At 56.8% G+C, this 56299-nt stretch carries 55 protein-coding genes and 1 pseudogene (1 of these 56 cut by a window edge); 28 read left to right on the forward strand and 28 right to left on the reverse strand.

Going from position 1 to position 56299, the window contains the following annotated elements; genetic code table 11:
- Both ACR0MQ_RS20575 and ACR0MQ_RS20580 read left to right on the forward strand, forming a co-directional pair.
- Positions 1 to 95: pseudogene (locus tag ACR0MQ_RS20575) on the forward strand (bifunctional methylenetetrahydrofolate dehydrogenase/methenyltetrahydrofolate cyclohydrolase); the annotation flags it as partial.
- A 325-nt stretch (positions 96 to 420) separates the two neighbouring features.
- Positions 421 to 1050 carry a LytTR family DNA-binding domain-containing protein gene (locus ACR0MQ_RS20580; RefSeq protein ID WP_480610499.1) on the forward strand — a complete coding sequence of 210 codons (630 nt, stop codon included), beginning with the start codon at positions 421 to 423 and terminating at the stop codon, positions 1048 to 1050.
- A 3-nt stretch (positions 1051 to 1053) separates the two neighbouring features.
- Here ACR0MQ_RS20580 and pdeM read toward each other — a convergent pair whose 3' ends face one another.
- The 15 genes from pdeM to ACR0MQ_RS20655 form a co-directional block, all read right to left on the reverse strand.
- Positions 1054 to 1716: a ligase-associated DNA damage response endonuclease PdeM gene (gene pdeM / locus ACR0MQ_RS20585; protein ID WP_170772825.1), complete on the reverse strand. Its 663-nt coding sequence runs from the start codon at positions 1714 to 1716 to the stop codon at positions 1054 to 1056.
- Positions 1717 to 1757: 41 nt separating this feature from the next.
- The gene (locus ACR0MQ_RS20590; RefSeq protein ID WP_480610502.1) at positions 1758 to 4169 is read right to left on the reverse strand and encodes a ligase-associated DNA damage response DEXH box helicase; all 2412 of its coding nucleotides are present in this window, start codon (positions 4167 to 4169) and stop codon (positions 1758 to 1760) included.
- A 39-nt stretch (positions 4170 to 4208) separates the two neighbouring features.
- Complete coding sequence (locus ACR0MQ_RS20595; protein ID WP_480610504.1) at positions 4209 to 5516, reverse strand: ATPase; 1308 nt, start codon at positions 5514 to 5516, stop codon at positions 4209 to 4211.
- Positions 5517 to 5632: 116 nt separating this feature from the next.
- Positions 5633 to 6178 carry a prepilin peptidase gene (locus ACR0MQ_RS20600; protein ID WP_480610507.1) on the reverse strand — a complete coding sequence of 182 codons (546 nt, stop codon included), beginning with the start codon at positions 6176 to 6178 and terminating at the stop codon, positions 5633 to 5635.
- A gap of 3 nt (positions 6179 to 6181) precedes the next feature.
- Positions 6182 to 7033, reverse strand: coding sequence for a tetratricopeptide repeat protein (locus ACR0MQ_RS20605; RefSeq protein ID WP_010441651.1), 852 nt, complete (start codon positions 7031 to 7033; stop codon positions 6182 to 6184).
- Positions 7034 to 7044: 11 nt separating this feature from the next.
- The gene (locus ACR0MQ_RS20610; protein WP_480610510.1) at positions 7045 to 7587 is read right to left on the reverse strand and encodes a tetratricopeptide repeat protein; all 543 of its coding nucleotides are present in this window, start codon (positions 7585 to 7587) and stop codon (positions 7045 to 7047) included.
- 70 nt (positions 7588 to 7657) lie between these two features.
- The gene (locus ACR0MQ_RS20615) at positions 7658 to 8635 is read right to left on the reverse strand and encodes a type II secretion system F family protein (protein WP_480610513.1); all 978 of its coding nucleotides are present in this window, start codon (positions 8633 to 8635) and stop codon (positions 7658 to 7660) included.
- Between the two features lie 10 nt (positions 8636 to 8645).
- Positions 8646 to 9614 carry a type II secretion system F family protein gene (locus ACR0MQ_RS20620; RefSeq protein ID WP_319545167.1) on the reverse strand — a complete coding sequence of 323 codons (969 nt, stop codon included), beginning with the start codon at positions 9612 to 9614 and terminating at the stop codon, positions 8646 to 8648.
- A gap of 12 nt (positions 9615 to 9626) precedes the next feature.
- The gene (locus ACR0MQ_RS20625; RefSeq protein ID WP_170772784.1) at positions 9627 to 11066 is read right to left on the reverse strand and encodes a TadA family conjugal transfer-associated ATPase; all 1440 of its coding nucleotides are present in this window, start codon (positions 11064 to 11066) and stop codon (positions 9627 to 9629) included.
- 17 nt (positions 11067 to 11083) lie between these two features.
- A complete protein-coding gene (locus ACR0MQ_RS20630) occupies positions 11084 to 12319 on the reverse strand; it encodes an AAA family ATPase (RefSeq protein WP_170473296.1) in 1236 nt (411 codons plus the stop codon).
- A gap of 204 nt (positions 12320 to 12523) precedes the next feature.
- Positions 12524 to 13144, reverse strand: coding sequence for an OmpA family protein (locus ACR0MQ_RS20635; protein WP_170473293.1), 621 nt, complete (start codon positions 13142 to 13144; stop codon positions 12524 to 12526).
- Between the two features lie 16 nt (positions 13145 to 13160).
- Entirely contained in the window at positions 13161 to 14567 is a 1407-nt protein-coding gene (locus ACR0MQ_RS20640) for a type II and III secretion system protein family protein (protein WP_480610519.1), read from the reverse strand.
- 196 nt (positions 14568 to 14763) lie between these two features.
- Positions 14764 to 15645, reverse strand: coding sequence for a Flp pilus assembly protein CpaB (gene cpaB / locus ACR0MQ_RS20645; RefSeq protein ID WP_170772779.1), 882 nt, complete (start codon positions 15643 to 15645; stop codon positions 14764 to 14766).
- A gap of 156 nt (positions 15646 to 15801) precedes the next feature.
- A complete protein-coding gene (locus ACR0MQ_RS20650) occupies positions 15802 to 15996 on the reverse strand; it encodes a hypothetical protein (RefSeq protein WP_170772777.1) in 195 nt (64 codons plus the stop codon).
- 90 nt (positions 15997 to 16086) lie between these two features.
- Complete coding sequence (locus ACR0MQ_RS20655; protein WP_010441661.1) at positions 16087 to 16281, reverse strand: hypothetical protein; 195 nt, start codon at positions 16279 to 16281, stop codon at positions 16087 to 16089.
- A 353-nt stretch (positions 16282 to 16634) separates the two neighbouring features.
- Between ACR0MQ_RS20655 and ACR0MQ_RS20660 the strand changes: the two genes are divergently transcribed.
- On the forward strand, positions 16635 to 17501 hold the full coding sequence (locus tag ACR0MQ_RS20660) for a lytic transglycosylase domain-containing protein (RefSeq protein ID WP_170772775.1): 867 nt from the start codon (positions 16635 to 16637) through the stop codon (positions 17499 to 17501).
- 48 nt (positions 17502 to 17549) lie between these two features.
- Here ACR0MQ_RS20660 and ACR0MQ_RS20665 read toward each other — a convergent pair whose 3' ends face one another.
- The 5 genes from ACR0MQ_RS20665 to tldD form a co-directional block, all read right to left on the reverse strand.
- A complete protein-coding gene (locus ACR0MQ_RS20665) occupies positions 17550 to 18176 on the reverse strand; it encodes a 3-oxoacid CoA-transferase subunit B (protein WP_170541606.1) in 627 nt (208 codons plus the stop codon).
- Complete coding sequence (locus ACR0MQ_RS20670) at positions 18176 to 18880, reverse strand: CoA transferase subunit A (RefSeq protein WP_010441665.1); 705 nt, start codon at positions 18878 to 18880, stop codon at positions 18176 to 18178. The genes ACR0MQ_RS20665 and ACR0MQ_RS20670 overlap by 1 nt, the downstream gene beginning before the upstream one ends.
- Positions 18881 to 18972: 92 nt before the next feature.
- Positions 18973 to 21594, reverse strand: a complete 2622-nt coding sequence (gene topA / locus ACR0MQ_RS20675; RefSeq protein ID WP_480610524.1) for a type I DNA topoisomerase — start codon at positions 21592 to 21594, stop codon at positions 18973 to 18975.
- Positions 21595 to 21758: 164 nt separating this feature from the next.
- Positions 21759 to 22910 (reverse strand): DNA-processing protein DprA, encoded by a 1152-nt coding sequence (gene dprA / locus ACR0MQ_RS20680; protein ID WP_480610527.1) that lies wholly within the window; start codon positions 22908 to 22910, stop codon positions 21759 to 21761.
- Between the two features lie 238 nt (positions 22911 to 23148).
- The gene (gene tldD, locus ACR0MQ_RS20685; protein ID WP_480610530.1) at positions 23149 to 24570 is read right to left on the reverse strand and encodes a metalloprotease TldD; all 1422 of its coding nucleotides are present in this window, start codon (positions 24568 to 24570) and stop codon (positions 23149 to 23151) included.
- A gap of 176 nt (positions 24571 to 24746) precedes the next feature.
- On the opposite strand from tldD, the gene coxB reads away from it, so the two are divergent.
- The 11 genes from coxB to ACR0MQ_RS20740 all read left to right on the forward strand — a co-directional run bounded on the left by coxB (position 24747) and on the right by ACR0MQ_RS20740 (position 34697).
- Positions 24747 to 25658 (forward strand): cytochrome c oxidase subunit II, encoded by a 912-nt coding sequence (coxB, locus tag ACR0MQ_RS20690; RefSeq protein ID WP_170772762.1) that lies wholly within the window; start codon positions 24747 to 24749, stop codon positions 25656 to 25658.
- Positions 25659 to 25732: 74 nt separating this feature from the next.
- The gene (cyoE, locus tag ACR0MQ_RS20695) at positions 25733 to 26689 is read left to right on the forward strand and encodes a heme o synthase (RefSeq protein ID WP_480610533.1); all 957 of its coding nucleotides are present in this window, start codon (positions 25733 to 25735) and stop codon (positions 26687 to 26689) included.
- Positions 26686 to 26847: a hypothetical protein gene (locus ACR0MQ_RS20700; RefSeq protein ID WP_010441671.1), complete on the forward strand. Its 162-nt coding sequence runs from the start codon at positions 26686 to 26688 to the stop codon at positions 26845 to 26847. The genes cyoE and ACR0MQ_RS20700 overlap by 4 nt, the downstream gene beginning before the upstream one ends.
- Positions 26847 to 27422: a cytochrome c oxidase assembly protein gene (locus ACR0MQ_RS20705; protein WP_170541589.1), complete on the forward strand. Its 576-nt coding sequence runs from the start codon at positions 26847 to 26849 to the stop codon at positions 27420 to 27422. Before ACR0MQ_RS20700 ends, ACR0MQ_RS20705 begins: the two co-directional genes overlap by 1 nt.
- A gap of 22 nt (positions 27423 to 27444) precedes the next feature.
- A complete protein-coding gene (locus ACR0MQ_RS20710; RefSeq protein WP_010441673.1) occupies positions 27445 to 28260 on the forward strand; it encodes a cytochrome c oxidase subunit 3 in 816 nt (271 codons plus the stop codon).
- A 158-nt stretch (positions 28261 to 28418) separates the two neighbouring features.
- Positions 28419 to 29096 carry an SURF1 family protein gene (locus ACR0MQ_RS20715; RefSeq protein WP_480610536.1) on the forward strand — a complete coding sequence of 226 codons (678 nt, stop codon included), beginning with the start codon at positions 28419 to 28421 and terminating at the stop codon, positions 29094 to 29096.
- Positions 29093 to 30481 (forward strand): threonine synthase, encoded by a 1389-nt coding sequence (gene thrC / locus ACR0MQ_RS20720; protein WP_170772756.1) that lies wholly within the window; start codon positions 29093 to 29095, stop codon positions 30479 to 30481. Before ACR0MQ_RS20715 ends, thrC begins: the two co-directional genes overlap by 4 nt.
- Positions 30478 to 31740 carry a M16 family metallopeptidase gene (locus ACR0MQ_RS20725; protein ID WP_170541576.1) on the forward strand — a complete coding sequence of 421 codons (1263 nt, stop codon included), beginning with the start codon at positions 30478 to 30480 and terminating at the stop codon, positions 31738 to 31740. The genes thrC and ACR0MQ_RS20725 overlap by 4 nt, the downstream gene beginning before the upstream one ends.
- Positions 31740 to 32324, forward strand: a complete 585-nt coding sequence (locus tag ACR0MQ_RS20730; protein ID WP_170541702.1) for a GNAT family N-acetyltransferase — start codon at positions 31740 to 31742, stop codon at positions 32322 to 32324. The genes ACR0MQ_RS20725 and ACR0MQ_RS20730 overlap by 1 nt, the downstream gene beginning before the upstream one ends.
- Positions 32325 to 32424: 100 nt before the next feature.
- A complete protein-coding gene (locus ACR0MQ_RS20735; RefSeq protein ID WP_170473247.1) occupies positions 32425 to 33243 on the forward strand; it encodes an MBL fold metallo-hydrolase in 819 nt (272 codons plus the stop codon).
- Between the two features lie 38 nt (positions 33244 to 33281).
- The gene (locus ACR0MQ_RS20740) at positions 33282 to 34697 is read left to right on the forward strand and encodes an FAD-binding oxidoreductase (RefSeq protein WP_480610539.1); all 1416 of its coding nucleotides are present in this window, start codon (positions 33282 to 33284) and stop codon (positions 34695 to 34697) included.
- 36 nt (positions 34698 to 34733) lie between these two features.
- Here ACR0MQ_RS20740 and ACR0MQ_RS20745 read toward each other — a convergent pair whose 3' ends face one another.
- The 4 genes from ACR0MQ_RS20745 to ACR0MQ_RS20760 all read right to left on the reverse strand — a co-directional run bounded on the left by ACR0MQ_RS20745 (position 34734) and on the right by ACR0MQ_RS20760 (position 37856).
- Positions 34734 to 35216: a fasciclin domain-containing protein gene (locus ACR0MQ_RS20745; RefSeq protein WP_170772750.1), complete on the reverse strand. Its 483-nt coding sequence runs from the start codon at positions 35214 to 35216 to the stop codon at positions 34734 to 34736.
- Between the two features lie 171 nt (positions 35217 to 35387).
- Positions 35388 to 35927 carry an adenine phosphoribosyltransferase gene (locus ACR0MQ_RS20750; RefSeq protein WP_010441681.1) on the reverse strand — a complete coding sequence of 180 codons (540 nt, stop codon included), beginning with the start codon at positions 35925 to 35927 and terminating at the stop codon, positions 35388 to 35390.
- Between the two features lie 230 nt (positions 35928 to 36157).
- A complete protein-coding gene (locus ACR0MQ_RS20755) occupies positions 36158 to 36787 on the reverse strand; it encodes a LysE family translocator (protein WP_170772748.1) in 630 nt (209 codons plus the stop codon).
- Between the two features lie 52 nt (positions 36788 to 36839).
- Positions 36840 to 37856 carry a DUF418 domain-containing protein gene (locus ACR0MQ_RS20760; RefSeq protein ID WP_480610542.1) on the reverse strand — a complete coding sequence of 339 codons (1017 nt, stop codon included), beginning with the start codon at positions 37854 to 37856 and terminating at the stop codon, positions 36840 to 36842.
- Positions 37857 to 38078: 222 nt separating this feature from the next.
- On the opposite strand from ACR0MQ_RS20760, the gene ACR0MQ_RS20765 reads away from it, so the two are divergent.
- Complete coding sequence (locus ACR0MQ_RS20765; protein ID WP_170772743.1) at positions 38079 to 38936, forward strand: alpha/beta hydrolase; 858 nt, start codon at positions 38079 to 38081, stop codon at positions 38934 to 38936.
- A 2-nt stretch (positions 38937 to 38938) separates the two neighbouring features.
- On the opposite strand, the gene ACR0MQ_RS20770 is transcribed toward ACR0MQ_RS20765, so the two are convergent.
- Positions 38939 to 39811: an S-methyl-5'-thioadenosine phosphorylase gene (locus ACR0MQ_RS20770; protein WP_480610545.1), complete on the reverse strand. Its 873-nt coding sequence runs from the start codon at positions 39809 to 39811 to the stop codon at positions 38939 to 38941.
- Between the two features lie 205 nt (positions 39812 to 40016).
- Here ACR0MQ_RS20770 and ACR0MQ_RS20775 point away from each other — a divergent pair, with 205 nt between their 5' ends.
- Positions 40017 to 41651 (forward strand): SulP family inorganic anion transporter, encoded by a 1635-nt coding sequence (locus ACR0MQ_RS20775; RefSeq protein WP_170772739.1) that lies wholly within the window; start codon positions 40017 to 40019, stop codon positions 41649 to 41651.
- A 136-nt stretch (positions 41652 to 41787) separates the two neighbouring features.
- On the opposite strand, the gene ACR0MQ_RS20780 is transcribed toward ACR0MQ_RS20775, so the two are convergent.
- Entirely contained in the window at positions 41788 to 42393 is a 606-nt protein-coding gene (locus ACR0MQ_RS20780; protein WP_170772737.1) for a flavin reductase family protein, read from the reverse strand.
- 72 nt (positions 42394 to 42465) lie between these two features.
- Here ACR0MQ_RS20780 and ACR0MQ_RS20785 point away from each other — a divergent pair, with 72 nt between their 5' ends.
- From ACR0MQ_RS20785 to ACR0MQ_RS20805, 5 genes are all read left to right on the forward strand, one after another.
- Positions 42466 to 42960, forward strand: a complete 495-nt coding sequence (locus ACR0MQ_RS20785) for a GNAT family N-acetyltransferase (protein WP_170772736.1) — start codon at positions 42466 to 42468, stop codon at positions 42958 to 42960.
- Positions 42961 to 43013: 53 nt separating this feature from the next.
- Positions 43014 to 43781 (forward strand): EcsC family protein, encoded by a 768-nt coding sequence (locus tag ACR0MQ_RS20790; protein ID WP_170473211.1) that lies wholly within the window; start codon positions 43014 to 43016, stop codon positions 43779 to 43781.
- A 101-nt stretch (positions 43782 to 43882) separates the two neighbouring features.
- Positions 43883 to 44344, forward strand: a complete 462-nt coding sequence (locus ACR0MQ_RS20795; protein ID WP_260023036.1) for an NUDIX hydrolase — start codon at positions 43883 to 43885, stop codon at positions 44342 to 44344.
- A gap of 71 nt (positions 44345 to 44415) precedes the next feature.
- Complete coding sequence (locus ACR0MQ_RS20800) at positions 44416 to 44877, forward strand: DUF1178 family protein (protein ID WP_010441691.1); 462 nt, start codon at positions 44416 to 44418, stop codon at positions 44875 to 44877.
- A 3-nt stretch (positions 44878 to 44880) separates the two neighbouring features.
- On the forward strand, positions 44881 to 45519 hold the full coding sequence (locus ACR0MQ_RS20805; RefSeq protein ID WP_170772732.1) for an SDR family NAD(P)-dependent oxidoreductase: 639 nt from the start codon (positions 44881 to 44883) through the stop codon (positions 45517 to 45519).
- On the opposite strand, the gene ACR0MQ_RS20810 is transcribed toward ACR0MQ_RS20805, so the two are convergent.
- A complete protein-coding gene (locus tag ACR0MQ_RS20810) occupies positions 45513 to 45869 on the reverse strand; it encodes a hypothetical protein (protein ID WP_010441693.1) in 357 nt (118 codons plus the stop codon). The genes ACR0MQ_RS20805 and ACR0MQ_RS20810 overlap by 7 nt on opposite strands.
- Positions 45870 to 46023: 154 nt before the next feature.
- Here ACR0MQ_RS20810 and ACR0MQ_RS20815 point away from each other — a divergent pair, with 154 nt between their 5' ends.
- The 6 genes from ACR0MQ_RS20815 (at position 46024) to ACR0MQ_RS20840 (ending at position 54848) form a co-directional block, all read left to right on the forward strand.
- Positions 46024 to 47262, forward strand: a complete 1239-nt coding sequence (locus ACR0MQ_RS20815; protein WP_010441694.1) for an aspartate kinase — start codon at positions 46024 to 46026, stop codon at positions 47260 to 47262.
- A gap of 45 nt (positions 47263 to 47307) precedes the next feature.
- On the forward strand, positions 47308 to 49551 hold the full coding sequence (gene ptsP, locus ACR0MQ_RS20820; protein ID WP_010441695.1) for a phosphoenolpyruvate--protein phosphotransferase: 2244 nt from the start codon (positions 47308 to 47310) through the stop codon (positions 49549 to 49551).
- A gap of 164 nt (positions 49552 to 49715) precedes the next feature.
- Complete coding sequence (gene zwf, locus ACR0MQ_RS20825; RefSeq protein ID WP_170772730.1) at positions 49716 to 51161, forward strand: glucose-6-phosphate dehydrogenase; 1446 nt, start codon at positions 49716 to 49718, stop codon at positions 51159 to 51161.
- A 2-nt stretch (positions 51162 to 51163) separates the two neighbouring features.
- A complete protein-coding gene (edd, locus tag ACR0MQ_RS20830; RefSeq protein WP_480610550.1) occupies positions 51164 to 52969 on the forward strand; it encodes a phosphogluconate dehydratase in 1806 nt (601 codons plus the stop codon).
- A gap of 4 nt (positions 52970 to 52973) precedes the next feature.
- Positions 52974 to 53606 carry a bifunctional 4-hydroxy-2-oxoglutarate aldolase/2-dehydro-3-deoxy-phosphogluconate aldolase gene (locus ACR0MQ_RS20835; RefSeq protein ID WP_170772728.1) on the forward strand — a complete coding sequence of 211 codons (633 nt, stop codon included), beginning with the start codon at positions 52974 to 52976 and terminating at the stop codon, positions 53604 to 53606.
- A gap of 51 nt (positions 53607 to 53657) precedes the next feature.
- A complete protein-coding gene (locus ACR0MQ_RS20840; RefSeq protein WP_480610553.1) occupies positions 53658 to 54848 on the forward strand; it encodes a pyridoxal-phosphate-dependent aminotransferase family protein in 1191 nt (396 codons plus the stop codon).
- A 79-nt stretch (positions 54849 to 54927) separates the two neighbouring features.
- Here the strand turns inward: ACR0MQ_RS20840 and ACR0MQ_RS20845 are convergent, their stop codons facing one another.
- Entirely contained in the window at positions 54928 to 56037 is a 1110-nt protein-coding gene (locus ACR0MQ_RS20845) for a pyridoxal phosphate-dependent aminotransferase (RefSeq protein WP_170772725.1), read from the reverse strand.
- Between the two features lie 93 nt (positions 56038 to 56130).
- Between ACR0MQ_RS20845 and ACR0MQ_RS20850 the strand changes: the two genes are divergently transcribed.
- A protein-coding gene (locus ACR0MQ_RS20850) for an SMP-30/gluconolactonase/LRE family protein (protein ID WP_480610556.1) crosses the window boundary here: on the forward strand, positions 56131 to 56299 show its 5' portion. Its footprint extends 902 nt past the window's final position; 169 of the gene's 1071 nt are visible here — the first part of the coding sequence; it begins with the start codon at positions 56131 to 56133; its stop codon lies off the right edge, out of view.

A 56299-nucleotide genomic window follows, 5' to 3' on the forward strand; every position in this document is an offset into this window, starting at 1 on the left:
TAGGCCCGATGACGATCGCCTGCCTGCTTGCGAATACGCTGACCGCCGCGTGCCGGGCGAATGGCCTGCCAGAGCCCGAAGGCCTGACAGCATAATACCCGACACAAAGACCTATTTGGGTATGGCCTGATTAGCCGGGGAGCCTGCGCGCTCTCCGGTTTTTTGTTCTCCATGAATTATGAATGCGTATGGGGGCTTGTTAACTTGACCCTGCGTTAACCCGTGATAACCCTTCTAATCCAAATGGTTGTGAGGTTAGACTACCTTCCGTTTGATGTTTTTGGTGCAGGCTAAGAAGGTGTGTTGCTTGGTATGAAGTCCAAACTAAGTCCGATCATCTCGTTTTGCAGTCTTCAACGTGTAGTGGCCGGCCTAGTTTTTGTTCCATTGCTTGCCTATTCGTTCGCACCCTTTCGAGACATGACACTGTCATATTCACAGCGGTTGTTGTTCTGGACTGGTGCAATGCTACTGGCGCTGGTTGCAACATGGGCTGCGGGGCAACTTGTGCGCACAAAACTGAGTTTATCGGGATCGTTGTTCCGGGATTTTGCTTTTGCTGCGTTGATCCTGTTGTTGTTTGCCCCCTCTTTGTGGTTTCTGACGTGGATTCAGTTCTCATTGAATGGACGGATGGCTCCAGACCTGTTGAAGGTCGTCCCTTATGGGCTTCTGTTTGCAACGGGGCTATTACTTGTTCGTCAATGGGGCGATCCAGATGAAGCAGTGGAAGAACCTCGACCACGGCTCTACCATCGATTGCCGACTGATTTCGAGGGGGAGATCTACCGGCTGACCGTGCGTGATCACAGCGTCGATGTCGTGACCTCAGAAGGGACATTTACCATCCGCTCGCGATTTACCGATGCGATAGCTGAGATGGAGCCGGTTCCTGGGCATTGCACACATCGTTCACATTGGGTGGTGGATTCCACAATTGTTGGGGTCAAGAAAGAGGCGGGGAAAACCTACCTGCGTTTAAGGAACGGCGACCAAGTACCTGTCAGCCGAAAATACAAGCAGCATCTTGTGGATGACGGGCTGTTGTAAGGGTCATCGCGGCATTGGAATTTTCTGGGGCTGATTCCCCGTCAAGATCGCCCGGGCATCGGAGGCCATGATCCTTGTCAGTGTTTGGTCTGTGCTACGCAACCCGCCGGTATAGGTCCCATAGGCGGGCAGGATTAGTCGGGCATGATCCAAAAGGAACGCAGGCCGAGAGATCGAGCGCCCCCGAATATTCAAACTTGCCTTGGGATGATAGTGGCCGGAAATCTCAGCCATTGCATCTGGTTGGGCTATATGGCGAAAAGTGAGGCCGCTGCAAATCCATTCGGATAGATGCGTACCACCAATTTCAACCGGACCGGGGTCATGATTGCCTTCGATCCAGATCCAGTTCCGACCTGCTTGCAACGTCGTAATCCGAAGCCTGTCCTCAGTTGTCAATGCAGTTGACGCGTCCAAGTCGTCAAAGCTGTCTCCCAGACAAATTACTGACGTGGCCTTTGTATGTGACAAGTCACCTCCCAGCCGTGTCAAAGTCTCGCGTGTATCATAAGGGGGGAGCGAAGAACCGCCCCTTCGAGCGATGCGTTCCGACTTGCCCAGATGCAGATCAGATATGCAAAGCAGGCGTTGATCGGGCCACCAAAGCGCCCCGGAACCTAGTGCGCGCAGTTGGTGACCCGCAAAGGAAAACTCGACGTTGTTCATGGTCCGTTCTTTGCCTGTTTCGACGGACGGCGCAAGAGGATTCACGGTGATTGCATCCCTGCAGCTTGCAGCAAGCGGGCACTCTCTTCGGCCAGCAGGCGTTCTTCTGCCTCACCTTTGACTGGCACTTTTCCCATTTCCAGAAAGAGCGGCGCAGCCAATGGAGAAACGCGATCCAGCCGCAGAAGATCGATGCGGTCATTGATCCGCGCGACCATAGCTTCGATCCGCCCGAAATCAACCAATCCGCGCATGGCTTCTTCGCGGGTGATCTGCATCAAAAGATGATCGGGGTCGTATTTCAGCAGAGTGTCATACAAGATGTCTGACGAAAACGTCGCTTGCCGTCCGCTTTTGCGTTGCCCTCCGGTATTGCGTTCGATCAGACCTGCGATTGTGGCCGAGGCGCGGAACGTGCGCTTCATCACGGCATTGCCTGCCAACCACGTTTCCAGCCCTTCGCGCAGCGCATCAATCTGAAACAATGGGCGTGGATCGGTCACCGCATCCAGGCCCCAGATCAAGGTGGCATAGTCGGTAGCGACAAAGCCCAGTGGGGCAAGGCCGGTCTCTTCCATACGTTTGGTTAGTAACAAGCCCAGGGTCTGCTGCGCATTTCGGCCTGCAAAGCCATAGACACAGATATGTTCACGCCCATTGTCGGGGAAGCTTTCGATCAATAGTCGATCGCGCTGCGGTAGGCGCGAGACCTCGCGTTGCAACGCCAGCCAATCGGCGGTGTGGGCGGGCAAGTGTGGCCAGTCAGATTGCGCGAACATACGCAGAATGCGATCGCTAAGCTGAGTGGAGGTGGCGAATTTTGTGCCAGAGAAGGTCGCTATCTTGGGTTTCTTGTCGGCATGGCGGCTGACCTCAACCACCATTTCACGCAGCCCTTCGTAACGGACGATCTGGCCGCCGATCAGAAATGTGTCACCGGGGGTGAGCGAGGCAGCAAACCCTTCTTCCACCTCGCCAAGTGGCTTGCCACCGCGATTTCGTTTCAACCGTACCTTCAGCGTGTCAGTGTCCTGAATTGTGCCTAGATTCATCCGGATACGCTGCGCTGCTCGTGGATCACGCAATTGCCAGCGCCCATCTGATCGCTGCTGCAACCGCTGCCAGCGGTCATAGGCGCGCAGGGCGTACCCGCCGGTGGCGCAGAAATCCAGGCAGGCATCAAATTCGGATCGGGGTAGGTCGGCATAGGGCCCCGCCGAAGTCAGCGCGGTGTAGAGCACATCGGCCTCGAACGGTCCCGCTGCAGCGGCGATCAGGATATGCTGGCAGAGCACATCCCGAGGGCCCGCACCACGAGGATCACCATCGAGGTCATGTTCTTGCACCGCCTGCAGAGCAGCCACACATTCGACCACTTCAAACCGGTTGGCAGGGACCAGCAACGCCTTCGATGGGGCATAATAACGATGGTTTGCCCGTCCGATCCGCTGCACTAGCCGTTTAACGTTCTTTGGCGCGCCAATTTGGATCACCAGATCCACATCCCCCCAATCGATTCCCAGATCGAGGCTGCCCGTGCAGACGATAGCCCGCAGATCACCGCGTACCATTGCGGCCTCAACCCTTTCGCGTTGCTGCCGGTCCAGACTGCCGTGATGGATACCGATTGGCAGACTTTCATCATTTGCCAGCCAGAGGTTATGAAAGAATATTTCGGCCTGAGCGCGCGTGTTATGGAAGATCAGTGTGGTTCTATGCTGCCGAACCTGCTCCAGCACCGCCGGAATGGCATAGGCGGCGCCTCCACCAGACCAGGGGGGCAATTCTTTGGTTTCAAGCATCGCGATATCGGGATCTGGGCCGGGATCGGCTTGAATTATTCTGCAAGGATCAGGATGCCGCGCCAGAAACTGCGCAATGCCTTCTGGGTCTTCCACAGTCGCAGACAGGCCGACACGGCGCAAATCGGGGCAGAGCGCTTGCAACTGTGCCAGTGCAAGCATCAATTGATCGCCCCGTTTGCTTTCCGCCAAAGCGTGAATCTCATCAACGATGATGCGCTGGACTCCCGCAAACATACGGGGCGCGTCTTCGTAGGAGGTGAGTAACGCCAAGCTTTCTGGTGTGGTCAGTAGGATATGTGGAGGATCAACACGCTGGCGTTTCTTTTGCGTGGCCGACGTATCGCCAGTGCGGTCTTCGATCCGTATAGGCAAGCCGATCTCTTCCACCGGGGTACGCAGATTGCGGCGGATATCAGCGGCCAGCGCCTTGAGTGGTGAGACATAGATCGTATGCAGCCCATCATGCGCGCCGTCGGCCAGTTCGGACAGGGACGGCAAGAAACCGGCCATCGTCTTGCCCCCGCCTGTCGGGGCAATCAAAAGCGTCGCCGGCTCCTGTGCCTGGTCGAACATGTCTTGTTGATGCGGGTGGATCCACCAGCCTTTGGCTGCAAACCAATCACTAATCCGGGCGGGAATCTGCGTCATGGCCGCAGATTAACCACCCGGGTTCAGAAGGACAGGGGGTTAGTGAACGATCTTTTCTTCCTTGACGAACATGTTCGCCCAGGCACGGTCGATCAAGTCGGGATTCATTTGATAGGGGATGCCTTCGAATTCGCAGATCGAGATCATCTGATCGATCAGGAAGATCGGTTGATAATTCGCGTAGATGTTCTGGATCGTCGGGTATTTGACCTTCAGCAAATGTACCAGAGCGGCTTCGTCCAGAGGCATCCCGCGTTTGCGGGCGACCATCGCAAAGATCTTAAGGAAGTTCTCTTGGTTCGGACCATCAATCTTGATCTTGAAGAAGATCCGGCGCAGAGCGGCTTGGTCAAAGATTTCGTTCGGATGGAAGTTGGTTGAAAAGATGACCAGAGTATCGAAGGGCACTTCGAACTTCTCACCTGATTGCAGGCCGAGGATATCCTTGCTTTCTTCCAGCGGAACGATCCAGCGGTTGATCAGGGCCTGAGGGGGTTCGGCCTGACGCCCAAGGTCGTCCACGATGAAAATGCCACCGGTCGATTTCAATTGCAGCGGTGCCTGATAGGTCCGCGCCGTGGGGTTGTAAACGAGGTCCAACATGCTCAGCGACAGTTCACCGCCGGTTACCACGGTCGGGCGCTCGCATTGCACATAACGCGTATCGAACCGTTTCCTGCGGCGTAAACTGTTGGGATCGTCCTCTTCCTGTTCAATCGCGGTGTGAACAATCGGATCGTATACGGTGATCACCTGCCCCGAATATTCGATGGCGCGCGGGACATAGACATTGTCACCCAGCGCGTCCCGAATTCCGTTCGAGATTGAGGACTTACCATTGCCCGGAGGGCCATACATCAGGATCGAGCGGCCGGCGCTGACAGCAGGGCCCAAGTGATCCAGCAGGCTGTCGGGTAGAACCAGATGACCCATAGCACCAGTCAATTGATCACGGGTGACCTGAATGTTGCGGATCGACTGACGCTTGACCTGTTCGCGATAGACGTCCAGTGGCACCGGCATCGCGCCAAAATACTCCGATTGGCTAAGCGCGTCTAAGGCACGGGCCTTTCCTGCATCGGTTAACTGATACCCCATCTCGTTGCCCGAGTTGGCGTTCAGTGTGCCTGTCGCCTCCATCAGTTTCTGTTCCCGTGCGATATCGATCAGTTCCTGCGTCACCGAGCCGGGCAGGCATACCGCCGCGGCAACCTCGCTTACCGTATCCACGTTCTTGCGAAAGATCGTTTTCAGCAGAATGTCACGCATCATCACCAGCGGAAGCTGCATTTCAGCCAACCCCTTAGGGGCAGGGGGGGCCATAACGGAGGACGTCTGCATGTTCATAAGCGGGACTCGTCTGTCAATTATCACACCAAAGGCCCCATGCAGGGCCGTTTAGGGAAAATTTGACGCGTCTTTGTGGCAGGACCAAGGCGCGGGCAAGGCGCGGTCATGATTGTTCACGAACCGTGGATTATGCCCAAAATCAGGTAAGCCACGAGGCTACCTGCAAGCGTCAGACCCATTGGAAACTGTTTACCGCGATCCCAACTGTCCCAATGCGGAGCGATCTGGCGCAGTCGGGTGTGTTTCGCTAACCGGTGGGAACAAAATGCCCCTAGCAGCGTGGCAGACAGAATTATGAATACCCACATGAAATCACTGGCCCAGACAAAAGCAGCGGCGGCAGCGCAGAATTTGGCGTCACCAGCTCCCATAATTCCAGCAGCGTTCAATACGATGCCGACGATCAGAACAACGATTATGTGAAGCAGCTGCCAGGCGTATAAAGGCAGCTTGACAGTGACCGGACCAAACGTGCCGGGTAGCCATTCGCCCGACCATGGCGGCAAAACGAAAAGGCCGACAACGAGAAAAACCACCAACAGTGCCATGACCGCATGGTTCTTGATCCGCATCTCACGCATATCGGTGAAGGCAACGTAGAAACAGATCGGCAGGACAAATGGTAAGAACCACGCTGCCGCTGCCGCTGGTATGTGCATGGATCAGGCGTCCTCGAGTGCCCGAAGCGAGCGAACGGCTTCGTCATAATGCTGGGGATGCGTGGCGATTGCCTCGCGATACAGGTTCTTGGCGAGGTTTACATCGCCTTGTTTAACTGCCGAAATAGCCATCGTATTCAGCAACATCGCCCGTTCGGTCTGAGACATCGGGACAACCGGAACGCTGTAATTGCCTTGTGCACTGCGCGCCAGAACCAGATTGTTCTTCGCGGTAAATAGCGCGTTGTCCTGTTGAATGGCTTCGGTGAACAGACGTTCAGCTTCGGCATATTGCCCGCGTGCCATTTTGGAGTAGCCCCAGTTATTCATGACACCCGCCGGTCGCGTAGTCAGGCCAACGGCGGTTTCATAATAATGGTCTGAGCGTTTCCAGTCTTTTCTGGAGTCTGCCACCAGCGCCTCAAGCCGATAGCGCTTGAACGTCTCATAGGTGGGCGGGATTTTATCGAGTGTTGCCTTTGCACCATCCCAATTTCCGCTACGCACTAGCGCATCTGCATATTCAACCCGGTCGGCGTTGTTTGCACCTTTCATCCCGAGCACACGTTTCCATGCCGCTGAAGCCTCGGTGCTGCGCTTGGCGCGGGTCAGGGTAATCGCAAGACCACGCTGAAGATCGATCCGGTCCGGGTTCTTGGCGGCCGCACCCTGAAAATAAGTGACGGCTTCATTTGGATCAGCTGCATTCAGCATCACGTCATTCAGGTTGGTCTCGTCAATAACGTTTACTTCCTGAAATGTACGTTCGACTTTTTCTTCTTCGGTTTCTTTTGCGCAAGCGGTCAAAACCAGCCCGCACGCAAGCATCGTCGGAATCAAAAAGGGATGGCGCATTTTTGCGTCCTTTACTGCTCTGCCTCTATTGCCGGGTTTTTGCGCAGAACGAATTGCCCGTCGCCGCGCTGCTCCAGCTCAAATTCTTGTTCTTGTGGGGTATTATTAGCAGGATTTTCCATTTTTGCGAGTGCTAACCGCAAATTGTCACGGATTGCGTCACTTTCGCCATTGTCTAACGCAAAAGCACGGCGGAAAACCTGTGCTGCTTCGGCGTATTCGCCCGTCTCCATCAGGAATACGCCAAGATTATTCCAGGCGACCGGCCAATCGGGATCATCCTCCACTGCTCGGCGTAGCAGGGGTTCGGCTTGTCCGATCCGGCGTAAGCCCAGATTGGCGGTGCCGAGCGAAGTCAGGATCTCGGGTGTCATTCCATCTGTCAGCGCCGCCCGGGTAAAGGATTCCATGGCAAGTTCGTATTCGCCAGCCGCCATCAGGCGATTGCCGATAGCGATTTCATCCACAGCCGCGCCATCGGGGTCAATCCCAGGCGCAAATGGATCATCCGGAGAACGCATATCAGTGCAAGAGGCCACCATGGCAATAACCATGGCGGCCCTAAAGAGATGACGCAGGTGCAAACCGAAAGGCTTGAGAACCTTATCACGCAGAAGGTGAGCGTTACTGGCTTCCAAACTCCATGATACCTTTTGCCGAAGGGCCAACAAGAATGACCAGAAGGGGGGGGACGGTCAACATCATTGTGGCGAGTGTCATTTTGGTTGGCAACTTGTTCGCGGCTTCTTCGGCGCGCATAACGCGCTTGTCGCGCATTTCGTCGGCGTAAACCCGCAGAGCTTCCGCGATCGATGTACCAAAGGTGGCTGACTGGATCATAACAGTCACAAATGCGCTAACGTCCTGAACTCCGCAACGCCTGGCAAAATCGCGCAGGACCGTATCCTTTTCTTTACCAGCCTTCATTTCATAGGCGACGACTTCAAATTCAAGCGCAATGTCGGGATAGGAGGCTTTCATTTCCGCTGCGACCCGAACGATGGCTTGATCAAGCGATTGGCCGGCTTCGACGCAAACAAGCATCAGGTCAAGCGTGTCCGGGAAACCGTTGACGATGGCCTCCTTCCGTTCCTCTACGCGTCGTGTGATCCAGTACTTGGGTATGAAGTATCCGACCAGTCCAGGCCCCAAAACGCGAATTAGGAGTTGAGTAGAGTCAAACTCCTGATCACCTGCAAAAACCGTGACCAGTGAGATACCGATCAGAATTCCGACAATCCCCAACGCAAACTGCGAAAAATGATAGAATCGGACGGCATCTTTTGACTGATAGCCCGCTTGGCGCAGCTTGAGCTGAACGGCCGAATATTCTTCCTCGTCCTTGGGTTCGAGGAAATTGGCAAATTTTTCAAGCTGCTCGTTGCGGCTGGCGTTTCTCAGGCGTTCTTTCTTTTCTTTCTTACTTTTCTTAGGCGCCGCGTTTGAACGTTGTAGCTTCTTAAGTGGATCCTCAGGCTGATTCAGCATCAAAGGGACGGTGATCAGGATCATAAACAAACCCAGAATACCAACGACAATCAGCGGGCCGAATTCGCCTAAATGAGTTTTTAGCAGCTCATTGATCTGGCTCAGAATTTCCATGGCGGCACCTCTAAACCTTAATATTAGTCAGGATTTTCATGACGATCAGGTTCAATGTCAGCATGATGCCAACAAAGAAACAGGCTGGAATGAAAAGCGGATGATCCATCACTGAATCGTAATAGTGCGGATCCTTGACCAGAATGAACATGAGGCATGCAAGAGGGAAGCCGGACAGGAACTTTCCTGACCATTTTGCCTCAGCGGTAATCGCATTCACCCGACGGAACAAGCGGAACCGGGCCCGGATCACTTTCGCAAGGCCGGCGAGAATATCAGCGAGGTTACCCCCGGACTGCTGCTGAATGGAAACCGCCACGGCAAGGAAGCGCAAATCCTGCATATCCAGCCGTTCTGCCATGTCCTTAAGCGCTTCACCCACTTCCCGGCCATAAGCAGATTCATCCGAGATGATGCCAAATTCCGTCGCAAGTGGGTCCTCAACTTCGCTGGCAACGATCTGGATCGATGAAACAAACGGGTTGCCGACCCGAAGCGATCGAACCATCAGTTCAACCGCATCCGGTAATTGTTCTTCGATCAAAGCCATGCGTTTCTTGGCCTTGTTGCTGACCCAAGTGTAGACAGCACCAATACCGATGGCACCCGAAAGCGCGATCCGCAATGTCATTTCGGTCGCCGTGGCCACGCTGAGGGCCATGAAGACCAAACCAGAAACCAGCGCCATGATCATAATCAGCTGCCTGGGCGAGAAGGCGATTGCGGCTTTTTGGGCTTTGTCTGCAAGAAGCGAATAGAGCGGGATGCTCTGCGACTTCATATGCTGCTGCATTTCCTTGCGCAGCTGTTCCAGCACTTGTTCGCGACCGACACCCTTGTCGATCATATCCAGCCTGCGATTGACACGGCTGTTCAGACTGATCGATTTTCCAAAGGCGACAAGATAGATACCTTCGACCAGGGCAAAAACCCCGACGAAAATCACGACATAGATGAGCGCCTCGACAGGCAGTTGCATATCTTGGTTCTCCTACATCGTGGTCGGGTCGTAGATCGAAGCGGGTAGATCGAAACCCCACAGGCGGAACCGCTCTGAAAAGTTGCTCCGGACGCCTGTCGCAGTGAAATGGCCGATGATCTTGTTATCAGGGGTCAAGCCAACGCGTTGAAATTTAAAGAGTTCCTGTAAGGAAATCACGTCACCTTCCATCCCGGTAATCTCAGTGATGGAAGTCATGCGACGTGAACCGTCCTGTAGACGGCTGGCTTGAACAATCAGGTTCACAGCCGATGAGATCTGGCTGCGGACGGCTTTGATCGGCATTTCGATCCCAGCCATCGCGATCATGTTCTCAAGACGTGAGATACCGTCACGGGCAGAGTTGGCGTGGATCGTGGTCATTGATCCGTCGTGGCCTGTGTTCATGGCCTGCAACATGTCGATCACCTCGGCACCACGCGTCTCGCCCACGATGATGCGGTCGGGGCGCATACGTAGGGCGTTTTTTAGACAGTCCCGCGGGCTGACCTCACCTTTGCCTTCCACGTTGGGCGGGCGGCTTTCCATCCGGCCCACATGGGTCTGTTGTAGCTGAAGTTCCGCCGTATCCTCGATGGTTAGGATGCGTTCGGCGTCGTCGATAAAGCTGGAAAGCGCGTTGAGCGTTGTCGTCTTACCGGAACCCGTACCACCCGAAACGATGATATTCAGGCGTGTTGAAACCGCGGCCTGCAAATAGGCGGCCATTTCTTCCGTGAAGGCGCCAAAATTGACAAGATCGTCAATGCCCAGCTTGTCCTTCTTGAACTTACGAATTGAAACCAGCGAGCCATCAACTGCAATCGGCGGCACCATTGCGTTGAAACGCGAGCCGTCTGCCAAACGGGCGTCAACGTAAGGGTTGGATTCATCGACACGACGGCCAACAGCAGACACGATCTTGTCGATGATCCGCATCAGGTGCTTTTCATCCTTGAAAGTGATGTCGCTGATTTCCAGTTTGCCCGCTCGCTCGACGAAAATCTGCTGAGGGCCGTTTACCAGAATATCGTTGACCGTATCGTCCTGCAGCAAGGTTTCCAGCGGCCCCAGGCCGGTGACTTCATCATAAAGTTCCTTGTTGAGCTGAGTGCGGTCCTCACGGTTCAAGACAATATTGCGCGATTCCAGAACTTCGCTTGAAATTGCACTGATCTCAGCCCGTAACTCGGCCTCTGCTGCTTTCTCAAGCGCCGCAAGGTTTAGGTTTTCAAGCAGTTCACGGTGCAGTTCCAGCTTGATCTCACCCAAACGCTCTTTGCGCTTGCGCTCTTTGTCGTTGACGGTGACCTCCGCCGCCTTTTTTTGCACCGGCTTGCGTACGACATTGGTCGAGGCCGCCGCCGCGGCTGGCGTTGCGGCCTCAGCTTTTTCAGGCGCCGGGGGTTGAACCGGCTGCGCCGAAGGCTGTTTTTTATATCTTGAAAACACGGCAGCTCCCTTTTGAATTATGCGGCTTCAGCGTCGCTGCTGCCTAGGCTATGAAGCGATTGAGCAAGTTTGGCGATCTCGCGACGTAGCGGATTCTTGGCCGCCGAGTTTGCCAATGGCAGGCCGTGATCACCGCTTTGCATGACTGCCTTGCCACCATCAGGTAGAAGCAAGTCGATCGAAATGCCCAGGCTTTCGCCCATACGTTTGACCCGGCCTTTTCCGTTGAGGTCGGTGAATTTCGGTGCCCTGTTCATGGCAAACCGCAACTTGTTAAAAGGCAGTTCTTCAGCCTGCAAAGCCCGTTTCAGGCGCAACGCGTTCTGAGCCGATCGCATATCAAGTTCGATCAAAGCAAAATAGACATGCGCCGCCTGCAGCACCGTTTCGGACCAGTGAACCAGTGTTTTGGGCATGTCGATCACGACGTAGTCGAAGTGGCTGCGTGCTGTATCGATCACCCGCTGGATATCCTCAGGGTTGATAATATCCAGCGGAACCATATCGGACGGAGCGGTTAGGACCTGCAGCTTGTCTTCGAATGTTTGCAGGGCTTGCCCGAAGGATTCCTCGTCCATGGAATCAGTGTCCGAGAGCATTTCGAATACGACCTCGTGACGCGGAAGGTCCAAAAACGTAGAAACGCTGCCATATTGAAGATCCAGATCAATCAGGCACACTTTGGGTGCTTCTTTGGCTGAAACTGTAGCCAGTTCCCACGCAAGGTTTACGGCCATCGTCGTGGAGCCGACCCCGCCTGCGAGTCCCTGGACCACGAACAGCGCGCCCTCTTTCGACGCACCATTGGCCAGCGGCACTGCTGCGGCTTGTGGTGCTGTGACCGGGTCGGGCTTGTTCATCCGGTCAATTGCTTCCTGAAGTTCGTTTTCGGGAAGTGGGTAGGGGACAAACTCATCAGCGCCCTTACGCAAAAGCTGATGCAGGGAAGCAGGAGTCACATCTTCTGCTATCAAAACAACTTTTATGCCCTTTTCCTTGGCACGCGTGATGATTTCACCCATCATGGTCAGGTTGTCTTCGTCATCACCGTCCAGCGCCAGGGCAACAAACTGAAGCGATTCTGCTTCGGGCTGGCTAAAGAACGCGAGCGCCTCGGCAAACCCCAGATCCCCCCAGCGTTCTCCTAGCGCGGCTTCCATATCTTCGATCAACAGATCGAAATTCTGGACATCACGGCTAATCGTGCAGGCCAGAATGGCGTCGTTTTCATCTTGCGGCGTCGCGCTCGTCATAAACACAATCCTCGTCGAGAGGGCTGAGCAAACCTGATGAACGCGTGAAAGGTCAGTTCTAGCTTGCTGTCGCCCGATGCGGTCAATTTTGGCCGCAGGTCACCCTATTGTTCACAATGTTGCTTGGAAGTGGGGCGAGAATTGGGCGCAAAAGAACCAATTGTAGGGAAATGGGCGACAATGCCGCCCATTTCTTAGGTATTATTATTCACCGGATTCGCCTTCACCGATTTGGATGAAGCTGACCGGGGCCGCGCTTGAGATATACTCGCGGTAGATAACGTCAGCGTATTTCCCATCCAGGATATTCTTGTGACTATCAACAAATCCTGAAACCTCGGTAACCGTCCTACGGTTACGACGATCCCGATCCGGAGTCGCCACAAGAGGGCGGGATTTCCCAAACGAAACAACAGCTTCCAGTCGTGATCGCGAGATTCCTTGCCGCGTTAGGAATGCCACCGCCGCATTAGCACGGCGTTGCCCCAGACGGTTGTTATAAGCAGTTGAACCTACAGCGTCGGTGTGACCGTAAACACGGAACCGCGCTTCTGGGAACTGTTTGATCCATGCGGCTTGCTGCAGCAGAATCTTCTGCGCTGATGCATCCAGCTGTGCGCTATCAAACGCAAAGTTGATCTGCGTCGGAACCTCTGCGGCGAATCTCTGAGCCAGGATCTGGCCATACGTCAACTCGCCATTCATGACCTGAATGTTATTCAGCGTCGCGTTTCCGAAAGTGCCCTGATCGATTTCATACCCAGCTTCGCGAGTACAGCCAGCGACAGCAACCGAAAGGCCCAGTGTCAAAATCCACTTTTCCATTGGTCCTATCCTCCTATCAATCCAGAACATAACCATAGGAGGCGCCAAAGTCCTGCTTGGCCACTTCCGATGCAGCACCGCTTCCGGCTCGTTCAGTCCGGGCGACTCTGCCATTTACGAACAGATCGAACTCGCTGGGTGGTTTGACCCGGTCAGTTGGCAGGGCAAGCGCCTCGCCACGAGTGGGCGAAACCAGATGTGCGGTCACAATAATGATCAGCTCGCTTTGTTCGCGCTGATATTGAGCGCTGCGGAAAAGAGCACCCAGAACCGGCACATCACCCAACCACGGAACCTGACTGTTCAGATCTGTGAAGTCATCCTGGATCAAACCAGCAATCGCAAAGCTTTCACCATCATTCAACTCGATCGTCGTGCGTGTGGTACGCGAGATGAAGCTCGGGACGTTGTCGCCGTTGATCGTGAAATCGGAACTCTGATCGATTGACGATACGGATGCGCCCATTTCCAGATTGATGCGGTCGCCGTCCACGACACGAGGAACGAACAAGAGCTGAACGCCGAAGGCCCGATACTCGATCGCAACCACGCCGTCACCTTGCGGAACAGGGATCGGCACTTCGCCACCGGCCAAAAATTCAGCCTCTTGTCCGGATAGTGCCGAAAGGTTCGGTTCGGCCAAACTGCGGACTAAGCCTTTGGTTTCAAGCGCTTCCAGCAGCAGACGAACCTGCGTCGAGCCTGCGCCGAACCCAAACAAGATAGCACCCGTATTGGTTTGCACGAACGGGATGTTATTCGCCAATGCGTTGTTAAGTGCAGCTTGGTTGTTCAAGCTGTTGAAGCCGCCGGTCGCGTCTCCACCGCCAAAGCCCAGAGATGCCGACAGGTTCTTCGCTACCGAACGGTTCATTTCGGCGAATCGTACTTTCAGCATGACTTGCTGTACGCCACCAACATTCATCAAGTTCGATACACGCTCAGGCGCGTAGCGCTCGGCGAGTTCAAGAGCACGTGCCAGTCTTGCACTGCTTGATACCGTACCGGATAGGACAATACCATCATTTGCGGTCCGTACTTCGATCGGCTCATTTGGCAGAATCTGACGCAGCCGCTCTTTGAACTCAGAGACATCTGGCGAAACGCGCACACGCACGTTTGTGATCAGATTCCCAGCGCCATCGAACATCGTCAGCGTGGTTATGCCGGGTGCGCGACCCAATACATATATTGTCCGGTCGGACAGGGTAGAAATGTCTGCAATGCCTGCGTTGGCAATGCTGATATCGGCAAAGGGTTGTTCACTCTCCACCACAATTGCGCGGTTAACAGGAACATCCAGCGATTCAGCTGTCCCCTTTTTCACCACGCGAAGATTTTGGGCCCACGCGGCATCGCCGATTGGGCTCACAACAAGCGACAACCCCAGCAGGGTTGCGCTGATCCAGGAACGTATTGTCATGTGACCTGCCTCTCCGATCACCACTCGATTTTTTATGGGTCTAATGCCCTATGATCTGAACCCTGCGCCAATTCCGGATTTATTGCAATAATCAATGGTTTCCGGAATTTTCCTTATGTGGGTTTCTCGCAACAACGCCATGAAAAAGACCGCGCAAAATGCGCGGTCTGTGGGTCGTTAACGGTTTGAATTTTCGTTAGTTTGTACAGGGAATTGGTGTCTCGACAGTTTCGCCGCCACGACGGGTTCGGATTGTACAAACCTTCTTTTCAACCACTACTGGTGCGGGTGCTCGTTCTTGAATTCCCAATAGTGATTGCTGGTCTACTTCAACCACTTCGGCGACTTCATCGTCCTGCGCGCCCACTAGCGCCAGAGACATACGGCCGGTGTTTTGTGCCTGTGCCAAAGCCGCAATTTGTTGTGAAGTCGCTGCTACGGTCACAGTGCGGGCAATCGTGGTCCCTGTGACATCTGAACCCGCAATCTGGTCAACTGCGACCAGTTCAATATTTGTCAGAACCAGTCGGGTAATCTCGCCGCGTCCAGCATCAGTAGTACCGCGCAGCGATCCCGTCCAATAGACATCCACTGTGTCACCAGGGCGCAAGAAGCCCGAAACGCCGGAGGCCACATCGACGCTGATCGCAAAGGCACGCATGCCCTTGGGCAATTGCGACCTCAAGCCCGCCGTTTCGCCCGGGTTGGTAACTTTGACTTCCATGATGGCTTCGTCTTTTTCCATTGCCCGAAGCACATATCGTTCGTTGTTCTTGATATCAGGAAACAATACTGCCGCATCAACGAAAGCGCCCTCGGGAATTGCTGATTCGGGCCACTGGACAACGCGGAAATCGTCCTGGTTCAACCGCTCGCCATACTTAAGAGACCGGTTGGAGACCAGAACGCCGACTGTTGGCACAACGCCTGCTTTAGCATTTGCCAGAGCCTCTTCACGCAGTTTTCGCTCCTGCGCAAGTTTAGCCTGATTCTCGGTAATATATTCGCGTGCCATATAGACAGCACCACCGGCCAGGGCGATCCCGATGATAAGAACAAGTCCAAAAACAGCTCGCATTTGTCCCTCGTCATGTTTCGTTCAAGTAAGTCTCGCGGCTAACTTTGTCGCGATGGTTAAGCGGCTACCCTAGGAGGTAATTGTGTCCAAAAATGGGACAATCCCCACATTTTTCGGAGCAGTATCAAGATCCGTCAAGGAAGCCATCAAATTGGTTTAGTCAAAACTAATTTGCTGGACCTGAATCGACGAGAGGGCTTGCCCGGTTTGTTCGTCGACACTTTGGATGCCTTCGTTCAGGAGCACGTACATCATCCCGGCAATGCCTACAACTGCAGCAGTCAATACAACCCAGTCTACCGTCACTGCGCCGTTTTCGTCGTTCGCAAATTTCTTGATTGTGCTGAACATCATACTTTTCCGGGCAAAGTACCTTTGAAAAAGGGGCCAGGTCTTCGAAAAGACTTGGCCCCCACATTACACACCAGAGTGTGATGCTAATTAGTTGGTGTTTGGCGTAGTAACGGTAATACCGGACAGCGCGCTGTCGATGTTGCCCGCCAGTGTGCTGGCACCGCTACTAACCTGATTGTAAGCGATGGCTGCCAGAGCAACAACAGCTGCGGTCAGAACGACCCAGTCTACAGTTACGGCGCCGTCTTCGTCTTTGCGGAAGTTCTTGATGAACTTGATCATGTTACGTCCCTCCTAAAGGATCAAATAAGTAATTAACCTCGGCGTCTTCCAGAGCATTCTCTCTCAGTCCGCTCCCGATCGTCTCAGCATGGGTCTATGTTTGACCTTTGCGCGTGGCAGGAATTGGGCCAAACCAATATTTTTTGGCTAAATGCTTAAGATTTTATTCGTATTTCTTGTAACATATTGATTATTAATAGAAATTACTTCACCTTTTTTCGTGCATAGAGAATTGGGCGATGCAAAATAGCGGCAAATGAGGCGAAATTGCCCCATTTCGCTTTGTTTTTCTGGCGTTGCAGGCCGTTATAGGGTTCAAAATGCTTCAAAAGATAAGAAATCGAGGCAGGCAAATGTATTTCCGGGACGCAATCTTTTGCGCAGGTGCAGTCGCATTCCTATTGACGGGTGCAATTTCGGTATCCGCGACTGAGATCGAGCCGCGCGGGGTTTATAAGCGTATCAAAGCCCCCAAACCTGGCACGCGTCCGCGTGTGACCATTCAAATTACCCCAGAACAACACGCGGCGTCGCCTTCGGCACCCAGCACTGGGGCAAAGCTGGATGTTCCCGAGGTTACGACCCCTGCACCCGTTCCGCCGTCGAATCCTCCGAAAATCGCAGGAACGACCGAGCCGGTAGGGACCTATGAGGCTTTCTGGAGCCGAATCTCACCCGAACTGCAACAGGCAAGCGCAGGAAGGCTCGCAGAAGCTGTTCAGGCATTGTCTGCGACCGACGTAGCGGCCCCGCGCCTTCAAACGCTTCAGGATATCGCAAACGCGCGCGGCGTGGACATCCTGCGCTCGACTGTGGGCACAAATGTCTCGCCTGCGCTTGTGCTGGCGGTAATCTCGGTGGAATCGGCCGGGAAAACACAAGCCGTGAGCTCTGCCGGCGCTCAGGGGTTGATGCAACTCATGCCAGCCACAGCCGAACGCTTCGGTGTCGAAGACAGCCTCAAACCGGAGCAAAACATCGAAGGTGGGGTTAAATACCTTCACTGGTTGATGGAAGAATTCGACAACGACCCGATCCTCGTTCTCGCGGGTTATAATGCAGGCGAGGGGGCCGTGCATAAACACAGCGGTGTGCCACCTTATGCTGAAACCAGAGATTACGTGCCCAAGGTCCTTGCCGCGTTTCAGGTCGCAAGCGCGCTGTGCACGTCAGCACCGCAGTTCGTATCGGACCCCTGCGTCTTTCAGGCAGCCAATTAAAAAAAGGCCCGCATCATTGCGGGCCTTTTGCTTTTTGGAGGAGCGATGTCAGTTGACAATCGTTGCCTGGGTCGCCGCCCTCATATCCGCATCGCTGACACCATCGGCAAGTTCAACGATCTTCAGGCCACCTTCGACCACATCGAGGACGCCCAGATTGGTGATGATCCGATCCACAACGCCCTGTCCGGTTAGTGGCAAAGTGCATTCCTTCAGCACTTTCGAATCACCATGCTTGTTGGTGTGGTCCATCACAACGATTACGCGACCGACACCGGCCACCAGATCCATAGCACCACCCATGCCTTTGACCAGCTTGCCGGGAATCATCCAGTTGGCCAGATCGCCTTTCTCGTCGACTTCCATAGCACCCAGGATCGCAGCGGCAATCTTACCGCCTCGGATCATGGCGAACGAAGTCGCGCTATCGAAGTAAGAGGTGCGGGACAGTTCGGTGATCGTCTGCTTGCCTGCGTTGATCAGGTCAGCGTCTTCCTCGCCCTCAAACGGGAAGGGGCCCATGCCCAGCATACCGTTTTCGGACTGCAGGGTGATATCCTTGTCGCCCACATAGTTCGCCACCAGCGTCGGAATACCGATGCCGAGGTTCACATACATTCCGTCTTCTAGTTCTTCAGCCGCGCGCGCGGCCATCTGATTACGGTCCCAGGGCATTATGCGTCCTCCTTCTTGCGGGTGGTGCGCTGTTCAATGCGCTTTTCGTGGCTGCCTTGAATGATACGGTGCACATAGATGCCGGGCAGGTGGATGCTGTCAGGGTCTAGCGAGCCGCGCGGAACGATTTCTTCAACCTCAGCCACACAGATCTTACCGCAGGTTGCGGCGGGCACGTTGAAGTTACGGGCGGTCTTGCGGAACACGAGGTTTCCGGTGTCGTCTGCTTTCCAAGCCTTTACAATCGCGAGGTCGGCGAAGATGCCTTCCTCCATGATATAGGTCTCGCCGTTGAAGTCCTTGTGCTCTTTTCCGTCCGCGATCACCGTTCCCACGCCCGTTTTGGTGTAGAACCCGGGGATGCCCGCACCACCGGCGCGCATCCGTTCGGCCAATGTGCCCTGTGGGTTGAATTCAAGCTCTAGCTCACCGCTCAAATACTGTCGCATGAACTCCGCGTTTTCACCGACATATGAGCTGATCATTTTCTTGACCTGCTTGGTCTGCAGCAGGATGCCGATGCCGAAATCATCAACGCCTGCGTTGTTCGAAGCAAAGGTCAGGTCCTTCGCGCCCGACGCTTTGATCGCCTCAAGCAGCATCTCTGGGATACCGCACAGACCAAAGCCGCCCGCCGCGATCAACATGCCATCCGAGATCACCCCATCGAGCGCCTCTTCGGCATTGGCATAGATTTTCTTCATGGAAAACTCCCCCAATGACATGGTGTTGGGCCGAGTTGTGCCGCCACGTCACCGGGAAGTCAACGAATCCAAGGGGCAGGTGGTATTTCTACCTAACCTGCCTTTTTGGTGGTTTTCTTGGCAGCTGCTTTCTTCTTGGGCGCCGCCTTCTTCTTAGTACCCTTCTTGGCCGCACGCTCATTGACCAGTTCAATGGCCATTTCCTGCGTTACATCTTCGGGCTTGATATCTTTGGGGATGGTCGCGTTGACCTTTTCCCATTTCACGTAAGGCCCGTAACGCCCGTCCAGAATCTGCATCATGCCACCATCCGGATGTTCGCCTACTTCTTTCAGCGGTTTCGCAGCCTGTCCTCGCCGTCCCGGATTGGCCCGTTTTTCGGCCAGCATTTCAACCGCCCGGTTCATGCCGATTTCAAACACGTCATTTGGATCTTTGACATTGACGTAGACGGGTTTGGCCTCCTCCGGAAGCTGGTGCATGATATATGGGCCAAACCGTCCAAAGTTCGAGTTGATCATGCCACCCTCGGGATGTTCGCCGATCTGGCGCGGCAAAGACAACAAAGTCAGCGCCTTTTCCAGATCCATGTCATCTTTGTTCCAGCCACGGGGCAGGGATGCACGCGGAGGTTTCTTGTTTTCGGGCGTGGGCTCTCCGCGCTGTACATAAGGGCCAAAGCGACCGGATTTCAGCCAGATTTCATCGCCCACATCTTCGCCCAGCAAACGTTCGTCACCTTCAGCACCTTCGCCAGCGATCGGACGGGTATAGGTACATTCCGGGTAGTTGCCGCAGCCCACGAATCCGCCGGTACGCGACGTTTTGAGGTGCAACTGCCCCACGCCGCATTTCGGACAAATACGCGGATCGGATCCGTCTTCTCGCGGGGGATACAGCTGGGGCGCCAACGCCTCGTCCAGCTTGTCCAGCACTTCTGATATGCGCAGTTCCGAAGTCTCACCAATTGCAGCCGAGAAATCTCGCCAGAACTTGCCGAGCAGATCCTTGTAGTCACGGTCCCCAGCGCTGACGTCATCGAGCTCTTCTTCGAGGTTGGCCGTAAACTCATAGCCCACATACTGGCGGAAGAAGTTCAGCAGAAAGATCGTGACGATCCGCCCCTTTTCTTCGGGGATCAGGCGGTTCTTGTCTTTGCGTACATATTCCCGATCCTGAATCGTGGTGACGATCGAAGCATAAGTCGATGGTCGTCCGATCCCCAGTTCTTCCATCCGCTTGACAAGCGTCGCCTCGGTATAGCGTGGCGGCGGTTGAGTGTGGTGTTGCAGCGCGAGCACGGCTTCGTTGTCGGACAGAATCGCGGCTTTGTCCGAGTCGCTGGTGGCCTTGGTGAACTGATCCCGCAATGATGTCTTGGCAAAGCGCGCCGGATCACCTTGCATGATCTGAGGCAGGCGCTTGTCATCGTCATCAACAACGTCATCGCGGCCTTCTTCATAGACGCGCATGAAACCGTCAAACAAGACGACTTGGCCGGTGGCGCGCAAGCCGACTTGGCCGTCATCACTGCCGATTTCGACTGTCGTGCGCTCCAGTCGTGCCGCAGCCATCTGACAGGCAATGGTGCGCTTCCAGATCAGGTCGTACAGTTTACGCTGATCTTCATCCGTCACTTTCAGCGCTTTGGCATCACGCGACATATCCGTCGGGCGGATACATTCGTGCGCTTCCTGTGCGTTCTTGGCCTTGTTCTTATACATGCGCGGGCTGTCCGGCACATATTCGGGGCCATATCGATCCGAGATGGCATCACGCGTGGCGGCGACAGCTTCGGGCGCCATGTCGATACCGTCAGTCCGCATATAGGTAATGTAGCCCGCCTCATACAGCCGTTGCGCCACCTGCATCGCGTGGCGCGCGCCCATTCCGAATTTACGACTGGCTTCCTGCTGCAGGGTCGAGGTCATGAACGGGGCACTTGGGTTACGTGCGGCAGGCTTGGCCTCGACTGAGGTGACACTCAGCGCCCGGCTGGTAATCGCCTGTACAGCCAGCTCGGCCTGCGTGGCATTAGTCAGATCGTGTTTGTCGAGCTTTTTGCCGGCCAGAGTAACAAGACGGGCTTCATAGGTCTGGCCGCGTGGTGTTTCGAACAAGGCCCTTACGGACCAGTATTCAACAGGCTTGAACGCCTCGATCTCCATCTCGCGTTCCACGATCAGGCGCAGGCAGACCGATTGTACGCGTCCGGCAGACTTTGCCCCGGGCAATTTGCGCCACAGTACCGGCGATAGGTTGAAGCCCACCAGATAGTCCAGCGCGCGGCGGGCCAGATAGGCCTCGACCAGAGGCATATCGACCTCGCGCGGGTTCTGCATCGCTTCGGTCACGGCGTCCTTGGTGATCGCGTTGAACGTCACTCGGCTGACCGGCGTGTCCTTCTTGATCGAACGCCGCTTGGTGAGCGCTTCTTGCAAGTGCCAACTGATCGCTTCGCCCTCGCGGTCAGGGTCAGTTGCGAGGATCAAGGCGTTGTCTTCTTTGAGAGCGTCGGCAATCGCTTTGACGTGTTTGCGGCTGTCGTTGCCCACCTCCCATTTCATAGAGAATTCATGCTCGGGATCGACCGAACCATCCTTCGGCGGCAGGTCACGGACGTGGCCATATGAGGCCAAAACAGTGTAGTCGGGGCCAAGATACTTGTTGATCGTTTTTGCTTTGGCCGGAGATTCTACAACAACTACGGGCATTTAAGGGGAATCCTCGCTCGACGGATTTTGCGCTTTGTATGACCGTGCAAAATGTGTGGGGCAAGATCGAATTGTCAATGCGTTCGTTTTCCGCGCCCAATGCCCCTGATTTTCAAGCCGATTCTGGCAGTTTGCACCGTGTCATAGGTAGCTGGTCCTAAATCTCAGCTTATCGGATATTGGGCGCTAAGGGCCAAAAGCCCGCCCGGTTGCCGCTGAATCTTACCATCAAGTTCCAGATCGACCAGCACTGGGCCAATTTCGCCAGCGGATGCGTCGACATCCCGGATCAACTGGTCCTCGGCAATTGGAGATGGACCAAGGCAACTGAGAATCACGTCGTGTAGTGCGCGTGGGGCATTTTCGGATTGTGCCGTCTCCAGTCGGATAGGCGGGATTTGTTGGGGCAGTATCTGATGCTGCGGCGTCGGCAATGCGTCAATCACATCTTCAGCGGTGCGTACCAATGTCGCGCCGTCCCGGATCAGCAGGTTGCATCCCGCCGCCCTTGCGTCGAACGGGTGACCAGGGACGGCCAGAACTTCTCGTCCCTGGTCTAGCGCGTCTCGTGCGGTGATCAGGCTGCCCGATTTGGCGGCAGCTTCGACCACGACAACAGCCTGTGCCAGACCTGAAATAATGCGATTGCGGCGCGGGAAATGCCGGGCCTGTGGCGTAGTGCCCATCGGTTGCTCGGACAGGCGCAGGCCGGTTTTTGCGATGTCGCGCGCCAGATCAGAATTCTCAGCTGGATAAATCACATCGACCCCACCAGCCATCACCGCCACAGTTCCTGTCTCCAAAGTGGCAATATGGGCCGAAGTATCAATACCGCGGGCCAGTCCCGAGACGACGACGTAGTCTTTCTTGCCCAACTCAGAGGCCAACGCCCGTGCCATGCGGGCACCCAGTGAAGAACAGTTCCGTGCCCCGACCATAGCGATCGCCTGTCGATTCAGAATCGTCGGATCACCAATCGCCCAAAGCATTGGAGGTGCGTCAGAAATGTCGATCAGTGCATCGGGATAGTCAGCGGCCCCAAGGCACAAAAGCCGCGCTTTGGCTGCTTTTGCGGCCCTGAGCTCCGCCTCGATCACGCCGGGGGGGCAGATTTCGTACCCTTCAATTCCGGCTGCGCGCGCCATTTCCGGCAGCGCGGCCAGCGCATTCTGCGCCGAGCCATGTTCGCGCAACAGGCGCCGAAACGTCGCCGGTCCAACTTTGCGTGAACGCAACAGGCGGAGCCACGAAAACCGGTTCTCTTCCGTGGTGGGTGGGAGTGGGGGGGGATTGGAAGAAAGCTGCTCTTCGGTCATCCGATGCTCCGCCTGATTGCAAAACTGGTTTACGGTGCAGCGGGTTAACAGCCTGTAAATCTTGGATAATTAGAACTGAATTATTCGGATTTTGAAATTAGATGTCACGCTATACATATGAAAATAAAGCAAAAATTTGTATGATTTTTTTTGCGCAAGTTACCGTTGATCGGCAACTTCTTCAACCGATGAGGCGCAGCGTTAACCCTGCGCCTCATTCCTCGCACTGAATTCCGACTCAAGCAGCAGAGCCGCCAACCGTCAGTCCGTCCATCAGGACGGTTGGTTGCCCCACTCCCACCGGCACCCATTGCCCGTCCTTGCCACAGGTCCCCATGCCGGGATCAAGCGCCATGTCATTGCCCAGCCCCCGAATGCGTTTTAGCGCCGAGGGGCCGTCACCAATCAACGTCGCACCTTTGACCGGAGCGCCGATCTTGCCGTTCTCGACACGGTAGGCCTCGGTGCAGGAGAACACGAACTTTCCGTTGGTGATGTCAACCTGACCACCGCCGAAGCCCACAGCCCAGATGCCGTCCTTGATATCTGCCACCAACGAGGCCGGATCGGCATCGCCCCCCAACATGATCGTATTAGTCATGCGCGGCATCGGTTTGTGGGCATAGCTTTGGCGTCGCCCGTTCCCGGTTGGTGCTACGCCCATCAGGCGCGCGTTCTGGCGGTCCTGCATATATCCGGTGAGAATCCCATCCTCGATCAACACCGTGCGCGAACTTGGTGTGCCCTCGTCATCCACCGATATCGAGCCGCGTCGGTCCGCAATCGTCCCATCATCTACGACTGTTACACCCTTCGAAGCGATCTGCTGCCCCATCAGCCCGGCAAAAGCAGAACTGCCCTTGCGGTTGAAATCGCCTTCAAGCCCGTGGCCAATGGCCTCGTGTAACAGAATTCCGGGCCAACCGGGGCCCAATGCGACCTCCATCACGCCTGCCGGGGCCGGTATGGCATCCAGATTAACCATAGCAATCCGCAGCGCTTCGCGTGCTTTGTCCTGCCAGTCGGCGGGATCAATCAAACCGTCCAGCCCCACGCGACCGCCCCCTCCGGCGGAACCGCTTTCGCGCCGTCCGTTCTGTTCGACGATGACTGAGACATTCAGGCGGGTCATCGGGCGCACATCGCGCACCTGCACGCCGTCGGGGCGAAGAATCTCGACCTCCTGCACTGCTGCGGCAATCGTGGCGCTGACTTGCACGACCCGAGGGTCCAGATCGCGGGAAAACGCGTCAATCTCGCGCAGAGTCTCGATCTTGACCGGAAAACTGGCAGATTCGATCGGGTCCTCATCGGTATAAAGCCGTGTGTTGGTGGCCTGTGGCGGCCCGGCCAGTGTTCCGCCGCCATCCCCCACAGCCAGTCGCGCGGTTTCGGCGGCTCGTTTAAGTGAGGGAATCGAAACATCCGTCGAGTGTGCGTATCCCGCAACTTCGCCCTGCACTGCACGCAGGCCGAATCCCTCGGATGCATCGTAGGAAGCCGTCCGCAGACGACCGTCATCGAACACCAGTGACTCAGACTTTCGCCGCTCGACAAACAGCTCTCCGTCCTCCGCGCCATTGGTTGCGGCCTGCAGCACAGCAAGCGCCTCGTCCTTCGGAAGAACGCTTTCAAAGGGGCGAAATGGGGCCTGAGACATAGGTTGCGACCTTTCGGGTTTGATCCAGATCAAAAATAGCGTCTGTTTGACGCAAGCATTTTGCTTTATCTACCCGACGGAATATGGTTTTTAACGCGGCCAAAGACAACGGGAGAGGTGCGACCGATTCACACCTTTTCGCCAGAGACGCAAAGATCAAACGATCAGGACAGAAAATGAAGAATGCTTTGATGCTTTCCGGGCTTGCAACAGCCCTCTCCAGCCTTCCCGCCATGGCTCAGGAGCTTGAGATTATTGGCAAGCCGGTGGCAGGCGGCGTTGGTTTCCAGCCTGCGACCACCAGTCTTGCCGAAGGAATTCAGAGTCTCGACAATATGATTCTGGTGATCATCACGGTCATCTGCCTGTTTGTCGCCGGTCTGCTGCTCTACTGCATCGTGCGATACAATCGGCGTGCGAATCCTGAGCCTGCGCGGTTTTCCCACTATACCCCGGTTGAGATTGCGTGGACCCTTGGGCCAATCCTAATTCTGGTTTTCATTGGCGCATTCTCGCTGCCGGTTCTGTTCAAGCAACAAGAGATCCCAGAGGGCGACATCACCATCAAGGTCGTGGGTAACCAGTGGTACTGGACTTACGAATATGTCGATCACGATTTCGCATTCGACAGCTACTTGCTGGGCCATCCGGCCACTTTGGATGAGGGCGCGCGCCCTGCGGATGCAGATGTAACGCCATTTGTGCTGGATGACGCAATGCGCGCCAAGCTGGCCGATGCGGGCTACAGCCAGGATGAGTGGCTGCTCGCGACGGACACGGCGGTAGTTGTTCCAGTTGGTAAGATCATTGTCATGCAGGTTACTGCGTCTGACGTGATCCATTCGTGGACCATCCCGTCATTCGGCGTAAAGCAGGACGGCGTACCAGGTCGTTTGGCCGAACTGTGGTTCCAGGCTGATAAGGAAGGCGTCTATTTCGGCCAGTGCTCGGAACTGTGCGGCAAAGACCATGCCTATATGCCGATCACCGTCAAAGTGGTCAGCGAAGAGGCATATGAGCAGTGGCTGCAGGGCGCTCTGGAAGAGTATGCAGGTAAGCCTGTTTCCTATCAGGTGGCCTCGAACTAAGCCGACTAAGGCCTAGGTAAACATGTGCGGGCTGCGCGGGTTTCGCGCAGCTTTTGCCCCGAAAAGGACCAAAGATGAGCGACGCAAGCTTCAATGCCAGCACCGTTTCCGCGCAGACCCGCGCGGACGAGGCCAGCTTTGGCGATTATTTTGCCCTGCTGAAGCCACGCGTGATGTCGCTGGTGGTGTTTACGGCTTTGGTTGGATTGCTTGCGGCCCCGGTTCCAGTACATCCGTTTGTAGGATTCTGCGCCATCCTGTTTATCGCGATCGGTGGTGGTGCGTCTGGCGCGCTGAACATGTGGTGGGACGCGGATATCGACCGCGTGATGAAGCGCACCAAAGGCCGCCCGATCCCGTCCGGCAAGGTCGAGGAAGGCGAGGCATTGGCATTGGGACTGGCTCTGTCTGGCCTGTCCGTCATCATGCTGGGTCTGGCAACCAACTGGTTCGCCGGCACGTTTCTGGCCTTTACCATCTTCTTCTATGTCGTCGTCTACACGATGTGGCTAAAGCGTTCGACACCGCAGAATATCGTGATCGGTGGTGCCGCAGGGGCGTTCCCTCCGGTGATCGGATGGGTTGCGGCCACAGGTTCGATGACGCTTGAGCCGTGGTTGATGTTCGCCCTGACATTCATGTGGACGCCGCCGCATTTCTGGGCTTTGGCGCTGTTTATGCGCTCGGACTATGACGACGCAGGCGTGCCGATGCTGACCGTTACGCACGGCCGCCGTGCAACACGCTGGCACATTCTGGTCTATACCGCACTGCTTGCGGTGCTGGCGGTGGGCACCGCGTTCTCGGAGATCGGAGGCCCGATCTATCTGGTGGTCGCACTGGTTCTGAACGGCTTGTTCCTGCGGGGCGCCTGGCAGATTTCCCGCCGAAATGAAGACAATGTCGAATCCGACAATTTCAAGGTCGAGCGCAGCTTCTTCAAGCTGTCGTTGCTGTATCTCTTCCTGCATTTTGGCGCGATTCTGGCTGAGGCGCTGCTGAAACCCTATGGGCTGGGAGGCTGGTCATGAGCCTGCGCAAAAGCCACGAGCTGCATCAGCGTCGGTTCAGCCGCAATCTGGGCGTGGGCCTAACACTGGCCGCGTTCATCGTGATCATCTTTGGACTGACGATCGTGAAGGTCTCGGGCACTGATTTCAACATGGCACCACAAGAGGTGCAGAACTGATGGCGTTGACCGGTCCTCAGAAAACCGTTGCACAAACGGTTGGTGTGGTTGTCCTGATGGGCAGCCTCGCTTGGGCAGCTGTGCCGTTTTATGACTGGTTTTGCCGGGTCACCGGCTTTGGTGGGACGACCGGCGTGGCCGAAGTCGCACCAGACGAGATTCTGGACCGCACCGTCACCGTGCGTTTTGACGCGTCAAAAGCCAAAGACATGGCCTGGGAGTTCAAGCCGGTCGAGCGCGAGATGGAAGTCCGCATTGGTGAGACCGGGCTGGCCTTCTACGAAGCCTATAACCCAACTGATCGCCCGATTGCGGGACAGGCGTCATACAATGTCGCCCCGTATTCTGCCGGTGGATATTTTCAGAAGATTGCCTGTTTCTGCTTTGAAGAGCAGGTTCTGCAACCCGGAGAGCGGGTTGAGATGCCGGTGACTTTCTTCGTCGATCCAGAGATGGTCGAAGATTTAGAAGCCAAGTATGTGCATACGATCACTCTGTCGTATACATTCTACGAAATTGACCTGCCCGAGGGCTATGCCGCCCTTGACGTGCAGGCTGAGACAAACAAGAACTAACGCCTGTAGGTGAGGGACGCTGATGGCACACGCAAAAGACCATGATTATCACATTCTGAACCCGTCGATCTGGCCATTGATCGGCGCGGTATCTGGCTTTGTGATGCTATTCGGGGCTGTTCTGTGGATGCACGGGATTACCCCGTGGATCTTCTGGATGGGACTGATCGGTGTTCTTTACACCATGTTCGCATGGTGGTCCGAAGTGGTGGTCGAAAGCCGTCAGGGCGACCATACGCCGGTTGTGCGTATTGGTCTGCGCTATGGCTTCATCCTGTTCGTGATGTCCGAAGTGATGTTCTTCTTTGCCTGGTTCTGGTCGTTCTTCAAGCATCGCATGTACCCGATGTACGACTATGCTGGCACCGAGTACATCCAGCCCGACATTCACGCGGTTGACCCGTTCCACCTGCCGCTGATCAACACTCTGGTGCTGCTACTGTCGGGTTGTGCGATCACTTGGGCACACCATGCTCTGGTGCATGACAATGACCGCAAGGCACTGATCAATGGCCTAGCCATTGGCATCGTTCTGGGTATCGCGTTTACTGCATTGCAGGGCTTTGAGTACTACGAGTTGCTGGCCCACGAAGGCTGGAAGTTTGGCGATGACCAGTTCTACTCGAACTTCTTCATGGCAACTGGTTTCCACGGTTTCCACGTCATCATTGGAACCATCTTCCTGTCGGTCTGCTTGATCCGCGCCCTGAAAGGCGATTTTACGCCTGAGAAACACGTCGGGTTCGAAGCGGCAGCCTGGTACTGGCACTTCGTTGACGTCGTCTGGCTGTTCCTGTTCTTCGCCGTTTACATCTGGGGTCAAGCTCCGCTGATGTGACACCGGTCAGGTGATTCAATTGCAAAAAAGCCGCCCCAAGGGGCGGCTTTTTCTCTATAAGGTGCGCAAGATTGCGCCCCATACAATTGCGTGGTTGCAATTAGACCAACACGCGCCGTAACAAGACGCCGATTTCTGCAACAAGGTTTGGCCCCGCCATGCGCCGCATTCTGTTTCTGCTGATTTTCGGCCTCGCGGGTTTGGGCGTGCTGATATCGCTCGGCGTGTGGCAAATGCAGCGTCTGGCTTGGAAACAGGGCATTTTGGCCGAGATCGAAGCGCGCATTACGGCTGATCCGGTTGATCTCCCCGAGACCGTTACGGAAGCAGATGACAAGTATCTTCCTGTCACACTCTTCGGAGATATGAAGCCAGAGGAAATCCACGTTCTGGTCTCGGTCAAGCAGGTTGGGGCTGGGTACCGGATCATTCAGCCCTTCAGCACCGCTGGTCGCATAATTCTTGTGGATCGGGGCTTTGTACCGACGACCGCCAAGCAGGCCGATCGTGTGACTGGCCCGATGGAGGTCTCAGGCAATCTGCACTGGCCTAATGAAATCGACAGCTACACGCCCGTGCCAGATATCGATGGCAACATCTGGTTTGCGCGTGACGTGCCCACTCTGGCAGCGGCGCTAGCTACAGAGCCTGTGCTGTTGATCGCCCGGTCCAAAACGGACCCTGACATAACACCTCTTCCGGTGGACACGGCGGGTATCCCGAACGACCACCTTCAATATGCAATCACATGGTTTGGTTTGGCTCTGGTTTGGGCCGCAATGACCGGATACTTCCTGTGGCGCAACCGCGCCCCTTCTGAGAGAGAAGAGCAATGAGATATATCTCGACCCGTGGCCAAGCGCCGGAACTAAGCTTTGAAGAAGCGATGCTGACCGGGCTGGCACGTGATGGTGGCCTGTACCTTCCGGCCGAGATCCCTGTGATGTCGCAGGACAAAATTGCTGAGTTGGCAGGGTTGCCCTACGAAGAAATCGCATTCCGCGTCATGTGGCCCTACGTCAACGAGTCATTCGCCGAGGATGAGTTCAAGGCTATCATCGCCCGCGCTTACGATGGTTTTGGACACGACGCCCGCGCGCCGTTGAAGCAGCTGAACGAGAACCATTTTCTGCTGGAGCTGTTTCACGGACCCACGCTGGCCTTCAAAGACTTCGCCATGCAGCTAATCGGCCAACTGTTTCAGGTGGCGCTGAAACGGCGCGGTGATCGCGTGACCATCGTCGGTGCGACAAGCGGCGATACTGGTTCAGCTGCCATTGAGGCGTTTCGAGGGCTGGACGCGGTGGATGTGTTCATCCTGTTCCCGCATGGCCGTGTTTCGGAAGTGCAACGTCGTCAGATGACGACGCCCGCCGATAGTAATGTGCACGCGCTGGCTGTGGATGGGGACTTTGACGATTGCCAGGCCGCGCTGAAGGATATGTTCAACGATTTCGACTTCCGTGACAGCGTGAAACTGGCGGGGGTAAACTCGATCAACTTCGCGCGTGTTCTGGCACAGATCGTGTACTATTTCTCGGCAGCTGTCAGTGTGGGCGCGCCGCATCGCAAGGTCAGCTTTACCGTCCCCACAGGCAACTTTGGCGACATCTTCGCAGGCTATCTGGCCAAGCGTATGGGATTGCCCATCGACCGTCTGGTCGTGGCAACCAACCAGAACGACATTTTGCATCGCTGTCTGTCGGGCGAAGGGTATTTCAAGGGTGACACGATCCCTTCGATCAGCCCGTCGATGGATATTCAGGTCAGTTCCAACTTTGAGCGCGCACTGTACTTTGCCTATGGTGAGGATGGTGGTGCCGTTGCGCAATTGATGGATGAACTGAAGAACGGTGGCTTCAACGTCAGCCAAGGCGCGATGGAAGCGCTACGGGAAAGCTTCGACTCGGGTCGTGTATCTGAGGATGAGACACTGGCCACAATCAAACACACTCTGACCCACAGCGCCGAACTGGTTTGTCCGCACACTGCCGTTGGTATCAAGGTCGCTGAAGAACATCGCTCTGCCGACGTTCCGATGATCACTCTGGCGACCGCACACCCCGCGAAATTCCCGGCAGCGGTTGAGAAGGCAAGCGGCGAACATCCGCCTCTTCCATCCCGCATGTCTGATCTGTATGAACGTCCGGAACGGGTGACACGGATTGCCAACGATCTGGGTGCCCTTGAGGATCATATCAGAAGGCATATTGCTGAGTGACAGTCAGACAGGACCAACTGAAGAACGGCTTTCGTATCGTCAGTGAACATATGCCGGGGCTGCAATCTGCAGCGATTGGCATCTGGGTAACCGCCGGTGGGCGGCATGAGCGGATCGAACAGAACGGCATCGCGCATTTCCTTGAGCATATGGCGTTCAAGGGAACCGAGCGGCGATCCGCGCTGCAAATCGCCGAGGCGATCGAGGATGTGGGCGGATATATCAATGCCTACACATCGCGTGAAGTCACGGCATATTACGCGCGCGTCCTGAAGGATGACGTGGCGCTGGCGATGGACGTGATCGGCGACATCGTTCTGAACCCAGTGTTTGATCCGCGCGAGATCGAGGTCGAGCGCGGCGTGATCCTGCAAGAGATTGGTCAGGCTTATGACACGCCCGATGATGTTATCTTCGATTGGTTGCAAGAACAGAGCTACCACGACCAGCCTCTGGGCCGCACCATTCTGGGGCCGACTGAGCGGGTAAGTGCATTCTCGCGTGAAGACCTGTCGGGTTTCGTGGCCGAGCATTACGGGCCGGAACAAATGATCCTGTCCGCTGCGGGTGCGGTGGATCATGACGCCCTGATGAAGATGGCGGAAGAAATGTTCGGCCATCTGCAGCCGCGCAAAGGTCTGACCCCTGAAATTGCCCGCTTTACCGGTGGTGAGGCACGGCAGGAAAAAGATCTGGAACAGGCCCATTTCGCGCTGGCCCTGGAGAGCCCAGGCTATCGCGATGATGCGATCTATACCGCACAGATTTATTCGACGGCTTTAGGCGGCGGCATGTCTTCGCGCCTGTTTCAGGAAGTGCGCGAAACGCGTGGTCTCTGCTACACGATATTTGCACAGACGGGCGCCTATGCCGACACCGGTACGACCACGATCTATGCGGGCACCTCCGCCGATCAAGTTGCCGAACTGGCCACGATCACCATCGACGAGATGAAGCGCGCCGCCGGCGACATGAATGACGAAGAAGTGGCCCGTGCCCGCGCACAGATGAAGGCTGGAATGCTGATGGGGCTGGAAAGCCCCTCGAACCGGGCCGAACGTCTGGCGCGTCTGGTGCAGATTTGGGGGCGGGTGCCGTCGCTTGAGGATACGGTTGCCAAGATCGACGCGGTCAGTACCGAGAATGTGCGCGCCTTTGCTGAAAAGATGGCCATGCAGGCCCCGGCGGCGCTGGCGCTGTACGGGCCGGTTTCGAGTGCGCCATCGCTGGCAGAGCTGCAGGAGAGGCGTGCGGCGTGATGCTACTGGGCAGACGCAAGCTTAAACTCGAAACCGAGCGGCTGAGCCTGCGCCCGCCTGTCCATTCCGATTTCAATGATTGGGCGGCGCTGCGGCGCGCGTCAAAAGAATACCTGATCCCGTGGGAGCCGGTTTGGGCGAAGGATCACCTGAGTCGCAAATCTTTTACCAACCGGGTTTACTGGGCACAGCGCTCGGTTGCCGGCGGTACGGCGATTCCGCTATTTCTGTTTCGCCGTACGGATAATGTCCTGCTGGGGGCCATCACGCTGGATAATATCCGCCGTGGCCCAGCGCAGGCCGGAACGCTGGGATACTGGACCGGGCAATCCTTTGCCCGTCAGGGCTTCATGCGCGAAGCGATTGGAGCGGTGGTTCATCACGCTTTTACCCGTCTGGACCTCAGCCGGATCGAAGCCGCCTGTTTGCCGGAAAACAAGGCCTCGCGCGGGTTGCTGGAAAGCTCGGGCTTCAAATATGAAGGCGTGGCGCAATCCTATCTGCAGATCAACGGGCGGTGGCGGACCCATGTTCTGTATGCGTCTTTGCGGTCTGATCGGCGCGGGAAGACCGACGTAGGTTAGGGGGCGCTGCCCCGTCGCGGCGGGCCACGCCTCCCCCGGAGTATTTTGGCCAGATGAACAAGGGGCATGACTTGCGGGCGTTCTGCGCTACACTCGACGCATGTGGCGGGTTGTTGCGGTATTGATGATGATCTCGGGCGGGGCTGTGGCGCAGGAGCGGCGGCCTAGTCACTGTATCGCTATTGCAGATGCAGCGCCGGGGATTGAATATCTTCACAAAGCGGCCTGGCAGGATCCCGTGCCAGAGTTTTCGGTTCGGATCAGCTATGTCGCGCATGCATCGTTTTTGATCCAGACACAGGGTGGATTGAACGCGGTGACTGATTTCACCGGCTTTATCGGCGGCGCAGCGCTGATTCCAGACGTAGTCACGATGAACCATGCGCACAGCACCCACTGGACCGCCCATCCCGATCCGGCCATCCCGTACGTCCTGCCCGGCTGGGGTGAGTTCGGGCAGGGCATTGAACATCATCTCGATCTGGGAGAGCTGCTTGTGCGTAATGTGTCGACCGATATTCGATCGGCCTACAGTGGGGTGGAAGAGCGCGGGAACTCGATCTTTGTGTTCGAAGTAGAGGGGTTGTGCATCGGTCATCTGGGACATCTGCATCATATACCCTCGGACGAACAATTCGCGGCATTGGGTCGGCTTGATGTGGTCATGGCCGCAGTGGATGGTGGGACGACCATGCCTCTGCCCGAAATGATCCAAGTTCTGAAGCGGCTGAAAAGCTCGATCATTATTCCAATGCACTGGTTTTCAGACTTCTCGCTTGAACGATTTCTAGTGGATATACGTGAGGATTTTCCAGTTGAGCGAGATGGAGTTTCGGAACTCATCGTATCATTGCGGACTTTGCCAGACCGACCGACGGTCGTCGTGTTGGAACCCCAGTATCTGATTGAGCAGGAATAGGGCTTGCCGCTGCCGTTGGCCTTTGGCAGGGAGTGGGTATGACTCTGTACCCCGCCGATGACCGCTTTGCCGAAGCAGTACGCGCCCAGCTGGGCGATGATGTACTGAGGCCCGTTTCCGAACGCTATCTTGAAGAGCCACGTCAGCGGTTTGTGGGGCAGGGCGGGTTGCTGGCCTTGCCTAAGACCGTAGAAGAGGTATCGGCCCTGGTCCGGTTGGCTGCTGACGCGTGCGTGCCCGTTGTTCCATATGGCGGCGGCACCGGTCTGGTGGGTGGGCAGGTTGCGCCGGATGGCCCTACGCCGTTGATCATCTCGCTAGAGCGGATGTCAGCAATCCGTGCGATCTACCCGACCGAAAACATTCTCGTTGCTGAAGCGGGTGCCATTCTGGCTGATGTACAGGCGGCAGCCGAGGATTCCGAACGGTTGTTTCCTCTGTCGCTGGCGGCTCAGGGGTCTTGTCGGATCGGGGGCAATCTGGCCACCAATGCCGGCGGCGTGAATGTGCTGCGCTATGGTAATGCACGCGATCTATGTTTGGGGCTTGAGGTGGTATTGCCAAGCGGTGATATCTGGCATGGGCTTAGTCGTTTGCGCAAAGACAACACCGGTTATGACCTGCGCGACCTGACGATCGGGTCCGAAGGGACGCTGGGGATCATCACTGCGGCGGCACTGAAGCTGTTCCCGCAACCCAAAGGGGTCGGAACGGCGATGCTAGAGGTTGCCTCGCCTGAGGCCGCAATTGATCTGTTATCATTGGCGCGGGATCAGGTGGGCGAGGCGATCAGCACGTTTGAGCTAATCCACAGGCAAGGGCTGCAGTTTCTGACCGAGGTTCTGCCAAACATTCGGCAACCCTTTGCGAAGCCACCGGAATGGAGCGTCCTGATCGAGTTGGGCCTGTCTGCCGGTCAAGACCCTTCGGACATGCTCGAGGAAATCTATGTTGCGGCCGATGAACGCGGTCTGGTGGGGGATGCCGTCATTGCTCAGAGCGAGGCTCAAAGAGCTGAATTATGGGCAGTGCGCGAGCAGATTCCCGAGGCCAACCGCTTGATCGGGTCTGTCTCAAGTCATGATATCTCGGTTCCAATCTCACGAATCCCCGAATTTATCCAGCGCGGCGCGCGTGTGGTTGCCAAACAGGGGCCGTTCCGGGTGAATTGCTTTGGCCATTTGGGTGATGGGAACCTGCACTACAACGTGTTTCCGCCTGCCGGTCACGACAAGGCCGAGTTTGATCCGCAACGCAGTGCCGTTAAACGTGCCGTGCATGATCTGGTACATGAATTTGAAGGATCGGTAAGTGCGGAACATGGTGTTGGTAGGCTCAAGACTGACGATCTTGAAGACTATGGCGATCCGGTAAGATTGCAGGCCATGCGTGCCATCAAGATGGCGCTTGATCCAAAGGGGATCATGAACCCCGGTGCGGTTCTTAAAAACTAAGCGCGACCCGGTCGACTACCGGGCCGCGCCACAAGTTCATGACGCAGGCAGAATAACTTTGTCGATCACATGGATCACGCCGTTCTCGGCCTCAATATCGGCTTGCACCACGTTGGCATCATTTACCATGACGCCATTGTCCAGATCGATAGTAATATCCCCGCCTTGTACGGTTGCGGCGGTCATGTCATCGGACAAATCACCCGACATCACTTTGCCAGGCACAACATGATAGGTAAGGATCGCGACAAGTTGGTCTTTGTTTTCCGGCTTTAGCAGATTTTCTACCGTGCCTTCGGGCAGCGCTGCAAACGCCTCATCCGTGGGCGCGAACACAGTGAACGGCCCGTCACCCTTTAACGTTTCAACCAGTTCGGCGGCCTGTACCGCAGCGACGAGCGTTGCGAAGCTGCCTGCACCCACTGCAGTATCGACGATATCTTTAGAATGCCCGTCTGCCAGGGCAGAACTGGTCAACAGAAGACTTGCAACTCCAGCAACAGCGAATTTGCGAAACATGACGTGATTTCCCTTGTTGAGAATGCCTTAGGTGGCATCATTCGGGGTACGCAGTATGTTCACAAAGAGATCAGAGATATTAAGCGTCGCAGTTTCTTGAAATTCGCCTTAACCGAGCTAAGCTTGCGGGTCGCACGAATTCCAGTCACGAGTCCGTGAATTGTGTGATGGTCAGAGCCCTTCGAACTCGCACAGAACGTGCACATCCATACCCAGATCTTCCAGCGCTTTGCGACCACCTAGTTCGGGCAAGTCGATGATGAATGCGCAAGAGATAATCTCGCCCCCCAGCCGTTCGATCAACTTGATGCCAGCGGCAGCGGTGCCGCCTGTAGCGAGCAGGTCGTCAACGACCAGAATTTTTTCACCCGGCTGGATGGCATCATCATGAATCTCAACGATGGCTTCGCCATATTCCAGCTTATAGTCTTGGCTGATCGTAGTGCCGGGCAGCTTGCCTTTCTTGCGAATTGGCACAAAGCCAACGCTCAACTGATGTGCTATGGCACCGCCCAGAATGAAGCCGCGTGCCTCAAGACCCACGACCTTATCGATCCGCTCGCCCGCATAGGGGTGCAGCATCTGGTCGATTGCCATACGAAACCCGCGCGGATCAGCAAACAGGGTGGTGACGTCCCGGAACATGATCCCCTCATGCGGGAAATCGACAATGGTCCGAATGTAATCCTTGACCGTTTTGTTTCTGGACATGGGCCACCTCTTTGGCATCAAACACGCGGGGGTGTTTGACCCATCAGGGTCGGTCATGCAAGAAAACTTTGGCGCCTGCGGCTACTTGCGGCGGCGGCCGATGGCGTTTGGCAGGCCATGGTAACGAAACTGAGCATTCGAGAGGCACGAATTGCGCGGTTTACGTCAGCCACGCGCTCAATCCGCCGGTTCATCCGGACGTTCATGAAGGATAATGCCAAAGACTGACCTTATGCAGGGCGGCGCAATACAGCTGTTGCGACGCCCATTCCGATCAGAGTCAGCCCTCCGAACCGGGTCATGGCAGTGATGACGTTTGTCCGTCCGATCATGCGGCGCAGCCGATCCGCCAGCAACGCATAGGCGAGTGCGTTTAGCCCGGCGAGACCGACGAAGGTGGCGATCAGTATTGCGAATTGCGGCCCCAACGGATCAGTCGGGCGCAGGAACTGCGGTACAAACGCAATGAAGAAAGCGATTGATTTCGGGTTCAACGCGGTGACGGCGGCCGCATGGCCAAAGACACTGCGGGCGGTGACATTTCGTTCAGTCTCAATAGCCTGTAAACCACCAGAAGGCGCGCTGCGAAGAAGTTTGATGCCCAGCCAAATCAGATAAACAGCACCCACCCATTTCAGCAAAGTGAACAGGGTAGCCGAGGCCAATACCAGCGCGCCCAGCCCCAACAGCGATGCAGTCATCGCCACCAGATCACCCAAAGCCACGCCAGTTGCCGAGGCAACCGCAACGCTGCGCCCTTTCGACAGCGCATAGCTGAGAACCAGCAGAACCGTCGGCCCGGGGATCATCAGCAGAGCGGTCGATGCGGCCACAAAGGCGAGCCAGAGTTCAAGTGACATTGGAAATCCTATCGATGCGTCGCCCACACCAAGCCTCGCCGCGACAGCGAGGTCAAGCCTTTGCGTGTTCTGTTAGGCGGCGCATCACCGTCTCTAATGGTCCGTGCTTGAATTTACTGAACCAAAGCAGGGCAAATAGTGACGACAAGACACAGAAGAACAGGGCGTACATCGCGATTTGCGGCGCGCTCAGCGATCCGTTTAGCAGTCCGAGTTCTTCCAGCAGCCCCATTCCAATCAGGATATGGGCCATATAAAGCGTCAGGCTTTGTCGTCCCGGCGCGGTCAGAAACGTCGCGATCCCACTCCGCTCGATTATTGGCCAGAGCTTCAATAACAACCCGATCACCATACAGGCGGTCCCAGTCCCCGCCATTATGTAGAATGGCCCGGGCGGGATCGACTCGGTCCCCAAATAGACTGCCAATTCCGGGTCTGATGTTAACATCTGCGGAAACAGAGCCAGCACCGCTGCGCCAAAGCCCCACATGATCAACCGATGCTGAATGCAAAGGGTATGAATGCCGGACCGCCCGATCGCCATTCCGATCAATAGGAATGCTGCCCACGGCAAGACCGGATGCCAGCCGTTGAAAAGTGCGTTGCGAATAAATCCGGGCAAGCTCCAGATATCGGTATACACCAGCGTTTCCCAATCCCAGCCCTGATCATAGTTGAAGATCAGGTTGGCGAATACTGTGAGGATCAGGATTCCCAGCGCTCCCAGCCACAGCCCGCGTTTCGAAGCCGTCAGAAACGCGGCACCGACTACAAAGTAAAGCGCATAAAAATGCAGGATATCGGCGTCGAATATGGTCATATTTATGAGACCGATCACAAACAGAAACGCAGCTCTGCGTAGCAATAATCCTGCTGAGATACGTGACAATCCGATACTAATCCCGGCGAGAACTACGAACAAAGCAGCTGCGCGCCCTTCCAGCGCATCAATCAAAACAGAGGCCCAATCAGTGCCCGGAGCGACTTCGGCTGCGATACGGAAGTTAACCAACACCATACCGCAAAAGGCTAAAAAGCGGGCAGCATCCAGCGCGTCCAATCGTTTCATAACGCCTCTCTATGCTCGGGCTGGGTTGGCTAAGTGTATGCCTTTTCATCGATAATTGGCTTCAACATGGCGTGGCATCAGGGCATTTCAACTGCCGCTATCTCAAACGCCAGGGGTTCTTGCATTGCGGCAACAGATTTAAGATTGGATGAAGCTTGGCTCATGCATCTTGAAACGCGCTTAAGACTTCCCACACTCGCAGTACGACAAAAGGAGGGGGCAATGGTTCAAACACAACATGCAGATACTAAGACAAGTTCCAGCCACTTTGGCGTTGAGCGTGTAAAAGACATTCTGGTTGGGCTGCTGCTGACCGGTGCGATCATCTATACAGGCATCGTCGGTTACATGTTTCTTAACCAGCAATCTCTGCTTTACAAACCCGATGGTGAATTGCCCGACCCGTCCAGCGTTGGATTGGCAGATGTTGAGATGCAATCGGTCCCGATGACCGATGGCACAGTGCTGACAGTCTGGACCGCGCCGGCTGCGGTTCCCGATGCACCGACAGTCCTGTTTTTCCACGGCCAAAGCGGCAATCTGGGTGATCGCGCTGATCGTTTGCGCGAAATTCTCAACTCAGGCTATGGCTTGCTGGCCCCCAGCTATCGTGGCTTTCCGGGCAGCGAGGGTGAGCCTTCGGAACTGGCGCTGATCTCTGATGGCGTGCAACTTTTTGACCGGCTGACCGGAAAGGGTGAAGCCGTTGTTTTGCACGGACAAAGCCTCGGCACCGGCATCGCGGCCGCCGTTGCTGCTGAGCGCCCCGAGGCGGAATTGCTTGTGCTCGAAGCCCCATTCACTGCAACCGTCGATGTCGCTGCGGAACGCTATCCGTTTCTTCCTGTCTCTGTCCTGATGAAGGATCAGTTTGCCACCCGCGACCTGATCGAACAGATCACGGTGCCGACGTTGATCTTTCACGGCACCGAGGATGAAACCATCCCGCTGCACCACGGACAGGCTCTGGCCGAGATGTCTGATATCGCGCAGCTTTACGTGATCCCGGACGGAACCCACAACGATCTGTGGTCATATGGCCTGTGGGACGAGGTACAAAAGAACCTGTCTCAGGACTGAGATCATAGGACCCGCCCAGCCACCGCATCCAGCTTGGCCAACAAGGCCGGTTCACGTTTTTCTGGCGCAGTCAGGATGGCATATTCCAGCGCCCGGTCGCAGCCATGCGGGCAGGGCACACGTTCGGCCTCCAATAAGGCGGGCAGGCCTTTGACCAGCGCCCGGCCTTTCTCGGCGTTGCCGGTCAGCGTGGCGATGATTGCGGTTACGTCGACCTCGCCGTGGTCCGGGTGCCAGCTGTCATAATCGGTGACCATGGCGATCGAGGCATAACAAAGCTCGGCCTCGCGGGCGAGTTTCGCTTCCGGCATATTGGTCATGCCGATCACATCACAGCCCCAGTGCTCGCGATACATCTTTGATTCCGCCAGAGAGGAAAACTGCGGCCCCTCCATCGCCAGATAAGTGCCGCCCCGATGGATATTGATGCCTGCGGCTTTGCCAGCTGTCTCGCAGGCATCCGACAGGCGTGGGCAAGTTGGATGGGCAACGCTCACATGGGCGACGCAGCCGGTTCCGAAAAAGCTCTTTTCGCGGGCAAATGTCCGGTCGATGAACTGATCCACGATCACGAAATCACCCGGCGCCATAGGTTCGCGGAATGACCCGCAGGCCGACACCGAAATCACATCCGTTACGCCCAGCCGCTTCAACGCGTCGATATTGGCGCGATAGGGCACTTCGGTTGGTGAATGCACATGACCGCGCCCGTGACGCGGCAGAAAGGCCATCTCAATACCGTCCAGTGACCCGGTCAGAATCTGATCTGAGGGATCGCCCCATGGTGTCTCCACAGTGACCCATTCGGCATTTTCCAGACCATCGATGTCATAGATACCCGATCCTCCGATGACGGCGATTTTTGTTTGGGTCACGTTTGCTCTCCATTGAAATTATCTTCTTGGTGAGTTCTGCGGGCCACGGCCTCATTTGACAAGTAGGTTCAACGGTTTGTGTGCACCTGCGTCAAGCTATGCGCCGGGCGCATATCAGGGTCCCGCTTAACGCAGTATCTCGAGGCTGGTTTGACCGCTAGAAGGCCCCTTTCGCGCGAACAAAACCGACCAACAGGACCGATCCATGCCCCGAGCCATGCTGGCAAGCTTTGCCAATCGTATAGCCAAACCCGATTTGCGCTGGGTCCCGGACGAAGGGCTAACCTTTTCCCGCCTGCGGATCGAGCTTTTGTCTGGCCTCACCGTCGCTTTGGCTCTGGTCCCCGAAGCTGTGGCCTTTGCCTTTGTTGCGGGGGTGCACCCTCTGGTCGGATTGTACGCGGCATTTCTGGTTGGTCTGATCACCGCGCTGATCGGTGGCCGTCCGGGCATGATTTCGGGCGCAACCGGGGCACTAGCGGTTGTCATGGTCGCTCTGGTCGCGGAACACGGGGTCGAATACCTGTTCGCGACCGTTGTCCTGATGGGGATCATGCAGATTATCGCAGGAGCAATGCACTGGGGCCGGTTCATCCGCCTTGTGCCGCATCCGGTGATGCTGGGTTTTGTGAACGGTCTGGCGATCGTGATCTTTCTGGCGCAGCTGGGGCAGTTCAAAGTGCCCGGAACCATGGAAAACACCGGCCACGGCATGAGCGGCGGTGAGTGGCTGTCAGGCCTACAACTCTACACGATGCTGGGTCTGGTTGCGCTGACCATGGCGGTGATATGGGTCATGCCTCGCATCACGCGTGTCATCCCTGCGCCTCTGGCCGGGATCGTGGTTGTGGCCGCGCTGGTGATCGGTATCGGTCTGGATGTCCCTCGTGTCGGCGATCTGGCCTCGATCGAGGGCGGCCTGCCCGGCTTCCACATTCCGATGGTGCCGCTGACGTGGGAGACCTTTGAGATCATCCTGCCCTACGCCCTGATCCTTGCCGCAATTGGTCTGATCGAATCCCTGCTGACCCTGAACCTTGTTGGTGAGATCACCGGCAAACGCGGTGGAGCCTCGCAGGAATGCATCGCGCAAGGCACAGCAAACGTCGTCACCGGCTTTTTCGGCGGCATGGGTGGCTGTGCTATGATTGGTCAGTCGATGATCAACGTAAAATCCGGCGGACGGACGCGTATCGCAGGTATCGCCGCCGCACTGTTCCTGTTGTTCTTCATCCTTGTGGGCTCGCCCCTGATCGAGCAGATTCCGTTGGCCGCGCTGGTGGGTGTGATGTTCATGGTGGTGATCGGAACCTTTGCCTGGAACTCGCTGAAGATCATGCGCAAGGTGCCTTTGATGGACGCCTTCGTCATCGTTCTCGTGACCGTCGTGACGGTGATGGAAGACCTTGCGGTGGCCGTTGTGGTTGGAGTGATCGTATCGGCACTGGCGTATGCCTGGAACAACGCCAAACGCATCCACGCGGTCACACGCGACTCGGAAACCGAAGAAGGTGCAAAGGTCTACGAGATCCAAGGCCCGCTGTTTTTTGGCTCGTCCGAGGGTTTTGTGGAATTGTTCGACGTGCCGAACGACCCCGAGACTGTGATTATCGATTTTGCCGCCAGCCGTGTGGTGGACCAATCCGCGCTACAGGCCATCGAAAACATCGCCGCCAAATACGAGGCGGCCGGCAAACGCGTCATGCTGCGGCACCTGAGCCGCGACTGCCATACGCTGTTGAACAAGGCGGGCCATCTGATGGTCGATAGCGATGACGACCCGGATTACGAATTGGCCGTCGATTATTCGGTCCGCACGGGTATTTTGGGCGGTCACTGAGTATTTTGCGAGGCTCTGCCTCGCGCTCCGGGATATTTAAGGCCAGATGAAGAGCGGATCTCGTGCTTCACCTGGCTAAAAATATCTCGGGGTAGTCGCCCGAAGGGCGGCGGGGGCTGGCCCCCATGCCAATGCTTCAGTCGTCGGGACGGTTGAGCGAGAACAACTCGGTTACTACAGAATAATCCCGATACCCCAACCGCGCGAGAGGGTTGAATGAGGTTACGTCAAACTTGCCGTCGCGGATGTGGTCGTCATGCAGGTGCACGCCGGTAACCTCACCAAAAACAACTCGGTTGGCCTCACCGGGTAGGGTCACGATCTGCGTTAGTTTACATTCCAGCGCTGCGGGTGCGCCTGCGACCCGCGAGCAGGCGATCGTTTCGCATTCAATCGGGGTCAGCCCGGCATGGGCGAACTCATCGACGTGCTTCTCCAAACCCTCTGAGCTGGCATTCATCGCGTCGCGATGCGCATGCGCCACGACGTTGACGCAGAACACGCCTGTGGCCTCGATATTGGCGATGCTGTCTTTACCACCGTTCTGATCGTGTTTGGTGCCGGTTGTCGCGAACATTACCTGCGGTGGGGTGTAAGCGACGCCGTTGAAGAAGGAATAGGGGGCTAGGTTGTTGATCCCCTCTGCATCGCGCGATGAAATCCAGCCGATGGGGCGCGGCGTGATGATGGCGTTGAACGGGTTGTGCGGCAAGCCGTGGCCGTCTTCGGGGCGATAGAACATATGGACTCCAAGCGTTTGCCCAAGGCCTATCGAAGTGCTAGGGCGATTTCCAGCAAGGATAAGAGGGCGCGCGTGCAGCAATTCAAGATCAGGCCGGAAGAGCCAGAGGACTGGTGGGAGGTCGAAGCGCTCTATGACCTGTGCTTTGCACCAGGCCGCGAGGCGTTATCGTCCTATCGGCTGCGCGATGATGTGCCGCCGGTTGCCGGGCTGTCGCTGGTCGCGCGTGACGGGCTGGAAATTCTGGCGGGCGCGATCCGGTTTTGGCCTGTCCATGTGGGCGATCACGACGCGCTGTTGCTGGGTCCGGTGGCCGTGCATCCAACCCATCAGGGCGAGGGGCTGGGTGGCTATTTAATCCATCAGGGTGTTGAAGCCGGGCGCGCCAAAGGGTGGGATCGGATCATGCTGGTGGGTGATGCGCCCTATTATGCACGATTTGGTTTCAATCGACTTTCCGGTGTCGAAATGCCTCCGCCGACCAACCCGGATCGTGTGCTTGGGTTAGAGCTGACACCCGGAGTTTGGTCCGGAATCCAAGGGGTTGTCACCCGTTGGACTCGTTGACCCATTGAAAACCCGCTGCAAAGTGCCGATGTTTTCAAGACAGGAGGGCACAGATGCAGGACGTCGTTCTTGTCGAAAAACTCGATCCCGAGGCCGAACTTGACCGGCTGGCGCAACTTTATGGATCGGCAGGTGGTGCGGGGGTAAACCTGTTGAACAAATTGGGCGGGTCTGCAGAATCCCTGCTGGATCAGCTGCCAAAACCAGTGCGGGAAGGACTGACCGAAGCAACCGAACAGGCGCTTTGGCTGGCCATGCATGCCGCCGAAGGCACGCGCCGGGCGGTGCCGGATCAGAAACCTTGGGTCAATACGGCGCTGACTACCGCCATGGGCGCAGCCGGAGGCCTGGGCGGCGTGTCAACAGCTTTGGTTGAACTGCCCGCGACCACAGCAATGATGCTACGTGCCATCCAAGGCGCGGCAGCACGCGAAGGGTTCGATCCGAAGGCTGAAAACGTGAAATTCGACTCGATCCGGGTGCTGTCAGCCGCAGGACCGCTGGCCGAGGATGATGGGGCTGATCTGGGCTTTTTCTCGATGCGTCTGACCCTGACGGGGCCAACCATGCAGCGCCTGATTGCGCTGGTTGCTCCGCGCTTGTCGGTCGTGCTGGGCCAGAAGCTCGCGGCGCAGTCCGTACCGCTGCTTGGTGCGCTTGCCGGGGGTGGCACGAACTTTATTTATACCCGCTACTATCAGCAGATCGCGCAGGTGCATTTCGGGCTCCGTCGATTGGCAATTGACGCCGACATCCCTCATGACGAGTTGGTGCGCCGATTGTCGGGACGGATGGACCTTAGGCAAGGAACTTTCCCGTAATGCTTGGCAGATTCCACCAGATATGATAAATATCACTTTATAAACCGCAACATAAGCGGAGCGAGCAGTAGGTATGAACCGTGTTTGACGGGCGCAGTGGCGTGGCTAGCAGGCTTTCGGCAGAGGGGCTTTCTCTGTCCGGGGCGCTGCCTGTGTTTACCCAATCTGCTGCACTTTGTTATCGCATCAAATGTGGTGCGCCTGAAATTTTGTTGATCACGACCCGTCGGGCGCAACGCTGGATCATTCCAAAAGGGTGGCTCATCAACGGGCTATCTGCGCCAGAAACTGCCGCGCGGGAGGCCTGGGAAGAGGCGGGCGTGCTTGGAAAATGTGGAACTGAAAGTCTGGGCCGATTTGCATACGTAAAGAAGCGATCTAACAATGCCTCTGCGTTGTGTCTGGTCGATGTTTTTCCGCTGTATGTACAGCAAATGGAAACTCGTTTCCCCGAAGCCGGTAAACGCAGAAGGAAGTGGTATTCGCCTGAAAAAGCATCGGCGAAGGTGTCATCCCCTGAGCTTGCTGCACTTTTGGACGGATTCGGTGGCCATTCGCACTAGTGGGTCAAGATCAAGACTTGATATTGCCATGTTGGTCGGTATCTATTCGCCAACCGTAAATTGGAAACACCATGATTCAATACGCATTAAAATGTAGCCAAGGCCACAGCTTTGATAGCTGGTTCCAATCAGCCGCTGCGTTTGACAAGTTGGCAAACACCGGGTTGGTCACCTGCGCCGTTTGTGGTTGCGATCAGGTGGAAAAGGCGATCATGACACCGCGGGTTCGGCCTGCACGAGATACCGTTGCCAATACAACTCCGGCGCCGACGCCAGCGCCAGCAGATGAGATCAATATGGCAAAACCTTCGCCCGAGATCCAAGAAGTGTTGAGCGAACTGCGTCGCAAGGTCGAAGAAAACTCTGACTATGTAGGCAAGGATTTCGCCAGCGAGGCGCGCAAAATACATTTGGGTGATGCGCCCGAGCGCGCCATCTATGGTGAGGCACAGCCCGAAGAGGCGCAGTCACTGATTGAAGATGGCGTGCCCGTCGCGCCACTGCCGTTTGTCCCCAGCCGTAAGACCAACTGATAAATGCATATCGTTATTACTGGCGCGAACCGGGGGATCGGAAAAACCCTGGCGGATCAATACCGTGCCGCAGGCCAAGATGTGATAGGGACGTCGCGAGACGGTAGTGCCGACATCGTATTAGATGTCACGGATCCGGCCCATCACGCGGCGATGGCCGAGCAATTACAAGGTCGCCCGATCGATCTTCTGATCTGCAATGCGGGTGTGTATTTGGATAAAGGTCACGACCTTAACGGTTATCCTGCTGAGATGTGGGCGCAGAGCTTCGCCACCAATGTGACCGGCGTGTTCCTGACTGTTCAATCACTATTGCCGAACCTGCGTGCGGGGCGGGGACGAATTGCGATTGTCTCTTCTCAGATGGCATCACATACGCGCGCACCCGGTGGCAGCTATATCTATCGCGCTTCAAAAGCAGCGGTTCTGAATCTGGGTCGCAACCTTGCGTCGGATCTACAGGCAGATGGAATCGCGGTCGGAATCTATCATCCGGGTTGGGTGCAGACCGATATGGGCGGAACCAGCGCAGAGATCAGCGTAGATCAAGCGGCGGATGGCCTGATCGAGCGCTTTGCGGCGCTTTCGCTCGACACCACCGGTTGTTTTGAAACATGGGACGGTCGCGCGCACCCTTACTGAGTGTTCAAGGCCGCTTTGGGGAGTTCATAGACTTCTCCGGGCTCGATGAAAATTACCATAATGTCGCCGCGTGTTTCATATGTCAGATTCGATGTCGAACTGCTGGAATCAGGCACGCCCTTGGTAAAATAGATCCGCCGCACCTCGCCGGTGTTCAACTGTACCGCCAGCGTCGCGGTTCCATCTTCACGCTTGCGCAATTCGGCAGGACAGCTGGCCAGTGTGTCACCCGCCAAAGCCGCGCAAGGTACCGTGCCCAGTGAATTCTCACCGTCCGTTCCCGACAGGGTGGCCACTTGGGCATTGGCAGCGGTTGAGATCAGAGTCAGGGCAAGGGCAAAGCGGAACATGGAAATCCTCTTGGAATAAGATGTTGATGGAACGCTTACATCACGTGCGATCAAAGTAAAGCACTGCTGCGCAGACTTTGCCCACTTGCCCTTACGCCCCCCCTCGCATAAGACGCACGGGATCAGAAATTCAAGGCGCGGAGACTTTGGCCTCATGCCCGTACTCGTGATGAAATTCGGCGGCACGTCGGTCGCCAATCTGGACCGGATCCGCCGCGCTGCAAAACGGGTCGGTGTCGAGGTCGCCAAGGGCTATGACGTGATCGTCATCGTTTCGGCCATGTCGGGTAAAACCAACGAGCTGGTAGGTTGGGTCGATGAAATCTCGCCCCTCTATGATGCGCGAGAATACGATGCCGTTGTCTCTTCGGGTGAAAATGTTACCGCAGGCCTGATGGCGTTGACGCTGCAAGAAATGGAAATCCCGGCGCGCAGTTGGCAGGGCTGGCAGGTGCCTCTGATCACGAACGGCGCCCATTCGGCCGCCCGGATCGAAGAGATCCCGCCGGAGAACATTACTCAGAAGTTTGACGAAGGCATGCGTGTTGCGGTGGTGGCAGGCTTTCAGGGCATCAGCCCCGAAGGACGGATCACCACATTGGGCCGCGGTGGGTCTGATACCACCGCCGTTGCATTCGCTGCAGCGTTCGACGCCGAGCGCTGTGATATCTACACAGATGTGGACGGCGTCTACACCACCGACCCGCGCATCTGCGAGAAAGCGCGCAAACTGGATCGGATCTCGTTTGAGGAAATGCTCGAACTGGCCTCTCTTGGGGCCAAGGTGCTGCAGACCCGCTCGGTCGAGCTGGCGATGCGCTACAAGGTGAAACTGCGCGTTCTCTCAAGCTTTGAGGAACAATCCGACGAGGCTGGTACGCTGGTCGTCGACGAGGAGGAAATCATGGAATCCAATGTAGTCTCGGGCGTGGCCTATTCACGGGATGAGGCAAAGATGACCGTTGTCTCGGTTGCCGACCGTCCCGGAATCGCCTCGATCATCTTCACCGCACTCAGCGATGAAGGCATCAACGTTGACATGATCGTCCAGAACATCTCGGACGAAGGGCGTACCGACATGACGTTCTCCTGCCCGACCAATCAGGTTGCGCGGGCCGAAAAGGCCCTGCTGGCGATCAAGGAACAGGGTGAGCTGAACTATGCCGAACTGGTTGCTGACGAAGATGTCTGCAAGGTGTCGGTTGTGGGGATCGGCATGCGCTCGCAATCCGGTGTTGCGGCCAAGATGTTCAAGATTCTCTCGGATGAGGGGATCAACATAAAGGTCATTACAACCTCCGAGATAAAAATTTCCGTCCTGATCGACAGGAAATACATGGAACTTGCGGTTCAGGCACTGCATGATGCATTTGAACTGGACAAGGCGGCCTGAGTTTTCAGCCACGTGTCCCGTCTGAAACCGTAACGTGGGTGGGCCATGGCGGAAGGCACGGAAACAGAATCTCGCAAGCTGCTGGGGCGGCTGCGCGAAGAAATGGCCAGCGAGGCCGCCGGTCAGGAACGTCTTGACCGGATCACGCATCTGATCGCAGACAGTACCGAACGCGAAGTGTGCTCGATCTATCTGTTCCGCGATGAAGACACGCTGGAGCTTTGCGCCACAGAAGGTTTATCACCCGAAGCCGTGCACCAGACCCGGATGCGCATGGGTGAGGGGCTGGTTGGGCGCGTCGCCAAATACGGCAAGGTGGTCAATACCGCCGATGCGCCGTCAGCCAAGGGGTTTCGGTACATGCCGGAAACCGGCGAGGAACGGTATTCGTCGTTCCTGGGTGTTCCGGTGCAGCGTCTGGGGCAGAAGCTTGGCGTACTGGTTGTGCAGTCACGGGACGCGCGCGAGTTTTCAGCGGATGAGGTCTATGCGCTGGAAGTGGTCGCGATGGTTCTGGCTGAAATGGCCGAACTGGGCGCGTTCGTGGGCGAAGGCGCAGCCTTGTCACCGCTTCATCAGCAGTCGGTGCAATTGAACGGGGGACCTGCGCAGGAAGGGTCTGCAGAAGGTCATGTCTGGCTGCACGAGCCACGCGTTGTCGTCACCAACCCAATCGCTGAGGATCCGCATCGTGAGCGCGAGCGGCTGACCGAGGCAGTTGAAGAGCTACGCGTTGGCGTAGACAAGATGCTCGAGATTTCTCAGGGCGGCGACAAGGAGCAGTTGCAGGTTCTGGAAGCTTACCGGATGTTTGCCAACTCCAAGGGCTGGATGCGCCGGATGGAGGAAGACATCGCCCTTGGCCTCAGCGCCGAGGCGGCGGTTGAGAAAGAGCAATCCCAGGCCCGCGCCCGCATGGGGCAGGTCACCGATCCGTATTTGCGTGAACGGCTGGCAGATCTGGATGACCTCAGCAACCGGTTACTGCGGATTCTGACCGGTCAGGGCAATGGCAACGGGGCTGATCTACCGCCCGATCCTATTCTGATCGCCCGCAACATCGGCCCTGGAGACTTGCTGGAATATGGCCGATCGCTCAAAGGCATCGTGTTGGAAGAAGGCTCGGTTGGCAGCCATGCAACCATCGTGGCACGCGCTCTGGCGATCCCGCTGGTGGTGCATGTGGGCCGTATCACAACCGAAGCACTGAATGGTGATCACATTCTGGTTGATGGGGATAGCGGCGTTGTGCATCTGCGCCCTGAAGACACCGTGGTCAGTGCCTTCCGCGACAAGATCGCTATGGAGGCTAAGGCGCAGGAACGCTACGCGTCGATCCGCGAAACGCCGACAGTGACGCAGGATGGTGCGCGTATCAACATGGTGATGAACGCGGGTTTGATGGCTGATTTGCCATCACTGAATAACTCGGGTGCCGAAGGCGTGGGTCTGTTCCGCACCGAATTGCAATTCCTGATCCGCAATCAGATGCCGAAACGATCCGAGCTTGTAACGCAATACAAACGGGTCCTGGATGCGGCGGGCGAAAAGCGAGTGGTGTTCCGAACACTGGATATCGGGTCAGACAAGGTTCTGCCCTACATGAAGCACGTGGAAGAACCGAATCCGGCGCTGGGCTGGCGCGCGATTCGCGTCGGACTCGACAAACGCGGCGTGATGCGGATGCAGCTACAGGCGCTGATCCGTGCCGCCGATGGGCGACCCCTGACGGTCATGTTCCCGTTTGTCGCGCAGGCAGATGAATTCAGGGAAGCGCGCTGGGAGGTCAAGAAAACCATCGAACGTGAACGTCGGCTGGGTCACGTCTTGCCCGAAACACTCGAGGTTGGGGCGATGCTGGAAACGCCCTCGCTCGCCTTTGCGCCACAGAAGTTCTTTGACGAGGTGGGCTTTATCTCGATCGGTGGCAACGACTTGAAACAATTCTTCTTCGCCGCCGACCGCGAGAATGAGCTGGTGCGTCGTCGTTATGATACGTTGAACGTCAGCTTTCTGAGTTTTATCGAACGTATTGTGGAACGATGCGCGATTTCCGAAACTCCGCTTAGCTTCTGTGGTGAAGATGCCGGTCGCCCGGTCGAGGCGCTGTGCCTCGCTGCGATGGGTATTCGGACGCTGTCGATGCGCCCCGCTTCAATCGGGCCGGTCAAAAGCCTGATGCTGCGATCGAACCTTCAGGAAGTGCGCAAGATTATCGCCGATGCCCGCCATCGCGGCGAACAATCCGTGCGACCTGCGGTGATGGATTGGCTGCGGACACAATCCTGACCGGCCTTCTGCGATGTTGATTGTAAATCCGAGCTTGATTTTTGCGTTCGGGTTTCTTATTCAGCCGATGAATGTTAGCGATAACATGAATTATGACGCACATGCGTTAAGTCCCGGACTGAATCCTTGCCTAATCTGGCGGGGAAGTCGAAAGGAGCCTTGCAATGGTCTCACGCGTAATTCCGGTTGATCCGTTCGACCTTGTTTTGTTCGGCGCGACGGGCGATCTGGCGCAACGCAAGATCCTGCCGGGCCTGTATCACCGGTTCGAGGTCGGCCAGATGCCGGAGGATGCGCGCATCATCGGAACCGCCCGATCCGACATGGACAGCGATGGGTTCCGCGAACAGCTGCGTACTTCGATGCAAGAGTTTGCGCCAGGATTCAAAAAAGACACGCTTGATCGCTTTCTCTCTCGCGTCGATTATGTTCCGGTTGATGCACTGGGTGATGCGGGTTGGCCCGATTTGGCTAAGGCACTGCGTCCGGATGTGGTGCGCGCATTTTATTTGTCCGTCGGCCCAAGTCTCTTCTCAGGTATCGCACAACGTCTGAACGATAACGGACTGGCCACGCCGGACAGTCGTATCGTAGTCGAGAAACCTTTTGGTCACGATCTTGCATCAGCCAAAGCATTGAATGAGGGCCTGCGCGCCTGTTTCGAAGAGCATCAGATTTACCGTATCGACCATTATCTGGGTAAGGAAACCGTGCAGAACCTGATGGCCCTGCGCTTTGCCAACTCTCTATTCGAACCGCTCTGGAACGCCACCCATGTCGATCACGTCCAGATCACCGTGGCCGAAACCGTAGGCGTCGAAGGGCGCGGTGCTTATTACGATCAGTCCGGAGCAATGCGGGACATGATCCAGAACCATCTGGTTCAATTGCTGTGCCTGACGGCGATGGAGCCGCCTTCGAAATTCTCACCCAACGCTGTGCGCGATGAGAAGGTCAAAGTGATCGAAGCGCTGGAGCCGGTGGAACCCAAGGATATCGCTCGTGGCCAATACCGCACCGAAAAAGGGGGCGATGGGTACCTTGATCACGTTGGTAATCCTGCCAGCCGTACCGAAAGCTTTATTGCGCTCAAGGCCCATATTGGCAATTGGCGTTGGGCCGGAGTGCCATTCTATCTGCGCACGGGCAAGCGCCTGCGGGCGCGCGAATCCGAGATCGCGGTGTTTTTCCGCGACCCACCGCACACGATCTTCCCGAACGTTGGCCCTTTGCACGGCAACGTGTTGGTAATCCGCCTGCAACCGGACGAAGGCATCACGCTCCGCACCACCATCAAGGAACCGGGGCAGGGCGGGTTCCGCCTGTCCGATGTGGCGCTGGACATGAGCTTCGCCGACGCTTTGGGCGACGATGGCCAATCCCCTGACGCCTATGAGCGCCTGATCATGGATGTGATCCGAGGTGACCAGACCCTGTTTATGCGGGGTGACGAGGCCGAGGCCGCCTGGGCCTGGGTTGATCCCATCATTCACGGCTGGGAAGAGCGTGGCGACAAGCCCGCGAAATACGATCAGGGCAGCTCGGGGCCTGAAGAAGCATTGATGCTGATGCATCGTGACGGGCGTCGCTGGCGTCAGATCGGAGGATAATCATGGTCAACACAGTTATATCCGACGTCACCAAACGCATCATCGACCGCAGCGCTGACCTGCGCGGCCCGCATCTTGAGAGGATGGAACAGGCCCGGTCAAAAGGCCCAGCCCGCGCGCATCTGTCCTGCAGTGGGCAGGCCCATGCCTATGCGGGTGCTGGTGAGGACCAGGATTCCATGGCAACCGGCACTGCGGGAAACCTCGGCATCGTCACCGCCTATAACGATATGCTTTCAGCTCACCAGCCCTTCGAACGCTACCCCGGCCTGATCCGTGATGCGATCCGCGCAGCAGGCGGCACCGCGCAGGTTGCGGGCGGGGTTCCGGCAATGTGCGATGGCGTGACACAAGGTGAAGCGGGGATGGAACTGTCCCTGTTCTCGCGTGACGTGATCGCGTTGGCGACGGGCGTGTCGCTGAGCCACAATACTTATGACGCCGCCGTTTTTCTCGGTGTCTGCGACAAGATCGTACCCGGCCTAATCATCGGCGCACAAGCCTTCGGCCATCTGCCCGCCGTCTTCCTACCTGCAGGCCCGATGACAAGCGGCTTGCCAAACGACGAAAAGGCCAAGATTCGCCAGAAATTCGCTGCCGGAGAAGTGGGCCGCGAGGAACTTATGAAGGCCGAAATGGCCGCCTATCATGGCCCTGGAACCTGTACGTTTTACGGCACCGCGAACACCAACCAGATGCTGATGGAGTTCATGGGCCTGCACCTACCGGGCTCCAGCTTTATCAACCCCAACACGCCCCTGCGCGATGCGCTGACCGAAGAAGGTGCGCGTCGCGCCCTTTCCCTCAGTGCGTTGGGCAATCACTACACGCCCGTCTGCCAGATCCTTGATGAGCGTGCTTTCGTCAATGGCATCGTTGGCCTGATGGCCACCGGCGGTTCCACCAACCTACTGATCCACCTGATCGCCATGGCGCGTGCCGGTGGTATCGTGCTGGATTGGGAGGATTTTTCGGACATCTCCGCCGTCGTGCCTTTGGTCGCGCGAGTCTATCCCAACGGTCTGGCGGATGTGAACCATTTCCATGCCGCTGGTGGGTTGGGCTTTGCCATCGGTACTCTGTTGGAAGACGGCCTTCTACACCCCGACACGCTCACCGTCGCCGGTCAGGGCCTGCATAACTACACCAAGGAACCGAAACTGAAAGACGGCGAATTGATCTGGGAAGACGGCGCGGGCCACAGCCTGAACGAAAAAATCGTTCGCCCCGCCAACGATCCATTCCAGCCCACCGGTGGTCTGTCGCGCCTGACCGGCAATCTGGGCACGGGCGTCATGAAGGTCTCGGCGGTTGCGCCCGAACACCAAGTGGTCGAAGCACCCGTGCGTGTGTTCCACGACCAGAACGCCGTGAAAGCCGCGTTTAAGGCCGGAGAATTCACCGATGACGTTATCGTCGTCGTCCGCTTCCAAGGCCCCAAGGCCAATGGCATGCCCGAGCTCCACTCTCTGACGCCGATCTTGTCAATCCTGCAGGGCAGGGGGCAGAAAGTGGCTCTGGTCACTGATGGCCGGATGTCCGGTGCCTCTGGCAAGGTTCCCGCTGCCATCCATGTTTGCCCCGAGGCGCTGGACGGCGGAGCCATCGCCTATCTGCAGGACGGTGATTTTTTGCGCGTCGATGCGATCAAGGGCGAGTTGGAAATCCTGACCCCCGGAGTTCTCGACCGTGCACCTGCTACTGCAGACCTCACTGCAAACCAACACGGCGTTGGCCGTGACCTCTTCGGCGCCTTCCGCCAGAATGTCGGCTCAGCCGACACCGGCGCCAGCATTTTCGGAGTGTAACCCCATGTCCAAAACTCAACGCACCCGCGAGATCTGCGCGCTGGCCCCGATTGTCCCAGTCCTGGTCGTCGACGACGCGGCCCATGCGCGCCCTCTGGCAGAAGCTTTGGTCGCTGGTGGCCTCCCGGCGCTCGAAGTCACCCTGCGAACTCCAGCTGCGCTGGATGCGATCCGCGCAATGGCAGACGTCCCCGGCGGTGTTGTAGGTGCGGGTACACTCGTCACCCCCGAAGACGTCCGCGCCGCCAAAGATGCGGGGGCGCAGTTCGGTGTCTCACCGGGCGCAACCGATGCGTTGATCGCCGCCTGCGAAGCCGAAGACCTGCCCCTTTTGCCCGGCGCGGCCACCGCAAGCGAAGCTATGGCACTGCTGGAAAAGGGCTATGATATGCTGAAATTCTTCCCTGCCGAGGCCTCAGGCGGAGCGCCCGCTTTGAGAGCAATCGGAGCGCCACTTCCACAAATCACCTTCTGCCCCACGGGCGGTGTGTCGCCCTCAAACGCTCTCGATTACCTGTCTCTGTCGAATGTTGCCTGCGCAGGCGGCAGCTGGGTCGCGCCCAAACAAATGGTACAAACTGGCGACTGGGCTGGAATCGAAACACTTGCGCGCGAGGCCGCCAGTCTGGTGGATTGACGTCGCAGGGCGAAACGCTAGGGTAAGCCTCAATTCAAACAGGTTGCCCTCATGACAAACCAAATCTCCCTCGCGCAAGGGCGCGAGTATCTGGCCATCCCTGGCCCCTCGGTCATGCCAGACGCGGTGCTACAGGCGATGCACCGTCCGTCGCCCAATATCTATGACGGCGAATTGATTGAGATGATGCCCGCGCTGACGCATGACCTTAAACGCGTTGCCGGAACCCAGCACAACGTCGCCATCTACATCGCCAACGGCCACGGCACGTGGGAGGCCGCGCTCTCAAACGTGATCGCGCCCGGCGAAACCGTGCTGGCCCCGGCCTCGGGCCGCTTCACCCACGGTTGGGCCGAGATGGCCGAGGGGATCGGCGCCAAGGTCGAATTGATTGATTTCGGCATGTCCTCTCCCTGGAATCTCGAGCGCATCGCCGAAGCATTGCGCGCCGACTCCAGCCACAAAATCAAGGCCGTGCTTGCGGTTCACGTCGATACCTCCACATCGATCCGCAACGATATCCCAGCCCTGCGCGCCTTGCTCGACGACCTCGACCACCCCGCTTTGCTGATGGCCGACTGCATTGCATCCATGGGCTGCGATCGGTTCGAGATGGATGCCTGGGGTGTCGACGTCACGGTGACTGCCTGCCAAAAGGGGCTGATGACCCCGGCAGGCACCGGCTTCGTCTTCTTCAACGACAAAGCGCAAGCCAAACGCGCTTCAATGCCCCGCGTCTCGCAATATTGGGACTGGCAGCCGCGCGCGCATCCCGATCTGTTCTACCAGTATTTCAACGGCACCGCGCCAACACACCACCTCTACGGTCTGCGCGCCGCGCTCGACCTGATCCACAGCGAAGGGATCAAACAGGTCTGGGCCCGCCACGAACACCTGGCAAAGGCCATCTGGGCCGCCTGTGAAATCTGGGCGCAAGGTGGCGCGTTGCAATTCAATGTCGCCGATCCGGCCCATCGAAGCCACGCCGTCACTGCCCTCCGCCTGACTAAAGGGCGTGGCACGCCGCTGCGCAGCTATACCGAAACCCAACTGGGTCTGACGCTGGGCATCGGTCTGGGAATGGAAGACTGGGACGGCTGTTTCCGCCTTGGTCACATGGGCCACGTGAATGCCCAGATGGTCATGGCCATGCTGGGTGGCGTCGAAACGGCGATGGCCGCGCTCGACATTCCCCGCGGCAAAGGCGCGCTTGAAGCCGCCGCTGCCGCATTGGCAACCTAATACCCGATCCGCGTCGTCATCTGGCCAAAAATATCCTCGGGGGAATCGCGCTTCAGCGCGATGGGGGGCAGACAGCCCTCTAAACAGACCGGGCCTTCACCAAGGCCTTGGGCAAAGCAGCCTCGAATGCGACCATCTCTACCTCTCTCCCACAACTCACGCGAATACAACGGTTCTGGGGTGCCGCGAACGGCATGCGCACAAACACTCCCTGTTCCACCAGCGCGTCCAACACGGCCTTGGCAAACACCCCATCGCGCCCGCAATCAATCGCCACGAAATTCGTGGCTGATGGCAAAGGTTCCAACCCATTGGACCTTGCAATCTGCGCGATCCGATCCCGAGCGTCGGCGATCCGATCCTGAACCTGCGCCAGCCAATCGCTGTCCTCAAGCGCGGCCAAAGCCCCGGGTTGGGCAGCCCGGTTCATACCGAAATGGTTGCGCACTTTGTTGAAGGCGGAAATCAACCCGGGCGCACCGATGGCATAGCCAACCCGAGCCCCGGCCATCCCATAGACCTTGGAAAACGTCCGCATTCGGATGACCCGCGGATCATCAGCCGCAACAGGCGCGGCGGTGCCCTCCGGGGCGCATTCTACATACGCCTCGTCCAGAACCAGCACGCAGCCTTCTGGTAATGCTTCCATCGCGGCCACGATATCCGCGCCGGAATGCCAAGTGCCCATCGGGTTGTCAGGGTTGGCCAGATAGACCAGCTTTGCGTTCACCTCTGCTGCTTTGGCAAACAACGCCTCCGGGTCCTCGTGATCGTCGCGATAGGGAATCTTGTGCAAATCCCCTCCGAACCCCGCCACATGGTAGTTAAAGGTGGGATACGCCCCGTCCGACGTCACAACCGCATCTCCATGCCCGACCAACAGCCGAACCAGATAGCCCAGCAAGCCATCAATGCCTTCGCCGACAACGATATTCTCTGGCGCTACCCCATGATACGCGGCCAGCGCGTGGCGCAATTCGTAATTCTCAGGATCGCCATACATCCATATCTCATCCGCCGCCCGCTGCATCGCCTCTATGGCGCGCGGCGAGGGGCCAAACACGCTCTCATTTGCACCGATCCGGGCGATAAAGGGCGCGCCACGCTGACGCTCCTGCGTTTCGGGGCCGACAAATGGCACGGTTGCGGGCAGGGATTGGGCAAGCGGGGTGTAACGAGGACCGGTCATGGCGGCAGATAAGCGCAACCGCCGCAGTGGGGCAAGCCTTGCACGCTGATGCAATCACAGTCAGTGTGCCCGCAACCGCAGTTCGGAGGCGTCATGCGTTATATACTGGCACTTGTTCTTATCGGTCTTGCCTATCTCGTGTTCTGGCCGGTCCCGGTTGACCCAGTGGCCTACGAGCCACCCGAACCGCCCGGATTCACGGGCGATTTTGCCGAAAACAACTATCTCGACACAGCGCAGTTGATCTCGCTACCGGCGGGGG

The organism is Ruegeria sp. AN6, from assembly GCF_056540425.1.

What these genes read in the sequence shown, in the direction of transcription:
- ACR0MQ_RS20580 (WP_480610499.1), top strand. Translation starts at nt 421, where the DNA reads ATGACACTGTCATATTCACAGCGGTTGTTGTTCTGGACTGGTGCAATG.
- pdeM (WP_170772825.1), bottom strand. Translation starts at nt 1,716, where the DNA reads ATGAACAACGTCGAGTTTTCCTTTGCGGGTCACCAACTGCGCGCACTA.
- ACR0MQ_RS20590 (WP_480610502.1), bottom strand. Translation starts at nt 4,169, where the DNA reads ATGACGCAGATTCCCGCCCGGATTAGTGATTGGTTTGCAGCCAAAGGC.
- ACR0MQ_RS20595 (WP_480610504.1), bottom strand. Translation starts at nt 5,516, where the DNA reads ATGAACATGCAGACGTCCTCCGTTATGGCCCCCCCTGCCCCTAAGGGG.
- ACR0MQ_RS20600 (WP_480610507.1), bottom strand. Translation starts at nt 6,178, where the DNA reads ATGCACATACCAGCGGCAGCGGCAGCGTGGTTCTTACCATTTGTCCTG.
- ACR0MQ_RS20605 (WP_010441651.1), bottom strand. Translation starts at nt 7,033, where the DNA reads ATGCGCCATCCCTTTTTGATTCCGACGATGCTTGCGTGCGGGCTGGTT.
- ACR0MQ_RS20610 (WP_480610510.1), bottom strand. Translation starts at nt 7,587, where the DNA reads ATGGTTATTGCCATGGTGGCCTCTTGCACTGATATGCGTTCTCCGGAT.
- ACR0MQ_RS20615 (WP_480610513.1), bottom strand. Translation starts at nt 8,635, where the DNA reads ATGGAAATTCTGAGCCAGATCAATGAGCTGCTAAAAACTCATTTAGGC.
- ACR0MQ_RS20620 (WP_319545167.1), bottom strand. Translation starts at nt 9,614, where the DNA reads ATGCAACTGCCTGTCGAGGCGCTCATCTATGTCGTGATTTTCGTCGGG.
- ACR0MQ_RS20630 (WP_170473296.1), bottom strand. Translation starts at nt 12,319, where the DNA reads ATGACGAGCGCGACGCCGCAAGATGAAAACGACGCCATTCTGGCCTGC.
- ACR0MQ_RS20635 (WP_170473293.1), bottom strand. Translation starts at nt 13,144, where the DNA reads ATGGAAAAGTGGATTTTGACACTGGGCCTTTCGGTTGCTGTCGCTGGC.
- ACR0MQ_RS20640 (WP_480610519.1), bottom strand. Translation starts at nt 14,567, where the DNA reads ATGACAATACGTTCCTGGATCAGCGCAACCCTGCTGGGGTTGTCGCTT.
- cpaB (WP_170772779.1), bottom strand. Translation starts at nt 15,645, where the DNA reads ATGCGAGCTGTTTTTGGACTTGTTCTTATCATCGGGATCGCCCTGGCC.
- ACR0MQ_RS20650 (WP_170772777.1), bottom strand. Translation starts at nt 15,996, where the DNA reads ATGTTCAGCACAATCAAGAAATTTGCGAACGACGAAAACGGCGCAGTG.
- ACR0MQ_RS20655 (WP_010441661.1), bottom strand. Translation starts at nt 16,281, where the DNA reads ATGATCAAGTTCATCAAGAACTTCCGCAAAGACGAAGACGGCGCCGTA.
- ACR0MQ_RS20660 (WP_170772775.1), top strand. Translation starts at nt 16,635, where the DNA reads ATGTATTTCCGGGACGCAATCTTTTGCGCAGGTGCAGTCGCATTCCTA.
- ACR0MQ_RS20665 (WP_170541606.1), bottom strand. Translation starts at nt 18,176, where the DNA reads ATGCCCTGGGACCGTAATCAGATGGCCGCGCGCGCGGCTGAAGAACTA.
- ACR0MQ_RS20670 (WP_010441665.1), bottom strand. Translation starts at nt 18,880, where the DNA reads ATGAAGAAAATCTATGCCAATGCCGAAGAGGCGCTCGATGGGGTGATC.
- topA (WP_480610524.1), bottom strand. Translation starts at nt 21,594, where the DNA reads ATGCCCGTAGTTGTTGTAGAATCTCCGGCCAAAGCAAAAACGATCAAC.
- dprA (WP_480610527.1), bottom strand. Translation starts at nt 22,910, where the DNA reads ATGACCGAAGAGCAGCTTTCTTCCAATCCCCCCCCACTCCCACCCACC.
- tldD (WP_480610530.1), bottom strand. Translation starts at nt 24,570, where the DNA reads ATGTCTCAGGCCCCATTTCGCCCCTTTGAAAGCGTTCTTCCGAAGGAC.
- coxB (WP_170772762.1), top strand. Translation starts at nt 24,747, where the DNA reads ATGAAGAATGCTTTGATGCTTTCCGGGCTTGCAACAGCCCTCTCCAGC.
- cyoE (WP_480610533.1), top strand. Translation starts at nt 25,733, where the DNA reads ATGAGCGACGCAAGCTTCAATGCCAGCACCGTTTCCGCGCAGACCCGC.
- ACR0MQ_RS20700 (WP_010441671.1), top strand. Translation starts at nt 26,686, where the DNA reads ATGAGCCTGCGCAAAAGCCACGAGCTGCATCAGCGTCGGTTCAGCCGC.
- ACR0MQ_RS20705 (WP_170541589.1), top strand. Translation starts at nt 26,847, where the DNA reads ATGGCGTTGACCGGTCCTCAGAAAACCGTTGCACAAACGGTTGGTGTG.
- ACR0MQ_RS20710 (WP_010441673.1), top strand. Translation starts at nt 27,445, where the DNA reads ATGGCACACGCAAAAGACCATGATTATCACATTCTGAACCCGTCGATC.
- ACR0MQ_RS20715 (WP_480610536.1), top strand. Translation starts at nt 28,419, where the DNA reads ATGCGCCGCATTCTGTTTCTGCTGATTTTCGGCCTCGCGGGTTTGGGC.
- thrC (WP_170772756.1), top strand. Translation starts at nt 29,093, where the DNA reads ATGAGATATATCTCGACCCGTGGCCAAGCGCCGGAACTAAGCTTTGAA.
- ACR0MQ_RS20730 (WP_170541702.1), top strand. Translation starts at nt 31,740, where the DNA reads ATGCTACTGGGCAGACGCAAGCTTAAACTCGAAACCGAGCGGCTGAGC.
- ACR0MQ_RS20735 (WP_170473247.1), top strand. Translation starts at nt 32,425, where the DNA reads ATGTGGCGGGTTGTTGCGGTATTGATGATGATCTCGGGCGGGGCTGTG.
- ACR0MQ_RS20740 (WP_480610539.1), top strand. Translation starts at nt 33,282, where the DNA reads ATGACTCTGTACCCCGCCGATGACCGCTTTGCCGAAGCAGTACGCGCC.
- ACR0MQ_RS20745 (WP_170772750.1), bottom strand. Translation starts at nt 35,216, where the DNA reads ATGTTTCGCAAATTCGCTGTTGCTGGAGTTGCAAGTCTTCTGTTGACC.
- ACR0MQ_RS20750 (WP_010441681.1), bottom strand. Translation starts at nt 35,927, where the DNA reads ATGTCCAGAAACAAAACGGTCAAGGATTACATTCGGACCATTGTCGAT.
- ACR0MQ_RS20755 (WP_170772748.1), bottom strand. Translation starts at nt 36,787, where the DNA reads ATGTCACTTGAACTCTGGCTCGCCTTTGTGGCCGCATCGACCGCTCTG.
- ACR0MQ_RS20760 (WP_480610542.1), bottom strand. Translation starts at nt 37,856, where the DNA reads ATGAAACGATTGGACGCGCTGGATGCTGCCCGCTTTTTAGCCTTTTGC.
- ACR0MQ_RS20765 (WP_170772743.1), top strand. Translation starts at nt 38,079, where the DNA reads ATGGTTCAAACACAACATGCAGATACTAAGACAAGTTCCAGCCACTTT.
- ACR0MQ_RS20775 (WP_170772739.1), top strand. Translation starts at nt 40,017, where the DNA reads ATGCCCCGAGCCATGCTGGCAAGCTTTGCCAATCGTATAGCCAAACCC.
- ACR0MQ_RS20780 (WP_170772737.1), bottom strand. Translation starts at nt 42,393, where the DNA reads ATGTTCTATCGCCCCGAAGACGGCCACGGCTTGCCGCACAACCCGTTC.
- ACR0MQ_RS20790 (WP_170473211.1), top strand. Translation starts at nt 43,014, where the DNA reads ATGCAGGACGTCGTTCTTGTCGAAAAACTCGATCCCGAGGCCGAACTT.
- ACR0MQ_RS20800 (WP_010441691.1), top strand. Translation starts at nt 44,416, where the DNA reads ATGATTCAATACGCATTAAAATGTAGCCAAGGCCACAGCTTTGATAGC.
- ACR0MQ_RS20805 (WP_170772732.1), top strand. Translation starts at nt 44,881, where the DNA reads ATGCATATCGTTATTACTGGCGCGAACCGGGGGATCGGAAAAACCCTG.
- ACR0MQ_RS20810 (WP_010441693.1), bottom strand. Translation starts at nt 45,869, where the DNA reads ATGTTCCGCTTTGCCCTTGCCCTGACTCTGATCTCAACCGCTGCCAAT.
- ACR0MQ_RS20815 (WP_010441694.1), top strand. Translation starts at nt 46,024, where the DNA reads ATGCCCGTACTCGTGATGAAATTCGGCGGCACGTCGGTCGCCAATCTG.
- ptsP (WP_010441695.1), top strand. Translation starts at nt 47,308, where the DNA reads ATGGCGGAAGGCACGGAAACAGAATCTCGCAAGCTGCTGGGGCGGCTG.
- zwf (WP_170772730.1), top strand. Translation starts at nt 49,716, where the DNA reads ATGGTCTCACGCGTAATTCCGGTTGATCCGTTCGACCTTGTTTTGTTC.
- edd (WP_480610550.1), top strand. Translation starts at nt 51,164, where the DNA reads ATGGTCAACACAGTTATATCCGACGTCACCAAACGCATCATCGACCGC.
- ACR0MQ_RS20835 (WP_170772728.1), top strand. Translation starts at nt 52,974, where the DNA reads ATGTCCAAAACTCAACGCACCCGCGAGATCTGCGCGCTGGCCCCGATT.
- ACR0MQ_RS20840 (WP_480610553.1), top strand. Translation starts at nt 53,658, where the DNA reads ATGACAAACCAAATCTCCCTCGCGCAAGGGCGCGAGTATCTGGCCATC.
- ACR0MQ_RS20845 (WP_170772725.1), bottom strand. Translation starts at nt 56,037, where the DNA reads ATGACCGGTCCTCGTTACACCCCGCTTGCCCAATCCCTGCCCGCAACC.